Below are 57,671 nucleotides of genomic sequence, written 5' to 3' on the forward strand. Positions count from 1 at the left end.
TGTTAGGCCTGCCGCCAGCGTTCAATCTGAGCCATGATCAAACTCTTCAATTTAAAGTTTTGATTACCTAAATTAATAGGTGTGACTCAACGAATACTGACTTCAAAACTAATATTTATCGAAGTAAACATGTAATTCTAAAGCTATTACCCCTCTCTTCTTAAATAAATAGGAACAGAATGGTAATGAATTGACTGTGCCAAGTCCTAAGACTTGATTGGTCACTCTGTTCATTGAAATCAATTTGTTACCGAAGTAACTGCCATTCCTGAGAATGACGTTTTGATATTCATCAACGAGTGCCCACACAGATTGATAGGTTTAAATTGTTAAAGAGCTTTGCTTGTCGAAACTTTCTTTTTACAAAGAAACCCTTGAAAGCGGACGTGAATTCTAGCGATTTAATCTTAAGTGTCAAACACTTTTTAAAATTAATTTCTTTCGAACTTTCCGTCTTACTGATTACCGCTGAAGCCTTATGGCATCTGCCGTGTCAGTGAGGCGGCATTATAGAGATCATCGAAAACATGGCAACCCCTTTTTTGATAAAAATTCAAAAAACTTGCTTAAGTGGCTACTTTTACGTCAAAAGGCTCTTTCGTAGCTCAAAGCTCATACAATAATGGGTGTATTACTTAAAACTTTGCGATTAGATCTTTCGAAAAAGCCTCTATATCTAGCTCAATGCTCCATTTCTCACTCACTTCTAGGATGTTATCTAGCGATTGCTGAACTGTTTTTATCGTCAATGTGTTGTTGTCTAGGTCGTATACCTGTTTTTGCGTGGTGTAATAGAAATAAAGGATGGTCAGCGCGTCTCGGTCGCCTTGCTCAGCTTTGGGTTGAATACGCTTGAGCTTACGATAGATTTGATTATGGATTTGTTTAAGGTTCCATACATAAAGCGCTTCTTTGAAGTAATCATGCCCTTTCACACGGCTCGCGATAAATGCATTCAATGCGACTGATAAGATCACACCTAATACGTTCAAGTGGAAATTACCTGTCGATTCGCCTGCGATTGATTGCCCTGAACCGAATAGCTCGATCAGTATGGTTCCGAATACAATGGCGAACACTGCGAGTGACCCAACCAACGAAACCAACAGCAGGTTCATCTTCTTTCTATATTCTTCTTTATTGATCTTCTGTAACTTCATCGACTACTTCCTTATGTAAGTCACCTAATAATTTGCGCATACTATCTACGTAAACATTGGGTCGCTTCAACCCTTACCATCTTGTAATGTGGTCATTCTCTATTTAATACGCAGAGTTCTTCTGGTTGGCGCTATACGCAACTCTATTTGACTTCATTAATAGAAAAGAGTTACATACCGCCACAATTTTGGTTATTCATCAATTCATGTTGATAAAGCCCGTTTCGCTTTATCACATACTGACAAGGTACATTCCATGCGTTCATTTGTATTACGCGCTCGCGCAGCCCCTACAGAGAGCAAACTTATCTTAGAAGGTGTTGGGCAAGATGCTCATACTGAGATTCTGGCTCATACTCTGATGAACACGATCTTCGTTGCTCAATCTCACCGTGAGAATGTCACCGTACACCTTGTATTAGAAAGTACTAAAGACTTTTCACGTACGATCACTTTCGATTCAAATGAGATCACCAACATTGGTGGCTTTCATGAATCGGCATTGTTATCAGCGGTAGTAAGAGCGGTTGATGCTTCTCAAGGTATGACCAAAGAGCAGACTCGTCAGGTTGAACCGGGAATCGTCGTTCGCACTATGAGCTTTGAAAAACTAGTCAAAGAACTGGCTGAAGACCACCAGCTATACATGATGGATAAGAAAGGTGACTTTATCCGTGATGCAGAGATTGCTGAAAACCCATGTTTCCTTCTTACTGATCACATCCCTATGCCGAAGAAAAGCTACAACAGCTTAAAGCGCTTAGGGACAGAAAAAATCAGCTTAGGCCCGAACATGCTGTTTGCTTCTCAGTGTGTTGTGTTGATCAATAATGAGCTGGATATTCGCGGTTTCTAGCCTCCGGACTGATAAGCTAAACAAAAAAGAGCTCAACTATGTGAGCTCTTTTTTATTATCTATCTCTTTGTATCAATGGTGTTATCTCGAAATCAGACCTGATTAACCAAAGATGAAGCTGTATAGGAAGCCTGCACCCATCGCCATGCTTAGGATAACGAATAGGAATGCTGTAATCATTTGGTTATTGAAGATTGATTTAAGCAGGATAACTTCCGTCAAACTTGCACCTGCACTACCAATGATCAATGCCATTACTGAACCCAACGCCATACCTTTCTGTACTAGAGCTGCACTTAATGGGATTACCGCTTCAGCACGAATGTACAGTGGAATACCAATCACGGCAGCTACTGGAATCGCATACCACATACCTTCACCAGCGTACTGTGCAATTAGGTCTGTAGGAATGAAGCCGTAGATGAATGAACCAATCGCGATACCCATCATTAGGTAAGGGAAAACTTGTTTGAAGTCTTTCCAAGTTGAGAACCAAATTCTCATCCAACGACTAGGTTCTTTCTTCTCTACGATTTCAGCTGTTGCGCTTCCATCCGCTGAACAGCATGAAACCGTTACTTGTGGCTCTTCTTTTTTAGAATCGCAGCAAGATGTCTCTTTTGCCATTACTGGTGCAGGTTCGCCACATGCACTTGTACCACATGAAGATTCCGCTTTAACCGGTGCTGCTTTCTTAGGATCAGAATCACCACAGCTAGTGCCACAGCTTGAAGCTGAACCTGTTGATTCATACGCTTCAGGTTTTACGTAACGCTCAAAGCCAAGCTTCTCAAGTGCGTAACCAGCCACTACAGACACCGTCATTGCTACAAGGAAGTAGAACACAGCAACTTGCCAACCGAAGGTAATCACAAACAAACCAATGATCACTGGGTTCAATAGTGGGCTACCAAATAGGAACACCATCATTGGACCGAAACCCGCTCTTGCACGCAGCAATCCTTTTAAGAAAGGAATGGTCGAACATGAACAGAAAGGTGTAATTGCACCCAGTAGTGCTGCTACTACATAACCCTTACCATTACGTGAGCTCAGGATAGATTGAATCTGTTCTGGTGTAAGGAACTCTTGAAGAATCCCAACAATGTAGCTGATCGCTAAGAAAAAGATAATTAGCTCTACTGCTAAGAAAGCGAACATATCAAGTGCGTCTTTCAGCATTGTTAACATTTCATTGCTCATAATTAACTCCAAACTGGATTGAAGGTCGGGCTCTATGAGAAAAGTAACCAATCCTTAATTTCGAATATTCTCGAATTATAGAAATAAACAGCTCCAGAACAAGCATTATTTCGATAAAAATCGAAATTATTTTCGAAAACACAGTTTTTCAATAGCTTACATAGACACCGTTTTTAAATTTGAATTCGACATACATTTCGACTAACATCGAAATTAAATCTTGAGGAGTTAATATGAACTTAGAAGTCGTTGCGAAAGCACTTAAAGAGTTGGGGCACCCTATTCGCCTAACCATTTATAAGAGTGTCGTTAAAGCTGGCTACCAAGGCATTGCAGTTGGCGGCCTACAAGAAGAGCTAGGCATTCCCGGTTCTACCTTGTCTCACCACATATCAAGCTTGGCGTCTGCGGGCCTAATCAGCCAAAGACGAGAAGGAAGAACTCTATTCTGCGTGGCGGAGTATGAGTGCCTAGAAGGTGTGATTGATTTCTTACAAGACGAATGTTGCGTAAATGAACAGTGCAACTAATGCACCTTTGAAGCTCGAACAAGTCTGGGCCGAGTATCAGCAAGCATTAAAGTCATTCCTGCATTCAAAGGTCAACAACTCTGCGGATGTAGACGACTTGCTTCAAGATATCTTGATTAAGACTTATCAGAACTTAGATAAGGTACAAGATGCTAGCAGTGTTAAGGCTTGGCTGTTCCAGTTAGCCAACAACACCATTATCGACTTCTACCGTAAGCATGCACGCCAACAACGTGATAGCCAAATTGATGCTGAAGATCTGTGGTTTACCGATTTAGACCACGACTCTGAATTTAAGCAGAAACTTTCATTGTGTATTGAACCTTTTATTCAGGCATTGCCAGAACAAAGTTCATCGCTACTGCTTGCGGTCGACATCAAAGGCCAAAGCCAAAAAGAGATCGCAGAAGCGCAGAACGTCAGCTATTCAACGGTTAAATCCCGCGTGCAAAAAAGCCGTGCTGATCTTAAGAACCTGTTTGAAGAGTGTTGTAACTTGTCCCTTGATCAACAAGGCAATGTGATTGATTGCGAGCTTAAGCCGAACGCCAGCTGCGGCAAGTGTTAATCGTTACATCGAATCCGTTATTTCAATAGAACAAAGCCAGCAATTAATGCTGGCTTTGTTGTTTTCATAATCTGCAAATCACTCTTTACTTAAGCAAATCTAGAGCTTGAGCGAACCGAACTATGCTGCTTCCGCTTTTACCACAGGTTGATAGCGCCCCGGTTTATGATTCATTGCTAGAATCAAGTTGGTGACTATCGCACCAAGCACAGACAGAAGAACCAATGACACATCAACAATGAACAGAGAAAGCACAACAATCGTGCAGTCTAATGCCATCTGAACCTTACCTGCTCGAATTCCAAAACGTTCTTGTAAGAACAACGCCAGAATGTTGAAGCCACCTAAGCTCATCTTGTGACGGAAAATCACCAGCATGCCGGTACCAATCAAGCCACCACCAAGTAAAGCTGCATACAATGCATGAATTTCGGCAATTTGAATCACGTGATACAAGTGATCCACGGCGAACGAAACAATCGAAACCGCGATAAACGTATTGATTGTGAAGCGCCAGCCCATACGAGCAACCGACAAAATATAGAAAGGTAAGTTAAGTGCGAAGAATACTTGGCCAAAGCTCAAATCTGTTACTTTGGTAATGAAGATCGCTAGACCAGCCGTGCCCCCGGTGAGCAAACCGACTTGGTTGAAAAAGATAACGCCGAGTGAAACCAATGCGCTACCTAAGATCAGTGCCAGTAAGTTTTCGCGAAGATTATGATCTTTATCCATGTGAATGACTCTCCCTGAATCTTTTAACATCGCGTTTCAGTAGTCTTGAAACGATTTATGCCCAAATTTACGATGTTTGACAGATAAGTCGAGTGAACGAGCAATGTTGCTTAGTGATTAGTTTGTATATTAGTTTTTACAGCTTTGTGAAACTTTAAATTAAACAGCTAGTTATAAGCCTTAATTTAGACTTTCATTCTTAATTAGATACTTGTTTCTATTAACTAACGAGCTTCAAGTTTTCTTATTTATTGAGCGCGTTTTATACCAATTCCAATCAAGCGACAATCTATGCATAAAACGCATAGACTACATCACAAATGGTCATTTGATACATACCCGACTCATCACTATGATGCGCGACTTCTTACAACATTGAGCGCATGTCAACACCGTATGTTTTCACAATCTCTTTTTGCCCAACTTGCCAGAATGACGTTATTCCTCGTCATTAGTTTGGTTATTGTGCATCACAGTCAGCCATTGATTGATCTCTTGGCTCAGCATGCCGTAAGCAGTGGTTGCCACCAGCAGTCAGGGCATGATCATTCTGGGCACGAACATCACCATGAGATCACTGACCAACACATGTCAGCGCAAGATCACTCACATCACCACCATTAATTTAAGAGTATTAGAATGAGCATTTTCCGTTTTCCTTTACTGGTATGGCTAGGGATAGGCACACTTATTATCAGTCTAGGGATCAGACAATCATTCGGCATTTTCATGATGCCAATTTCAGAGCATTTCGGCACGGGTCGAGAGTTTTTCAGCTTCTCTATTGCTCTACAAAACTTATTGTTCGGTGTGTTCCAACCTTTTGTTGGTATGGCCGCTGACAAATGGGGAGCAAGACGCATCATTATTGCTGGCGCATGTGCTTACGGTTTGGGTTTACTTCTTACCTCAATTTCTACCGAATCGAGCATGCTTTACGTTTCGTTAGGCGCACTGGTTGGTCTTGGCTTGAGTGCGACAAGTTACGTGATCGTGCTTGGCGCAGTAGCGAAAGTTGTACCAGCAGAGCACGCGGCTAAGGCGTTTGGCTTAACCACGGCTGCAGGTTCATTTGGTATGTTCGCGGTAATTCCGGGCGCACAATACATGCTGAATGAATTTGACTGGCAGAGTGCGATGCAAGTGTTTGGCGTACTGTGTTGTTTGAAGATCTCTTTTGCGCTGTTCATGCGAGCGCCTAAAGCAGCCTCAAACAAACAAGCGCAAGCTGAAGAGAACCAAACACTCAAAGAAGCGTTGTCTGAAGCGTTTGCTCACAAAGGTTACTGGTTGATTCACGCGGGCTTCTTCGTGTGCGGTTTCCACGTAATGTTTATCGCAACGCACTTACCGAGCTATTTAGCAGATAAAGACCTACCCGCGAGCAGCGCTGCGATGGCACTGGCTTACGTTGGCATCTTCAACATCTTTGGGTCTTACTTCTGGGGTGTAATGGGCGACAAGTTCAGCAAACGCCACGTTATGTCTGCACTGTACTTAGTGCGTACTGTGGTTATCGGTGCGTTTGTGACTCTGCCTGTGACTGAATCAACCGCGGCTACCTTCGGTGCGGCCATTGGATTCTGTTGGTTGGGTACAGTTCCGCTAACGTCTGGCTTAGTTCGTCAGATCTTCGGTGCCCGTTACCTATCAACGTTGTACGGCTTGGTATTCTTTACTCACCAAGTGGGTAGCTTCTTAGGCGCTTGGGTGGGTGGTCGTATTTACGATTACTACGGTTCTTACGAGCCAATCTGGTGGTCAACGGTGGTGCTGGCATTTGCAGCAGCACTTATCCATTTACCAATCAATGACAAGCCCATTGAGCGACTGAAATTGGCAATGGCTTAACGTTTTATGCTGACTCCCCCACTAGCGTAAACAAGTCGTTCCAATAAAGCGAGTGAGTATTGAAAGGAAGCATCCTGAGATACTCACGCGCTTTTTTGTTGGTCGTTATAGTAGAAATTATAACTAGCGAAACTGGCATAAAGCTCACTGAATAATAAGACTATTATTTTAGTTTTCATTTATAGTATCCACCCGCTCCTTTAAAACTAATCCGCAGGCTTATGGAATACATAGATCAGACTGTCCTTATCGCAATGACACTCATTTTTGTCGGCTCGTTTGTGCAAACCGCAATCGGCTTTGGTTTGGCCATTGTTGCAGCCCCACTGCTGTTTTTGGTCTCTCCAGATTATGTGCCTGCGCCTATCTGTTTGATCGGTCTATTTATCTCGTTATTCAACGCTTTTAAACATAGAGCAAATATCTCTATTGGCGGATTAAAAATCGCATTGCTGGGCCGTATTCCTGGGTCACTGGCAGGTGGTGCTTTGTTGGTGATGGTTTCAACGAGCGTGTTATCACTATGGTTGGGCTTATTGGTAGTATTTGCCGTGATTGTTAGCCTACTGCCCTTTAGACTCGAACCAACCCCAACTAAGATGGGTATTGCGGGGTTCTTCTCTGGGTTCTTTGGCACCAGTTCTGGTATTGGTGGTCCACCGATGGCACTGCTACTCCAACACCAAGATGCCAATCAGCTTCGTGGTAACCTTTCTGCGTTTTTCGTGTTTAGTTCGATCATTTCGTTGGTTGTACAGATCCCAATTGGCTTCTTCACGCTACACCACTTGATCATCACTATACCTTTGCTGCCTGCTGCTTGGTTGGGTTACAAAGTGGCGTTAATGACGACACAAAGCATCCCTAAAGAGAAGATACGCATTGGTTCATTACTGCTATGTTCTCTCAGTGGCTTTACGGCAATCTGGCAGGGTTTAGCTGGCTAGTTATTGGCGATAAAGACAAGAAGAAGAAAGACATCTTAGAAAACCAACACAAACACCCAATAGATAAAAGGACGCTCTATGACTTACGACGAATTCAACGCATTCTGCGAGTCACTGCCTGCAACCAGTTATGTGATGCAGTGGAATAACTCGCACGTTTGGAAAGTGGGTGGCAAGGTGTTTGCGATTGGTGGTTGGGGACCGAAAGATGAGCCTGCGTTTATCTTCAAGGCGTCCGATCAGAATTTCGACTTTCTCAAAGAAGAGCCGGGCTATAAACCCGCACCCTACTTTGCTTCACGCGGTATGAAATGGATTCAGCTGTTTGAAAGCACGCCAGAAAGGGATGAGGAGCTGAGATACTATCTCATTGAGTCACACCGAATTGTGTCCTTAGGTTTAACCAAAAAGAAACAAGCAGAGCTAGGGCTCAATCAGTAGCGTTTATGACGTACTGCTAATCTAAGCCCTTCTTTTGCAGTGAGGAAGGCCCCCTAAGAAGTCTGTTTCAAAAATGCAGGTAAATAGCGTTCTATTTTTTGCTCTGAGATAAGCGGCACCAATAAATAGATCAAACCCGCAAAGGCAATAGATCCGGCTAAGTCCTCTGGTCGATGCATGCCAAGCCAAACACGGCTATAGGCGACACCACCAGCCCAAACCAGTAAACCGCCGACTAGATAAAAGCGTTTCGCCTCTAGGAGAAGACCACCAAAAAACGCCAAACACACACCGACAAAGATCATATGTCCAGATGGGAAAGAGTAGTCAGTTTCACCCAACCAGTGACGCGTTCGCCACTCGCTCACCTTATCTTGTACAGACTCAATCGCAGCATTCTTTTCAACCAATGGTAATTCGTAAAACACTTCCGGCATATCAACCACTTCCTGCGTCACCAAATACTCAGAATAAGGACGAGGGCTCTCAGTGGAATGCTTTAAGAAGGTTTTCGCTGCAAAGCTAAGCACCAACAACAAGCCGAGCTGCAGACAAAGACTGACTAACTTCGCTTTGGAAAACTTCATCGTGAACAATACTAAAGAAAAAATCGCTAGTGTTACCAGGAACCCTTGATTGCCCGCAGAGTAAGTCACAAACGTTATGAAGGCGCCATAGAAAGGCAAAACAGCACTTCCAAGGTCGAAGTCAGATCCAAAGATCAAAAAGGGTATGAGGGAATACAAACTTAGAACGAGCAGTAATAAGCCTTTGGATTTGTTAGAGAACAGAGAAGTCATGGCTAAGATCTTTTAGATAAAGTGGTCGGATGCTATCGCAGCTTAGCATCGTCAATATCAATTTTATGTCAAAACGGTCAGTCAGCCGTCATGGTGTAACAATATTCGATTAATGGACCTCTTGAGTATTGATTCGGTGAACAGCCACGCCAGCACCAATAATGTTCAACATCCATTTATGTTCATAGAGATAGCAAAAACCACTGAAACCAGACGAGACAAAGGCATCATCCCATTAATAGACTACCGGACGCGTTCTGCTGATAAAGTGAACACTTACCGGATTATAAGGCCAGAATCTTAAAAACTTTGCTGTCAGTCCTTTAAATCCACTATTGAAAGGATTACCATCTGGTCTGCTTTCAAAAGCAAAACAGATTATTAATTTTTATTCTCAGGGCGGGGCGAAATTCCCCACCGGCGGTATGTCCTTAGCAAAATCTAAAGATAAGCCCGCGAGCGCTCGATTCGTCGAGGTCAGCAGATCTGGTGAGATGCCAGAGCCGACGGTTATAGTCCGGATGAGAGAGAATGAAAACACACTCGTTTAAGTTGGAAAGGCGTACCCGCGTGAGTTGGGTTCGTACCTCCAACTTAGGCGGGTGCATTTCGTTTTGGATAAAACCATAATGAGCTAAAGTTGACTTGTAATGAGTAGGCTTTGTTGTGCTCGGTTGAGATCCCTCATACAGCCCTGATTCTGGTGATATTTTAGGAGTTTAACCATGAATCAGTCTTCACTACTTGCCGAATTTGGCGAACCAATCACTCGCGTTGAAAACGCACTGCAAGCTCTACGCGAAGGTCGTGGCGTACTTCTACTTGACGATGAAGATCGTGAGAACGAAGGCGACATCATCTACTCAGTAGAACACCTGACGAATGCTCAAATGGCGCTTATGATCCGCGAATGCAGCGGCATTGTGTGTCTGTGTCTAACTGACGAGCAAGCGAACCAACTTGAACTTCCACCTATGGTTGTTGATAACAACAGCGCAAACCAAACTGCGTTTACCGTCACTATCGAAGCGAAAGTTGGTGTAACAACAGGTGTTTCTGCCGCTGACCGTGTAACAACGATCAAGACAGCTGCAAATCCAACAGCTAAGCCTACTGACCTTGCTCGCCCTGGCCACGTATTCCCATTGCGTGCTCGTAAAGGTGGTGTACTTGCTCGTCGCGGCCACACAGAAGGTACAGTAGATCTTATGCAAATGGCTGGTCTTCAATCTGCCGGTGTACTTTGTGAAGTAACCAATCCGGATGGTACGATGGCAAAAGCGCCAGAGATCGTTGCTTTCGGTAAAATGCACAACATGCCAGTACTGACCATTGAAGATATGGTTATGTACCGCACTGAGTTCGACCTTAAGCTTGCATAACGTTTAGCCCTCAATGCTAAACACTTAGTCGTTAAGTCAACTACACTGCGAAGTGAACATTGAAAGGCCTCACTCTTACTGCTTTTAGAGTTAAAGCATATAGGGTGAGGCCTTTTTAATTTCCGTAGCTTGAAACGAGCCTGAAATGGATCGCCAAAGTGTCTCTACTTACCGAAACCTCCCCAACCTATCGTTAGAAAAGCGTAACCTCTCAAAAAATCCTGCAAAATATGAGAAACATTCACTCGAATGGTGAAGTCATGCACCATGATTGATCATCCATAATTTGAGAAAAATCATAAATCAATGAAATATAACACTTATTTATTTTGGCATGGTGTCTGCACTACCACTAAGTAGGTATACAAATATTAGGAGTTGAATATGTTTGTAGTTATTTCAGTGGGTTTATCCCTATTAGTACTTGCAGCCCTGTTTCATTTCTCAAGGAAGAGACAAACAGCGCTATCACACAGGTTTGAAACCTTAGTTCTGCTTAGAGAGTTATTGTTGTTATCACGCAAACACCGCGCGGCAACGCATTACGCTCTGGCGTATAAATTGTCTAGCGACTCGATTCGTAAAGTGAACGAGATTTACGACAACATACTTGAGGTATCTGAGCTGCTTCAATCCCATGTGTCGTTTGACAGCCGCCCTATGTATCGCATCTATCACCTCAAGCTCATCGCTATGCACAGCGACTGGCAAAACCGTAGCTTGGTGCGTAACCAATCGATTCATGGCAAAACAATTCGCCATAGCATGTTCTTGATGGATGAAGTAATGATCATCTGGCTAATTCAGTCTGAGCGTGAAGACATGAGCCGTGAGTACCACATGAATTGGCAACAGATCTTAGATTGCATGGAGATCCTGACCAAATTACGAATGTGTATCCCTGATATGGAGAAGCCTGAGGAGTATTTGAGATTCAAATTCTACGCCTCTCAGACACACAGAAAACTCAACCAGTTATCGATTATCTGCCCTCTTAGTAGTGGGTCACCGGTTTGTACGCGAGCGATGCATGCACTCTCAGAGATCGCATCAAGTAACGAAGCGACCCAACCGGCAGATAGCATGTACGAATTAACCAGTGATATCTCTAGCGTCGTGTCGCAAGTTTACGACCAAGTATTATCCGACATTACGAGAAGCTTGTATCAGCCTTTACCAGACATCAACGAAAAGGTGATAAATACCCGATTATCCGTACACCATTACATGTAAAGACTTCGTGAGAGGAGAGCGTGCTGGAACTCTGAATTATTGAGTTCAAATCCGATATCACCATTGATATCGGATTTTTGTATTTATGGGCTTTTAATTTTTGTCGCTATGTATCATTGCCTATGAAGTTTCTAACATCATTAGACCTGATATCGCTAGCCCAAGCTTGTGCCGCAAAATCAATAAACTGACGAACAACCGGAAGCTGATAGCTGCGAGACAGATACACCGCCCAAAGCACGCTGCTTGGCGAAACAAACTCATCTAATATTCGTATCAATTTGCCATTCGCAATCAGTGGGTTGGCTAAGTCACAGGGCAATCGAACAACCCCTTTACCATGCTGTGCAGCGCGGGTTAATACCCCAACATCATTAGCTTTGATAGTGCCAGACACCTCAACCGAAAAATGCTGATTATCCTTAACGAAATCCCACTTAGAAACACTCAAATGGCGAAAACAATTGTGCTGTCGAAGCTCGTCGACTGTTTTAGGTTGACCATGTTTGTCTAAATAAGCTTGCGATGCACACACCACCGAATCAATTTCCATTAGCTTACGAGCAATCAAGCTATCGTCAGGTTGGTCGGTATAACGCAGCGCAATATCGATTCTGTCATCCACCAGCTGAGCAAAACGGTCAGAAGCAAAAAGTTCTACCGTGATATTGGGGTGAAGCTCTGTGAACTGCTCAACCACATCCAACAACATGTGCTGAGTTAAACCAATCGGAGCAGCAATTCGAATCACACCTGAAAGAGCATCGGTTTGATTCAGTGCGGTCACTTCTAACTCCGCCGTTTCATGGAGTATTTTCTCGCAGCGCTGTAAGGCGATTCCCCCTGCAGCCGTCAAACTCACCTTACGAGTCGTTCTGTGCAACAACCGCTGTTTTAGCCACCCTTCTATCTCTCGAATATGACGTGAAACCTGCAACCGGCTCATATCTAAGTGCTCTGCTGCTTGAGTGAAACTGGCACAATTTGCGACTTCAACAAAGCTACGCATCGCCGTCAATCTATCCATCACACTTTCTCTTATCCATTGAACCAAGTCTATTAGATAACTATATAGATACAATCTACATCATTTTACGATATTTATCGCAATCTAGTGAGCTATTAGACTGCAATGGCTGTCGAGAAACAGACTCAATAAATTAGATAATTGGAGAAACATTATGAAAATTGCAGTATTAGGCGCATCAGGTTGGATTGGTAGTCACATCGCTCAAGAAGCTCAAGCTCGCGGACATGAAGTTGTTGCTGTTGTAAGAGATGCAATCCGCGTAGAAACCCAAGGCATTGAAGTTCGTTCATTTGATTTACAAGACGAAGCCGCAAATCTAGCAAACGCACTATCCGGCGTTGATGCAGTAATTACTTCGATTGGCGGACGCGCTCTAGGTAATCACGACATCGTAAAAAGCACAGCAACTAAGCTGCTTGATACACTACCAAGCATTGGTATCGAACGTCTACTTTGGGTTGGCGGTGCAGGCTCATTAGAAGTAGCACCAAATGTACCGTTAGTGACCGTTCCTGACTTCCCTGCAGATTACAAAAACGAAGCGTTAGCACAGGGCGAAGCGCTTGAAGTGTTCAAGCAATCGAACAGCGAAGTTAATTGGACGTTCATTAGCCCAGCAGCAGAAATCTTCCCGGGCGAGAAACTATCAACCTACCGTACCGGTGGCGACCAACTGCTCACCGACCAAGATGGCAACAGCAAAATATCCGTTAGCGATTACGCTATTGCAATGATTGATGAACTCGAAGCTGGCAAATTCCCACGCCAACGTATTGGTGTTGCGTACTAGTCAGCTCATATATAAAAACTAAAAAAAGCCGCTTGTTCAAAACAATGCGGCTTTCTCATCTTTTACTGAGCATTCCTTTAATCCAATGGCAGATGCCCTGTTTTCACTAGGATAACCGTCTCTTCTTCCACATAAGGAAAATGCTCACTCATGTGTGGGCTGCGCATCCATGTGTGTTTTGGATACTCACCATGTTCGTCTTTAAAGGTGCCAGAAAGTACAAATATCTCTTCACCGCCAAAGTGGCGATGCGGCTGAAAACGTTCGCCAACCGGCCACTTCACTAACGCGACATGCTCGTGTTCGAACTCATGCAGTGGCATGACTTGTAACCCGCCAATACCAGGTAGCCATTCCGTTTCGAGCGTATTGACTCGAACTTGCGTTAAGTCTCTCGCATCAAACTGATTAAGCTTAACTAAGATCGTGCAGCCCTCTTTACTCGATGGGGAATGCGCGCTGCATGGCGGATTACGGATATAAGTGCCAGCGGGGAAATCGCCAGTTTCATCTGAGAACACACCGTCTAATACGAAGATCTCTTCTCCTTTCGGATGTGGGTGTTCAGAGAATGAAGATTGAGGGTCGTATTTCACCACGCTAGTCGTGTGACCTGATTCTTTCTCTTCTCTTTCTAGGGGCTTACGCCACACTCCTTTGGCAGGGCTTGCAACCCAATCTAGTTTATCGGTTTCGATAACCAATCTCTTTGAAAAGTCCATGTTGAACATAATGGCGACCTTACTCTTGTTATCGTTTTAATTATTATTGTTGTCTTTCTCGTTTCTATTCTACGCGAATACTGATCAAGGAGGCTATCTCGCTGCTATTTTGCCTGCGCGATAGCCACCTAAAAAGAATCCTAATTAATTGCGGCCAGCAATCACTCCGCCATCAACATCCCAGATTGCACCCGTTACCCAATCTGCACTGTCTGACAGTAGGAAAGAGATGCTATTAGCGATGTCTTTCGGCAAACCTACTCGACCAATAGGATGGAACGCGTTGAAGCCTTCTAGCGCTTGATCCACTTCTTCAGGTTTGATGAAAGATTCGTAAATCGGCGTTTTAACAACAGCAGGAGAAACCGCATTCACGCGAATGTTGTAGTCCGCAAGCTCCATCGCCATGTGCTGTGTTAAAGCGTGCAAGCCAGCTTTTGCCATTGAATACGCAGAGGATGGTGTCGCTCTAATAGCTTGTTTGGCCCACATAGAGCCTACATTTACCACGTTTCCGCCACCGTTTTTGATCATCAACTTGCTGACAGCTTGAGTGATGAAGAAGGTTGCTTTATTGAGCTGCATGTATTGCTCGTAATCAGATTCTTGGTGTTCAATAAACGCTTTAGGGTTGAAGTAACCAGCCGCATTCACAAGGTAACCAATACCTTCTTCGAGCGACTCTAAATGCGTAATAAGACGAGACACACTTGCATCATCATAAAGGTTAGCTTGCCAGCCTGAAGCATGACCGAGCGATAGCAGCTCTGACACCGCTTTATCTAACTTAGTTGGGTTATTGCCGACCACCAACACATGGATGTTTTGAGCGACTAACTGCTTCGCTGTTTCAAAGCCCATGCCGCTTGTGCCACCAATTACGACTGCAATACCATTTTTAGTGAAGTTCATTTTGTTATCTCCTAAGTCATGTGAACGTGGTAATCTTAGGCTTTGAACTAACACTATGAATAGTAAGTACAAATCGGTTAGGTAGGTACTTATTGGTACATCTTTATGAAAAATCAGGAAAACTTTTTTTCAAGAAAATCGGCACCAGAGCGTTCCGCTCGTATGGTCTAAACCATCTACGGCTGTAAATGGTCGCTAACGGTTTACCAATTACTGGCAAATGGCATTAATCGCCCCGGTGAAATGGTGCGCTCGGTCGAAGGGTTATCGACCAAAGTATTGAATGAATGCTTGAAGCGAAATGTTGAGTTTGGGATTTTGGATAAGCAGATGTTCAACGAACTCCCAACAAGAGTTGAATATCAAGTGACGCCCTTTGGTGAGAAGTTCTTACTGATTCTGGATCAACTGGAAAGTCTACAAAACGAAATCGACGAGATGTAAGCCCAAGCAAATCCACTCTATTCCAAATAATGGACAGCACGCACTATTTAGCTGACTGGCATTTGCTCAAAACGGCCTTTCACAAAATCAATGAAGGTTCGAATTCGGCTCGGTTGATAGCGGTCTCGATGATAGATCGCTGAAAAGTCCACTTTCGGCACTATCCACTCATTAAACACCTGCTCCAATTGCCCATCATTGATCTCTTGCAAGCAATAGATGGTTGGTACACGAATAATTCCGTTGCCCGATTTCGCGCCCTGTACTAACACTCGCCCATTCTTACATTGCAGCCTACCCGTGACATGAACATCGACTGTTTTCTTGGTGTCATCCAAAGCTTGAAAGCTCCACTTACGCACAGACCCCGTTAAGCAGTCGTGATGGATCAACTCTTTAGGGTGGTTAGGCTTTCCTTTGCGAGCAAAATACTCAGGGCTCGCCAGTGTTCCCATCTCTATGTCCAATAGCTTCCTCGCAATAAAGCCCGCATCTTCAAGGCTCCCCATACGAAAAGCGATATCGAAAGCGTCTTCAATCAAGTCGACTCGGTTACTACTGAAATCAAGGCTGATGCTGATATCTGGGTAGAGCTGCATAAACTCATTGACCAGATCCGCGATGATCACTTCGCCTAAATAACCGCCAACACAGTTGACTTTGATGTCACCGCGTACCTCTTCGACATCATCAACCGCAGCAATCAGCGCTTGGTCTATATTATCTAAGGCTTGTTCACATCTCGTGTACAAATCTTGCCCTGCGTGAGTCAGCCTCAAGGTTCGAGTAGTGCGGATAAACAGCGTTACACCCATCTGCTTTTCTAGGCTACTTACTTGGCGTGATACGTGGGAACGCGACGCATCCAACTCCTCCGCCGCTTTGGTGAAATTACCTAAACGAGCGATCAGCACGAAAGAACGAATATCAGACAGGTTAATTTGATTGAGCATGGCCGCCAGCTTACTAGTGAGGTTATGAGATAGACACTTTTATTGTTGCACCACAGCAACAGTGTTTCAAGTAAAGCGCTATATATCAACAATTCTATTTTCCTTAATATACCTCCATCGCAACGAAGCAAGGCAACAAGCACTTGATTCGAATGCACTTAAACAACCCGTCGTAGCCAACCGACGCAATAAAAGTACAGAGGAAATAAAATGAAAAAACTAATCGTAATTACAGGTGCAAGCTCTGGTATTGGTGAAGCAATCGCTCGTCGTCTAAGCGATGAAGGTCACCCTCTGCTACTTTTAGCTCGTCGTGTTGATCGCCTTGAAGCGCTGAATCTACCAAACTCACTGTCAGTAAAAGTAGACGTAACAGACAAAGCGTCTTTTGATGCAGCAATCGCACAAGGTGAAGAGAAGTTTGGCCCTGTAGATGCACTTATCAACAATGCTGGTGCAATGCTTCTTGGTCAAATTGATACTCAAGACGCACAAGAGTGGAAGACAATGTTCGACGTGAACGTAATTGGTCTTCTAAACGGCATGCAATCTGTACTTGCTCCGATGATGGAACGCAACACGGGTACTATCATCAACATCAGCTCTATCGCGGGTAAGAAAACATTCCCAAGCCACGCAGCTTACTGTGGTACTAAATTCGCGGTACACGCTATTTCTGAGAACGTTCGTGAAGAAGTGGCGGCTTCAAATGTTCGTGTTACCACTATCGCACCGGGTGCTGTAGAAACTGAGCTTCTGTCTCACACAACATCTCAAGAGATCAAAGACGGTTACGATTCTTGGAAAGAAGACATGGGTGGCGTATTGGCAGCTGACGATATTGCTCGCGCTGTATCATTCGCTTACCAACAACCACAAAACGTATGTATCCGTGAAATTGCTCTAGCGCCAACTAAGCAACAGCCATAGGCCTTTGCTATCGCTACTAAATCAGCGATGAACTAAAAAAGCGCCACGACTTAACAAGTCGTGGCGCTTTTGTTTTTGTTGAGTCTAGTTACACGCAGTAACCGTGATTAAAACTCAACGCGATAAACTGATGTGCTACCACTTACTTCGTTGCCAACCGCAATAAAGTGGTTACCTGAACGTGTGAAATACTTAATTGATTCAGGGCCTAAGTCACCTGCTTTCGAGTTGTAAGTATCGTTGTCGCAATCACCGTCTTCATCAACCTTAGTGCACACTGGTTGTGTAAAGTCTCGGTTGTTCAAGTAGCTGATGAAACTTGCATTTTTAGGCTGCGTTACGTCGTAAACCATGATGCCACCTTGGCGCTCAAGACCAATAAAGGCATAGTGCTTACCGTTAATCTCAGCCACTTCGATAGCCTCAGGTTCTACACCTTTGTCATCGCTACGATCGTCACCAATTTGGTTGTTATCATTGGTGCTGTTGAAGTTTGCAGGATCTTGCTCCAGAACGATTCGAGCAAAATCATCGCCGCTATCAAACACTAGCTCGCCTGACTCATCCCAGATAGAGAACGAGCGGCTGCCGAATGCTTGAACCTTTTGGTCAGCTGCAAGTGTCCCTTGTGGCTTAATCACCTTAAGGCGAGCCAATTGATTATTGTCTTTCAATGCACCCGCTAATGGGTGGTTAGCGTCAACGTCTAACTTCTTGCCGCGTACTTCATCGACATACGCGATACAAAAGTCTTTTTCTGTGGTGTAGTTTTCGGTGCCTTGATAGTCATCGCCATCCCACTCAAAACCTTTCTCGTCACACATTTCTTGCGTGGTTTTGATGCCATACTCACGACCATCACCTTCATTCGCAGTCACAATATAGGTGTTGCCATCAACACTGTAGCTGGTGATGCTGTCTGGCATGTAAAGGCCTTCTAACATTGCGTAGCTTTGGAGATTACCGATGTTTTTGTCTTTGTTTGACGCATCTAGCTTAGCGTTATCCCAAGGCTTGCCGCCTAGTCCAAGAATCGCATCCACTTGTGCACTCACCACATCAATGGCTGCCAATGCGTTGTTCTCTTGAAGGGCAACGTAGAGTTTTCCGTTATCAGCAAACGTTAGGTATTCCGGTTCAAGGTCTTGAGCAACGGTTGCATTCGGCACAGAGATTCGAACCTTGTCGGTCAGCTCTGCATGGCGAGGCTGACCTTGATTGAATGCCTTAAAATCAATTTGAGTGACTGTGGCTTGCAAAGGGCCATTGGTTAAATCCACTAGCGTTACTGAACCTTCAGGGTCAATGCTGTAATCCGCATTCGGCTCACCTTCATTTGCAGAGGCAATGTAGCGACCATCTTTCGAGAAGCTCACCATGTCCGGTAATGCACCAGCCGTATAAGTAGTGATCAGCTCTAGCGTGTCTGAACGATAAAGTGCAATGATGCCGTTTTGTTGCTTATCAGCATTTTCAATCGCGACAGCAACTAATCCTTGATGAGTCGACACACTGTTCGCGGCACCAATATCAATACCCGAAGCTGCAGCCGCTGATTGAAGGTCGATAGAGCCCTCAGATGCTGGTGCGCTGTCAGAGTTTATCGATAACACATCGACTTTTTGTGCTTGAGCATTGACGACATAAAGCTTGTCGGTACATGAATCGTAGCTGACGATTTCGGCTGCTGAAGTATCAAACGGGGCATCGGCAATAGCACGTCCAACCAGGCTGATTCCGGTTACCTCAGCATTGGAAGCGCTTGGTTGCTCGATGGATTGGCATTGAAGGCTAAAAGCATCAAGTGACGTTTGAGATGGCGTAGCAGTCGTTGGTGATGTTGGTTGAGAACAGCCTACTAGAGCAGAACTAACCGCGATAGGCAGTAATAATGTCAGCTTATTAAATTTACGATTCATATATCCTCCATAATTTGAATCGCGATCATAGAGGGCTCTTATGACACTTATCTTTCCCTTTTATTAACAATAAATGACGACAATAAATAACTTTTACCCATAGCAACAGAAAGTTAATGCGAACAACCTATTAACAAGTAAGCAAAAAAAAGCGCCCAAGCTGGCTGATGCTTGAGCGCCTTTAGTAAACTGTATAGGGAGATTAGAAGTTGTAACCACCACCAATCATGAATACCCATGGGTCGATATCAACGTCTGTCGAGAACTGTTGACCATTAAACTTATATTTTGCTGTAGTGCCGATATCTGCATACCAAACCGATGCGTTCAAGAACCAGTCTTCATTGATCATGTAGTCCATACCAATGTTTGCTGCCAAGCCCCAAGAGTCATCAAGAGATAAGTCGCTTAAACCTAGATCTTTCGCTCCTTGATTTAGTGACTCATCGAAGAATACAGTGTAGTTGATACCAGCACCTACGTAAGGGCGGAAGTCACTGTTTGCTTGGCCAAAGTAATACTGAACCATAAACGTTGGTGGTAGGTGTTTCGTATCAGCAATTTCACCTAGACCAGTTGCAGAAATGTTGTGAGAAAATGGGCTTGCCGCTAGTACTTCAAAGCTGATGTTATCTGTAAACATGTAGCCAAAAGTCAAACCAAGTTGAGTGTTTGAGTCTACAGAGAATTCTGTATTTGGATCATTCAACACAGCGCCACTACTATCGTTAGGAGATACCGTTGCTGCACCTGCACGGATGATGAAATCACCTTCTTTATGAGCAAGAACATTGGTTGACATAAGAGCCGCAATAACCGCAATACCACATACTGTTTTTTTCATTATAATTTCCTTTTGGGGGCTTAATCTTTGTTGGTGAATGAGTAATCATTTCTTATTTTGCGTGCAAGGTATCATAGAATAACCCTACTTTATTGATGGAAATCAATTTGTGAAAAGTTGTGATTATTTATGTAAATTTATATCGACCCGATCACTTTATTTCTTCATTTTATTGACAGTTTTGTAATGCAGCTTTTCCGTGCGTCATTTTGTTAATCCAATCAATTCACTCTATTCGGATCTTTTTTGGATCAAAATAGAGCAAGCCAATATCTCACGTGCATCATTTTGGTGCAGAACAACAAGAATCAATCTCGCCTCGTATAATATTCAATGAGTTACATTTGGCTTAGTGCTTGCAAGTCTATGTTCATAATCATAAATACATTGAGGTTCTGATCATGCAAGACACTCTAACAATCGTTCTGGCCGGCGGTGTTGGCTCTCGGCTTTCCCCTCTCACCGATAACCGTGCAAAACCTGCGGTACCCTTTGGTGGCAAATATCGAATCATCGATTTCACACTCGCGAACTGCTTACACTCTGGGCTACGCCAAATTTTGGTGCTGACTCAGTACAAGTCTCACTCTTTGCAAAAACATTTAAGAGATGGTTGGTCGGTGCTTAACCCTGAGCTCGGCGAATACATCACCAATGTTCCTCCACAAATGCGAACCGGTGATAGCTGGTACAGCGGTACTGCCGATGCGATTTATCAAAACTTGTATCTACTTTCACGCAGTGAAGCCAAGCATGTGGTGGTGTTATCCGGTGACCATATCTATCGCATGGATTACGCACCAATGCTCAAGCAGCACAAAAAGAACGAGGCCGACCTAACTGTGGCGTGCATGGAGGTTTCGATTGACGAAGCCAAAGAGTTTGGTGTGATGGAGATAGATGAATCTCTAGAGATCAATAACTTTACCGAAAAGCCACGTTACCCTGCATGTGTACCTGGTAGGCCAACTCGAAGCATGGCTTCAATGGGTATTTACGTCTTTGATAAAGAAGTACTGACACAGGCATTATTGGCAGACGCAGAAGATCCAGACTCAAGCCACGATTTCGGTAAAGACATCATTCCCAAGTTAGTCGGCAACAACAGTGTTTACGCGTATAAGTTTGGTGACGAAGAAGGTCGCGTAACCCAAGATGCTTACTGGAGAGATGTGGGTACGATCGACTCTTATTATCAATCGAACATGGATTTGTTAAAGCCAACTTCGCCAATCGATTTGTATCAGCCAGATTGGGCAATTCGTACTTACGAACCGCAGCTGCCACCCGCACGAACCATTGCTTCGGTAGAGGGAAATCAAGGGATTTTCATCAACTCGATGATCGCGAATGGCGTAGTGATTGAAGGTGGCTCAGCGCAAAACTCTATCTTTTTCCCGAAGGTAAAAGTGAACAACGCGGCAATCGTGATTGATAGTATCTTGTTTGAAGATGTTGAGATTGGAAAAAATTGCCACATTCAAAACTGCATCATCGATAAGAATGTGAAAGTACCAGATGGAACCCAAATTGGTCTTGATAGCCTTGCTGACGACAAGCGTTTCCACATTTCGAAACAGGGTGTCATCGTCGTCCCCTCCTCTTATCAGTTTGAAGAGTGATGCTCTATCTCGGTTAACTTCACCTCGAACGAAAAAGGCAGCGAATTCGCTGCCTTTGTATTTGGTTGGATGTTTTCGAGCAAAGCTATCCGATTAAAAGCCCAAGCCTTAGAATGGACCTAACTCAATCATTTGAGCAATCACGACTGAAATCAGAGCGCCCACCGACCAGAACAAGAATAGCGGTAAGAAGAAACGCACCCACTTACCATAAGGGACTTTCGCAATCGCCAGTACCGCCAGCAAGCCACCGTTGGTTGGATAAATGTAATTCGAGATACCATCACCCAATTGAGACGCCAACGCAGCAACTTGACGAGTCACTTCACCAATATCTGCCAGTGGAATGATAATTGGCATAGTAATCACCGCTTGACCACTGCCCGACGGGATAAACAGGTTGATCGCAGCTTGTGAGAAGTAGATACCTGCCGCCGCAACAAGTTTAGAGCTGCCAGAAATGATCTGCGCAAGATAGTAGATAATCGAATCGACAATCTTCGCGTCTTCCATGATGGTCAACACCGAACGCGCAAAGAAGATGATCAACACAGCAACTAATACATCGCTGACACCTTTAGTCCAATATTCACAAATCTTGTTAGGAGACAATCCTGCCACCAAGCCAGGAATGATCGCCATTGCCACAAACGCACCTGCGATCTCAGTAAAGCCAAAGCCCATCGTCAGAGTACCGAAGATCATGTATGCGAACACGCCTAAGAATGCGATACCTGCTAGCTTCTCACGAACCGTCAGAGACTTAGCTTCAACGTTTGATTCGTAGTGGTAACCCGTGCCGTGTAACAAGCCCTTAGTTGGATCTTGTTTTACTTTTCTTGCGTAATTCAACACATACCAAGCACCGGTCAACAGCATAAACATGCCGACAATAAAGCGATACCACATGCCTGAATACAAAGGCAGCTCAGCGATAGTATGTGCAATCCCCGTGAAGAATGGATTCGCCAACGCCGCAGCAAAACCCGCACAACTTGCCAGTAGCACAACACCTAACGCTGTGATCGCATCGTATCCAAGCTTGATACAGATCGGAATCATCAGCGAGATAAAAATAACGTCTAGTTCACGCATACCGGTGAAGGTCACGTTAAAGAAGATCGCCGTCATGATCACTGGCGCGATGACATACAAGCCTTGCTTTTTAAGCTTAGTGGTAAGCGCGACGACCGAAGCGTCTAGCAGCCCCATGTGTTTGATGATACCGAAAGCACCACCAACAAACACCACAACACCCATCACGCCAGAAGCGGATTTGAAGCCTTTAAAAAATGATTCGAAAAAAGAGGCTAATGTTGTTGGGTTGCTGGTCAATTGTGTGTAGCTGTCTGGGTCGATAACCGTGCGGCCATTCATGACCACTCGCTCGAATTCACCAGCAGGGATGAAGTAAGTTGCAATTGCAGCAACGATCACCATGATAACCAAAGAGAGAAACGGGTGGTTTACTTCTTTCTCTGTGGGCGCTGCGTTAGCAGCTTGAGATGTAGGTACGGATGTAGATACCGTAGTCGTCATATAGACTCCTTATTTGTCAGCAACTAAGGTTCACTTAGCCGCCGGAGGGATTTTTGGAAAAACGAAACCCTTCACGCTGAACTAAGTTCGCGCTAATTTAGGTTGTTTCAAAAAGGCCTTTGATAGATGGTGCTCTCAAATGTACATAGTGAAGTAGTGAGAACTACTCTCTTTGCGTCCGAGCAAAATGCAGATGTTCAGCCAAGTCAGGCCAAACTGAATGAGGTCATTACAAGCAGGTAAACAGAAAAGTCTGTTTTGGTAATGCGTTTTTTATCAATTACAAAGACAAGCGGCGCATACTAGCACAACGAGTCATTAATTGTCAGAAAAGTGTGAGTTTCGTCATGCTTTGGTGAGCAAAAGAAAAGCGCCCACTAATAAGTAAGGCGCTTTTCTGCAATCGAATCGAGTTACTTAGGTGCTAATTCGTAGTTTTCTTGCATCTCATGAGGGGCAATCCCGTACTCATAATCCGCTAAGTAGCCATCCTTATAGACCTTCATTCCCTTCTCATCTCAGCTCACTTTGATCATCGCCGTGTTGCCATCTTCACTGCCTAACAGCTCCAGCATTTCTGCATCAATCTTAATGGCTTTGATGGTTTTAATACGCTTAAACGGCTTAAATTCAGTGGCCGAGAATACGATGGCCGAGCGATAACGCTTAAGCTTGAGTCCAATCGCAAAGATTCTCGATTGTTGCTCAAACTGCAACATATTGATCTAGGCTCAATTGATGAGTCTCGCATTTCAGAACTTGTGCGATTCAAAGTCGAAACGCCGGTTCGCTATGAAGGTGACATTAATTATTGGCGTCAGGGCGTCGAATTTCCTGTCGATCAACTGGCATCCAATAAAGAAGTCGATATTCGAGCACGCATTACCATACCCGAGTCTCAACTCACAGCAGGAGAGTTTCACTTCAATATGGAGTGGGCAGTTGAGTGTCTATAAATTAGTAACTTAAGCTGAGTTTTTAATCAAAGAAGAAAAAGTGAGTGAGCTGGAAAGAAAATCAATGGAGTGACAAGTTCGGAATTATAAAACCGATAAAGAGAGATTCACTGGGAATTCGCTGTAGGTTAGCGCAAATTATCAAGGATGGAGTTTTTTTGAACATGTCTTTAAAACACGAAACATAATATGCGATCAGTTCATCGGACTTTCAAGAGAGTAACAAGAGAATATTTGATAACACTGAAGTCAATCACACATGTGCTAATTCTCAGTTGGTTAATCTATGCGATGTTTGCTACGTTTAAATGACACAGTCATTGGAAAGGTATGATTTATGAAAATAAATGTTCAAACACATCATGTATCAATTAACGACGAGTCACGCAAAGACATCGAAGGTAAATTCGAGAAGATATCTAACCATTTCCCATCACTGATCAGTTGCGACATCATCATTACTAAAGAACACGGTCAACATCAGGTTGAAGTATTCACCAACTACGAAGGTGTACGAGTAACAGCAAAATCGACAGACGATGTTATGTACCCAGCTATCGCTGCAGCACTTAAGAAACTTGAAGCGGGCCTAAGTAACCGTAAGGGACAATTGAAAGCCGACCTACACGAGAAACCAACAAGCACGAAGCCAGAGATTGCTTCGGACATCATCCAAGAGATGAAATTGGTATAAATCGATAAGTAGTTAAAGCGAAATAACGAATAGAAACTTATTAAGAATTTCAAAGCCAGCATACGTTGCTGGCTTTTTCGATCTTAAAGCCAAGCAAACCTTCGCTTCTTTACCGTCCCTCGAATTCAGCTCAACCCCACATCATTATTAACGCCCTTAAGTTCTTAGCAGCTATAACAATCACTTGTGGGATTTGATACAGTTATAAGCAGAAATTTAGACCACAACGGAATGTTTATTATGAAGAAAATCGCGTTGATACTTTTCCTTGCTACTCAATTAATGGCTTGTACCGAGGTTGGCAGTGAAGCTTGGTGTGCGGATATGAAAGAAAAGCCTAAAGGTGACTGGACGGCTAATGAAGCGGGCGATTTTGCTAAACACTGTATTTTCTAATCACGTTAGCTTCTAATTCTACATTGGGCTGAATTAATACGCTCTGTGTAAAACAATCCATGGAATAAGTGAGTTTTAATGGAACACCAACTAGACAACAACTGGAAGCACATCGAATGGGTATTAACCGACGTCGATGACACGCTCACTTGGCAAGGTTCACTCCCTCCAGAAACCCTGATTGTGTTACAAAAGCTGAGAGACAATGGAATCAAAGTGGTCGCTGTAACGGGAGCCTGTGCTGGTTGGTGTGACCATATTGCGCAGCTCTGGCCTGTCGATGCCGTGCTTGGAGAAAACGGCGCCTTCTTACTAGAGAAGCAAGATGATGCATTACAACTCTCATCTGAAACACCGCTAGAACAAGTGCGTAAGAACCAAGCTAAGCTAAAACAAGAAGTTGAAGCGATCTTGTTGAGTTACCCCGACCTATCGCTAACTTTGGATCAATCTTACCGCTTGTGTGAGGTCGCGATTGATATCGGCCAAAACCGTAAGCCTGTTGATCCTGAAACTGTTCAAGCGGTACTCGAAAGAATACACGCTTTAGGCGCACACGCGACGGCAAGTTCGATTCATATCAACGCTTGGTACGGCGAACACTCAAAGAAAAACGCCGTGCACCGTTTCCTGGCTAATAAAGGCTTATCGCTTGAGCAAATCCACAATCAAGCCTGCTATGTCGGCGATTCAATGAATGATCAGCAGATGTTCGAATCACTTCCACTTACCGTTGGCGTGGCAAACATTCAACATTATTGGGATAAGCTAGAGCATCATCCAAGCAGGGTCATGTCGCAGCCTGGTGGCTATGGGTTTGCAGAATTTGTGGATGCGCTGCTGGCAGTTAAAAACTAGACACTTAAAAGAGTCACGCCCTTCTACTTCTAACAAGGTCTCAGGCCACTCAATAGACATAAAAAAACGACCGCTAGGTAGACCGAAGTACCTAGGGTCGTTTGAGCTTCAAAATGCTAGATAAGCTCTTAACTTTGACACATCACACAAAACACGCTGCATTGCACCATATGTTTAAATAAGTTTGTTACGGATGTGGATAACCACCGCTTCTGCAACGATAACCACTGCAAAAATACTCACCAACACCATTGATACTTTTTGCCACTCAAAAAGGTTCTGCGCATCGTTTAGCACCACGCCAATACCACCAGCGCCCACTAACCCCAATACCGCAGATTCACGCACATTGATGTCCCAACGGAACAACACGATGGAGTAGAATGCGGGCATCACTTGTGGCCAATACCCTTTAAGCAAGATGCTCATCCAAGAAGCGCCGGTTGCGCGCAGAGCTTCGATAGGCCCCATGTTCACTTCGGCAATCGCTTCCGCTAACAGCTTCCCTACAAAGCCGATACTGCGAATAGCAATTGCCATAATGCCTGCGAGAACACCGGGGCCAAATAGTGCGATAAACAACAAAGCCCAAACCAATGAGTTCACAGAACGTGAAGACACCAGAAAGAATTGAGCCACCCAGTTCAACGCTTTATTAGGTGTGATATTTGGCGCGTTCAATAACGCCAACGGAATCGCAAATATCAAGGTAAACAAGGTGCCTAACGTCGCAATGTGCAGTGTTTCAATCATCGCTGCGTGGATTGATTCAGGATAGAAAGCGTAGTCCACTGGCACCATACGCTCGAACATGTCAGCAAACTGCGCTGGCGCGTCGTATAGGAACTCAGGAATCACTTCAACCGTCTGCCAAGACCAAACAATCGCACACACTAAGCTAAGGTAAACGGCAAATCGAGCCACGCGTTCGTTTGGTGTAAAGCGCTGCCACTCTTTATCGATAGATGCTGTTGTCATTAGAAGATTCTCCTAACAATGTTGGAAAGAAATTCACCCACAAGAATCAATGCGATAATGGTGATCAAAATAGCAGCGACGAAGTCGTAGTCAAAGCGTTGGAATGCCGAGAAAAGCGTACCGCCAAGGCCGCCCGCACCCACAATGCCAACCATGGTTGAGTTACGTAGATTGGAATCAAGCTGGTAGCTAGCAAAGCCAATAAAACGAGTAAATACTTGAGGCATTACCGCATACAAAATGACGCTGATAAAACTGGCACCGGTTGCTTTAATCGCTTCAACCGGTTTAAAAGATATCTCTTCAATCGCTTCTGCAAAAAGCTTGGCAATAAAACCAATCGATGCGAAGACCAAGGTCAGGATCCCAGCTAGGGCACCGAAGCCTACCGCTTTCACAAATAGGATTGCGATAATCACCGGGTGAAAAGAGCGACATAGTGCGATGAAACAACGTATTGGCGTCGATACGATTGAAGGCATCATATTTCTCGCAGCTAACAAGCCAAGAAACAATGAGATGACGATGCCGAAGAAACTCGAAATGATCGCTATCTGCAAGCTCTCCGCTAAGCCACTTAGCAGTAGATTAGTACGCGAGAAATCTGGCGGGAACATTCTTGATAGTAACCGCTCACTTTCACCAAAACCGATGACCAAACGATCAAAAGTCAGTCCTAACGTCGCAAAGCTGTAAAACAGGTAGCCAATGATTGCAGCGATGATTGCTCGGTTAGTCCATGAGGTTTTGAACGGGTTTTCATGCTTCGCTGGCGACTGGTTTGACGGCACGCTTGGCGATGAATTTGGGGTTAATCCAGCCATGACTCACCCCCGTAAATGATTTTTAGATCTTCTTCTGAGATCCCTTCAGGGCTACCGTCATAATGAACTTTACCGTTACACATGCCGATGATGCGCTTGGCATAACGCTTGGCTAAGTTCACATCGTGGATGTTAACCAACACGGGAATGTTTTTCTGTTCTGCGAATGTCTCCATCAACTCCATGATCTCAACCGCGGTTTTCGGGTCGAGTGATGACGTCGGTTCATCCGCCAATAAGATATATGGGTCTTGCATAACGGCGCGAGCGATACCGACACGCTGTCTTTGGCCGCCCGATAAACTGTCGGCACGTTGGTTAGCAAAGTCTTGCAAGCCAACAAATTCAAGTAGCTCGAACGCTTTGGCTAAGTCTTGCGCAGAGTAGTTACGACGCCATGCATTCCAAGCGGTCATGTAACCCAAACGGCCACTCAACACGTTCTCGATAACCGTTAAACGTTCCACGAGGTTATATTCTTGAAACACCATGCCGATATGTCGACGCTGTTTACGTAGCGCTTGGCCTTTTAATTGAGTCAGGTCTGCGCCATCAAATATGATCTCACCTTGACTTGGATCGTTGAGTCGGTTGATACAGCGCAGAAGCGTACTTTTACCGGTACCAGATGGACCAATGATCGCGATGATACCTGGCTCATCGATATCAATATTAATACCTTTAAGGATTGGCTTGCCTGCCACGTATTCGTGGAAAAGGTTGTTTATCTTTATTCCTTCATAGCTTGCTACGGCCATACTGCATTTCCTTGTGCGAATTTTAGAATGATCTATGCCCTACCCGCGAGGGCATAGATTTTTAGTTAAGGTAGGTGTTTTTAAAGGGCTAAGTCTTTCTAAAACTTAGCCTTCCAACAGAGTGAAGAACTAGCCGTTGTTTGCTTGTTTTGCTAGCTCAGCGGCTTTTTTCTTTGCGCGTTTAGCCGCATCTTTTTCAGCTAACTTTTTCAGACCAGTTTTGGTGTAAGCCGTACCTGTCGCATGAGCGATATCACGAATCACATCCCACTCTTCTTTGTAGCTGATTGGCGAGAAGCGGTCTGCACCTTTGAACGATGCGCTCATTTCTGGTGTAAAGCGGTAGCTAAAGAAAGCCTCGTTGATCTTCTCAACTAGCTCTGGTTTTAGGTTGTAAGCATAGCCAAACGCAGACGTTGGGAAGCGTGGGCTGCGGTAGATGATCTTCAGTTCAGAATCGTCAACACGACCTGCTGCTACCATACGATCGTACACGTCCGATGCCACAGGTGCTGCGTCATAATCTCCATTGAAGACACCTAGAATCGATTGGTCATGCTTACCTGAGTAAAGCACCTTGTAATCTTCATCTGGCACTAGGCCTTTCGCTGGGAATAACGCACGTGGAGCTAGGTTGCCAGAGTTGGAAGATGCAGAAGTGTGTGCAACCTTTTTGCCTTTCAGATCAGACATTTTGTTAATGCCGCTGTCCTTACGCACAATCGTGATTAGGTTGTAGCCTTGGAAACCAGACTCATCGCCCTTCACCGCAATTGGAACGTAACCTGCTAAGTTAACTGCGTAGCCTGTTGGGCCCGTAGAGAAACCTGCAACGTGCAGTCGACCAGAACGCATCGCTTCTACTTGCGCAGAGTTCGAGTGAACTGTGTAGTAAATCACTCGCTTACCCGTGATTTTACTTAGGTGAGCTTGGAAATCCGCAAACGCATCTTTGTACAACGCAGGGTCTTCTACTGGCGTGTAGGTAAATACAAGCGTACTTGGGTCGTTCCACTCATCTGGGTTCTTTGGTGAGTCGGCCACCAAATCTTGGTTTTCATCACAGTATCGATCGTCTAACACACCACGGCTAGAGCAGTCGCTTGCCATAGCCATTGAAGGAAGCAGTAATGAGCTAGCGATTAACAGTCCTTTAACACTGATTTTCATATTCAAACCTTACTTTTACTTATTGTTGAAAGTCACCTTAGCTACTGCAGCCTTCGTGCCATATTTTTATTTACTAAATTTCAACAACTTACAAACAACCTCAAACTAACCAAGATCTTTTGAGTCATAAGTGTCCAACTCAAAACCCATCATTTGGGTCATTTTTGTCCCACCAATTTCAGTGGTAAAAAAAGAGCCCGAAGGCTCTTTGGTTCACTGCTTTTTCTCTTGTTATTCTTTGGCTAAGCGCTCTCTATACAAACGCTATAATTAGCGACGTAACAGCGCTCTCAGAATCGCCTATGCGTCACTGTCCATGCAGTTAGCGTAATAAGTTACCGTTGCAGGCCAATCGCTGAATACACCCATTACACCAACATCTTGTGCCAGCACATCAAGCATTTTCATCATATCGCCATCATTGTTGATGCCGTCTTTCACGCTCTTGTAGTACCAACCACCGCCTTGCGCTAGCGGGCCAGAACGTTCCAGTGTCCATGCGATAATGTCGAGGTCCGCATCCTTAGCCAGTTTCGCGTAGTTAGACGCCACTAATTCGTTGTTCTTATCAAGTTCAACCAAAGCAAACAGAGGTGGTGCGATGATATTCACGCCCGCATCGTGTAGCTCTTTCATGTTTTCAACAGACGCAACAAAGTCCGCTTGTTCGTAAACACGGTCATCAAGATAAACCGCTTGTTTGCCGAACTTCGGTGCTGCTTTGATCCAGTACTTCACATCATCCAAGTTGAATGACTGTAGGTAAGTCTCAGAAGGCTTGAAACCCGCTTCTTTCAGTTCATCCACCAACTTCTGCGCATACATCTCTTGGCTAAATCCATTGAAAGGCATATCTACCGCTGCTGATTTCAATTCAGGAGTGACCCTCACGCCGTGCTCTTTAAACAGTGCTGCACTTTCTGCGTGTGTCATCAGTGTCCCACTTTGACTGTAAAGATCGGTTCTCCAACCTGGAGTCCCGTTCATGTACTCTTCAACCGTGGTGGCTTTTGGGTTCGCGCCGTCCATTTTACCTTTGAGCGTCTTAAACTCAGCCAGCGTGAAATCAGAAGTACGGCACTCAACCTGTGCATCTTCGCCTGTCGCGGGGTTTGCTGGTGTAAACGGGGTTGAGCACTTCTTCGCAAGATCTGGGTGTGCTAATACATCGGTCGTCGTGTGTAGATCACTTTGCGAGTGACGGCATACCAACGCCTTATCTTTGGTGAAAGTGACATCACATTCGACAACGCCTGCGCCCATTTGAATCGCCGCTAAATAAGATTCCTTAGTGTGCTCAGGAAACTGCATCGCAGCTCCGCGATGCCCAATAGAAAAATCACTACGATGAAAAGGTCCTTCGCTGCAACTCAACAGCTTAGTTTTCAAAGGGCTCTCATCCATATTGTTGACTAAAAAGAGGGGACGAGGTCCTAAGTTTGCTGGTTCTGCAGCGGCCCATGCCGTTATTGAACTCATGCCTAATATCAGAGCAATCGAACCTTTCAGTATTTGCTTCATGTTTGTATCTCCTTGCAACAAGCAATTATTTTTCTAATGTCCTTTATTCGATCATTCGGTGTTGGATAGCTGTCATATATAGATAGCTGTCATATGTTTTTTGACTCAACATCGAATAACCTCATGTGGGCTGACGCCACAATGTAGGGATTGCACGCTTTATGCCAGATGTTAAAGCTCTTTTATTACAATCACTTGAAACAGTTAGCCATTCGACTAAAAACCAAATGGGTCATTGTTGTCTTGTGCTTTTTCTTTTGGTTTTGGTTTTCCATTTAACAAACACCTGAACGAATTAGGCTTTGAAACTCTCTTTATCTAATTGGTGTTTCTTCATTTTTCGATAAAGGGTTTTACGCGGTAAATTCAGCTTACTTGATACCTCGTTAATGTTACCTGCGCTTTCTATTAGCGCCTCCGTCAGTACATTCCTTTCGTACTGCTCCATCTGCTTTTCAAAAGCGAAATCTTCTCCGGACGCTTCACAAATTGGCGATTGAAGATCGAAGCCATCACCGACGATACCCAACACAAATCGATCAGCGACATTGCGTAATTCACGCACGTTACCCGGCCATTCATGCCGACATAGTTGCTGAATCTGCTCAGGGTAAATCGTTGATGGGCGTGTCTTGTATTTGTGGCTCGCTTGAATCACAAAGTGACGGAACAACACCTGAATGTCTTCTTTCCGTTGGCGCAGTGCCGGAAGGTTTAAGCTCGCAATGTTCAAGCGATAAAAGAGATCGGCTCTGAATTCCCCAGACTCACTCAAGCTCACAAGATCGGCTTTACTGGCTGCGACCACGACGATGTCGACAGGTATCAACTCATTACCACCAACACGCTCAATCATTCGCTCTTGAATCACGCGCAGCAGTTTTATTTGTACCGCAATCGGCATGCTCTCAATTTCATCGAGAAACAGAGTGCCGCCATTGGCTTGTTCTATTTTGCCAATACGCTTCTTGTTCGCGCTAGTAAACGAACCCGCTTCATGGCCAAACAACTCACTCTCAATAATGCTCTCTGTCATACCACCACAGTTAATCGCGACAAATGGCTTAGTCTTACGACGACTGAATTGATGCAGAGCTTGAGCTATCACCTCTTTGCCCGTTCCCGTTTCTCCGTTGATGATGGTATCGACACCGGTATGCGCTAAAGCGAGCACTTGCTTACGTATCGTATCCATCGCTTTTGATTGGCCAATAACCACGGATTCAATCGGTAAATCCTCTTGCCCATCGCCATCCGAGGTTGACGGGCAACTGTGCTGACATTGGGTAATCGCCAAATCAAGCTTCTCCACCAGCTCACTCGAATTAAGCGGTTTTTCTAGGAAGTCAAAAGCGCCCAACTTCATCGCTTCGATCGCCATTGGGATATCGCCATGGCCACTCATCAATAAAACGGGCACATTCGGGGCACGGTGTTGGATTGAGCTCAACAACGTCAAACCGTCCACTTTCGGCATGCGCACGTCACACAACACAACCGACTGACTGTTCGCTTTAAGCGACTTTAGGCCAAGGTTGGGATCAGTGAAGGTGGTGACACTAAACCCTTCTAGCTCTAACATTTCGCTCACGGCTTCGACGACATCTATTTCATCGTCGATAAGAACTATGTGTTTTTCTGAAATCATGAACCTGTGCCTTTTGGTAGAGTGACGATAAAGGTGGTGCCTTGGTGTTCAACCGATTCCACGTGAATCGAGCCGCCAAAATCTTTTATTATGTTGTATGCGATAGACAAGCCGAGCCCGAGCCCCTTACCTGTTGTTTTGCTGGAATAAAATGGGTCAAACAAATACGGGATATCTTCTTCAGGTATGCCCAGTCCGTTGTCCTTAACCAAAATCTGAGTGGTGTTCGAAAGCACTTGCGTAGCAATACTAAGTTGAGGCTGCTCTTTATGCTCAATGGCATCCAGAGCATTGCTGATGAGGTTCACCAGCACTTGTTCCAAGCGTATGCTGTTGGCTCGAACCATCTGGTAGCTTTGGGACGAATATTGAATCGATACTGGGCTCTGTCTGGTTTCAAACAGATCAATCGCATCACCAATCACCTTATCTAGTTCCACATTGTCAATCTTGCCGTCGCTCTTACGTGAGAATGCTTTTAAGTGACGAGTTATCGCAGCCACCTTTTCTAGCAGGACTTCGATCTTTTTAAGATTCTCTTGTGCTCTGTCTGGTCTATTTTTACCGAGCCAAAGCTGAGCACTTCGAACGTGGCTATTCACAGCCGTCAGAGGTTGATTGATCTCGTGCGTTATCCCAACACTGAGTTGCCCCAATGCAGCCAGTTTTCCGGCTTGGATCAACTCATCTTGAGTCACTCGTAGTTTGGCTTCGGCTAGGGTTCGCTCTTCCACTTCAGCTTCTAATTTTCGGTTGGTTTTCTTAACGACTTTGGCCGTGGTTTGGAATACCTTTAGGTACTTGGCCATTTGCGTCACTTCGTCTTTGCCACGAATGGACACTTCGGTATCTAAATGGCCGGTAGAAATCGCAAACATGTTGTCTTTAAGCTGTAAAAGCCTTTCCAAAATGCTCTTACGCACATAGAACCATGAAATAGCAGCGGCAGCCAATACGCTAAATAGAGAAAGGAAGAGAGAGAGACGCTGGTTAGATTGCAAAGATTGCTGTGCCTGCTGAATCGATTGGTCAATATTGCTATTCACCTTGCTGGTGTTGCTTTCGATCTGCACGGTTAATTGGTTCAAATGCTCGCGGCTGTTTTGCAGGAAGTATTGCTCTTGATAAAGATGATCGAGCGCTTTGTTTTTCATCCCATACAAGCTGCTATCGCTTGAGGCAAGGTTATAAATCACCGTGAGTTGATGATCTAATTCAGGAAAATCACTTCTTAAATCACCACTGACCCAGAGCTTCCACCACTCTTCCCCTACCTGCTCTAATCGCAAACTGGTGTAATCGAGCTCATTAAAGCTGGAGTCGTTATACAGCTTTTCGACCAAGCCTAATTGGTAATAAAGCAGAGACTTGAGCTGTGTGTACTGGATTTGATCTTTGGCAGACTCAGGTAGGCTATCAAGTGAATCACTGGCCTGTTGCAGTAGCGGGTAAAAACCTTCGAGCAAATTACGAAGTTCTTGGTTGAGCTGTTCTGACTCAATTTCACTTTGATACAACAAACTAAGGCTGTTATTAACTTGGGCGATAAGATCTTTAAAATAGGAGTGATAGTCCGGGAACTGAACCATAACGCTATTCATAACGGAAATAGCGTCTTCGATTTTTAGCATCGCCTGCTTGCGCTCTAAATTCGATTCAGCGTCACTAAGCTGAGAAGACGTTGTAATAATCACTCGCACCATATCATCAAGGCGTGCGGCATTATCTAAGGCCGGGATTTCACTCTCCTTTAGCTCAACAAGACGTTGGTTTAAATCATCGAAGGTAAAGCTAGAGACAACCGAGAGGAAGATAGTGGTCATCGATAGCATGGCTAACGCAAGTACCAAGCGCAGCTCAATACCTTTCCAACCAAACCACTTACGACGTGGAATCTTGATCGAGAACGGGCGCTCGAAACTATCCTTATTTTCTACAACCTCGGAGAAATGACTACTCACTCGCCCCACCTTCTTCTCATCAAATAATCAACAGGAACTGTCAATGATTCAATCAGTTAGGGTGTGAGCCTTACTTGGGCTTGCATCGAATAGCTTTAGTTAAACTATTAAATGAAGAGTAATCATTAACATTTCACATAAGATATCATAACAATTATTTTATAAAGCTTGAGCTGTCTGTTTTGCGATAATAGAAAGTGACCGCACCGACAGAAACGTGATTACTTTATCAATACGCCCGTAAACCATACGAATAGCACGCTCAATCAAGCAGTAAAAACCTTTGATTATTTAATAAGTTAAGGACTATAGATCTAAAAAATCGCACAAGCTTTCACTCATGCGATTTCATTTATGTCATGCCCATCGACTAACCCGAAGCTCAACGAACTTAGAGAATAATCATCCCATCGCGATAAGTCAGAGCAGGAGAAACGTCTTGGCCAAGTAAGACTGGGCCATCAAGGTCGACAATTTCAGATTGAACGGCGATAGGCAAAGCTGCACGCATCGCCAAAGAAGTTCCGAGCATACAACCAGACATCAACGTAAATCCTAGCCTTTGGGCTTCTTCTGCAAGAACCAATGCTTCAGTCAAACCGCCCGTTTTATCGAGTTTGATGTTGACCATTTCATACTTACCCAACAGCGATGAGAGCTGTGAAGTGGTATGACAGCTTTCATCAGCACACAGTGGGATCGGGTGATTGATGTGTGCCAGTGACGCATCGTGCTGCTGTGGAAGAGGTTGTTCGATCATCGCAATATCAAACTCTGTTAGTTGATTAAACAACTCTTCGAGATTCAGCCCCGTCCACGCTTCATTAGCATCCAGTACAATCTGAACATCTGCCGCAGCTTCTCGTACCGCGCGAACACGCTCTACCACTTGCTCTCCATCAAGCTTCACTTTTAAGAGTTTCGCTCCATTTGCGACATAGTCTCGAGTCTGAATCGCCATCGCTTCTGGCGTACCAATCGAGACGGTCATGGCTGTCACGATTTGATTCGGTAACTCAAACAGGCTATTTGGGAAGACCTGGTCATGTTGTTTGGCTTCAAGCTCCCAAAGCGCACAATCGACCGCATTTCGCGCTGCCCCTCCGGTCAATAAAGACTGAAGATGATCTCTTAGCTCTGCCGGATCGGTAACACCTCGCTCAAACATACCTTCAAGTGCGCTAGACGCTTGTTGGATTTGCGCTAACACAGACTCCGATGACTCGCCGTATCGTGGGTAAGGGGTGCACTCTCCCTGAGCTTGTTTGCCATCATGTTCAATGTAGACACGAACAACGTGACACTCGGTTCGGCTGCCACGAGAGATGCGAAAAGGCGTTTGCATCGCGATAGTAATGGGTTCTGCTGTAATCTTCATAATTTCACTCGGTTGATGTTCGCTTTAACAAATGGAAACGTAGAAATGATGAAGTCGTTAAAGTGAATGTCGCAAATGATCAGTAATGTGTTGTACACCAAAACGCACAGGGTCCGTCACGGGCACTTGATAGAGTGTGGTCCATTCTTGGCATAATGTCTCAGCGTCTTCAATGCTAATTGCCGAAGTGTTCAAGCAGATACCAACCAATTTCACATCTGGATTCGTCAGTCGTGCCGCTTGTAAGTTGGCTTCAATCGTCTGTTCTATGCTTGGCAATTGAGCATGAGGAAGGTTACGAATATGTGGTCGCCCGACTTCATGGCACAACACCAAAGCATCGGCTTGTGCGCCATGTAATAACCCCAAACTCACGCCTGCAAACGAAGGGTTGAACAAAGAACCCTGCCCTTCAATGATGTCCCACTCGTGGTCGGTAAAATCGGGGCTAATCGCTTCAACCGCGCCGGAAATAAAATCCGCAACCACCGCATCAATCGAAATTCCGCTGCCTTCAATCAAAATACCGGTCTGCCCTGTCGCTTTAAACTGAGCAGATGTTCCCGCTTGTTTAAGCGACTTTTCAATCGCTAATGCCGAGAACATTTTGCCTACTGAGCAATCAGTTCCGACAGTAAGCAGGCGCTTACCTTGACGAAGCTTACCGTTACCAACATTAAGAACACCGTCAAAATGGCGTACATCATGAAGCTTAGTCAATCCTTGTTGCTGCATGTCAGCAAGCGGTGAAAATTCACTCAATCGTTGGTGCATGCCAGATGCAATCTCATATCCCATTTCTGCAGCGGCCATAATGGTTGACTGCCAAGAATCAGGAATAACACCACCCGGATTTGCGGTACCAATCACTAGCGTCTTCGCGCCCTGCGCTTGCGCCTCTTGCAGGGTCATATCCGTTAAGCCCAGTGAAACGGTATCACCCGTTAAACGCAGTTGACCTAGGCAGATTTCTGGTCGCCATTGATGAATACCGCGAGCTGTTTTTGCGGCGAGTGGGTCAGTAACATCCCCAAGAAAAAGAAGGTAAGGTTGAGCGATAGACATGAGTGTTCCTAATTAATAAATCCTTGTATGGATTTACTTTAATTAGGAATTAGATAGCTGCCGAATACCTATTTATGGCGAGCCTATAACCTTAAGTTATAGGGTGAGTATAGATCTTCAATGAAGCGATAAATTGCTTAACGGAAATTGACTGAGGGGTGTGCTCTGCGCAAAGCATCGATACCGAGAATTGAATATCTGGTTGAAGTGGCAACACACAAACCGCATCGTCATTTTGATACTGATCTGCCGTCCACGGGTCAACAATCGCAAATCCTGCTTGGTGCTTCACCAGTTCCGCCGCAGCGCTATACCCACGTACAGATATCGGGTGGTGATAATGCTCATCGCGTGCAATAAGGCTTTGATGTAACAGGAGGCCTAATGGATCGCGGCTATCAAGCCCGATGATTGGGAGCGGATAATTGATAAGCTCATCTAGCGTTAATTCTGCCGGTAACTGCTCAACCGTATTGGATGGAACCAAAACCTTGAGCGATTCGGTTAATAGCGTTTCACTTAATATCGCAGGCGGTGCTTCATCGCCAAACGCGATAGCAATATCAAGCTCATGCTTTAACAACCCAGCACACAGTTCATCACGGTTTGCTGTCAGCAACTCAAAAGAGAGCTCTTGTTCGCGAGACATTTGAGCAATCACTTGCGTCAGCAACTTGGTCGCCAGAATCGGTGGCGCACCAATACGTAAATGCTGATGGCCTTGCTTCACTTTGTTGGTCAGAGATCGAAATTGCCCCAATTGCTGATACACCTTTTCCGCTTCTGGCAGTAAGGTTTTTGCCTCAACCGTTGGCACCAACCGCCCTTTAACTCGTTCGAATAAGCCAAACCCAAGTTGTTGCTCCGTGTGCGCCAAAATACGGGTCACGTTTGGTTGCGACACATGTAGATTACGCGCGGCTCCAGATACGGTTCCGGTCTGCATAATGGCGTAAAAGACTTCCAATTGTCTTAGGTTCACATTGATGTCCTTATGGTTCGCGAAACAAATCTAGGGTTTGGCTTTTCTTGTATTAGCTAAACTGTTTATCGGTCTAGCTAGCGTTTTGCGTGAGTCTATTTTAGTAGCTCAGCTATCGTAGGTTGAAGTATCTCAGCCCAAGTTTGATAAGCCTTCGCATTCAAATGCAGATCATCACACGAGTACTCGTTCGACAACAGCTTATTAGGTGACAATACTGAATTCACATCTAAGAACGCAATGCCTTGCTGTGTACAGTACTCGCTTAGCTTGCTATTGAGCAGTTCAACCGACGGATTTAAACCTTGCAGTTTAGAGCCAACATAAAGCGTTGATTGCACCAATATGCGAATCTCATTTTCTTGCCACACCTTAAGCATATCAATGTAGTTCTGGTAGATATGGTCGACATCATAACCCTGAGCTAAATCGTTTATCCCTGCCATAAAACACACCAGCTTTGGCTTCACATTCAACGTGGTATCAATACGGCGCAACATGCCAGTTGTGGTGTCACCCGCTAAGCCACGGTTGACCATCGAAACATCGCGAAAGATATCCGCCCACGGGGCCCATTCGGTGATCGAATCACCAAACATGACTAGGTCTGCACTTGGGGAAAAATGGCGATGGTTATCTGATGTCATGATGTAACGACTCATACTGTGGCCTCGTTGCTGAATCTCAGACTGAAGAGCGACTGCCTTGAGGATCTCGCTATCTGGCGTGGCGCTATCAAATTGAGCTAGCAATCCTTCGATATGAGGCTTAAAAGGGCTAAGACGAGTACTCAGTTGATGATGTTCTTTAAGGGAAGATAACCTCTCTAGTAATGCATACAAAGAGCGGTTTTGACCAACTTCTTGGAATAACTGATAGAGATCGAGGACAGAGTGTTGCTGTAGCGCGGCAAGTAATTGCTTGTCTTCCATGGTGTTATCTAACCCTTCAATTATCTAATGATGAACCAAAGATAATATCCGATTGCTTACGGGATAGATAACACTAGAAGCAGATCGTTACTTTTACTAGAAGTAAATAGTTACTTTTCTTTGATTAGCAGATGGTTACGGTTATCACGGCTTTTCTTAATCAGTTCGTTGCTCTCATCCATTTCATCAGATTTAGCAAGACGATCGTAAAGCAGCACATTCACTGTCGCTGCCAAGTTCATGCAGCCAACTGTTGGTACGTACACAACATGATCGGCTCTGTCGGCGACATCTTGAGAAATAGAGCCGTCTTCAGGGCCAAAGATATAAATGGCATTTTCTGGGTGTTTAAAACGCGGTAGTGGTGTTGCACCTTCTGCGAGTTCTACGCAAACGATCTTAGTTTCTGGATCAAGATTGTCTAAAAACGACTCAACACCAGTCAACGGGATAGTACGCGCAGCACTCTTAGTATCGGTGTGGAATTTTGCGGCTTTTTCGTAGCGTTGCCCTGTGTATTTAACTTCGTCGACTTGGTAACAACCAGCCGCACGCATAACAGCACCAACGTTTGTCGGGCTCTTTGGGTTAGTTAAACCAATAGTCACATGGCTTTTGTTCATGAATCTTTCTCACTTAACGAATAGACATAGCAGGGTGCTACAAAGCGTCGCATTCTACCAAAGCAGCGCCAAATTCAAAAGCATCGTAACAAACCGCTCTTTTTATCATTAAGCCCCTAGTTGCAAGGCTTCTAACGTCAAAAACCTAACCGCCATCATGTTTATAAAACAAAAACATTTCTGGATAACAATTCAACAACAAGTCCATTTACATTTTAAAACCACATTAATAATGTGTTGAAAATTGCATGAGATAATCACACAGGAAGCGTGACATGACCCTAACCATCAAAAACCGCCTTTATATTCTCTCTTTCATTCCGTTGCTACTAATGGCAATTGGCATGATGAGCGTGACGTATATGAAGAGCACCGAGCTAACCGCACAGCAAGTAGAATCGACGCGTAGCAATATGATGGCGATGAAAGAAAAGGAACTTAAAGCGTATCTGCAAATGGCTCAATCTTCTATTAGCCCGTTCTTGGAAAGAGGTGCAACATTAGAAGAAGCCTTACCGACATTAAGAACTCTCGAATATGGCGAGTCTGGCTACATCTTTGGCTACGACTCTAAAGGCGTTCGAGTAGTTGTTGGGCAAAATAACGATGGCATTGGTAAAAACTACTACGACCTGCAAGACAAAAAAGGCAACTACCTGATTCGTGACTTGATCAAGAACTCAAAGCTTGGTGAGTTCACCACCTACTACTTTCCAAAACTTGGTCAATCAGAAGCTCTACCGAAACTGAGCTACTCGATATTCGTTCCCCAGTGGGACTTGATGCTAGGCACAGGTTTCTATACTGACGACATCGATGCTGTAATCGCAGAGATGAAAGAGAGCTCGAATGTCGCGTTACAAAGCTCATTGACGGCGATCGCTATATTCTGTGGTTTGATTGCCCTAGTAGTTGCTGCGTTTGCCGTTGCCGTCAACCGCACAATCATGCGACCACTCGAGCAGTTTGATCGTTCAATCAACGCATTCGCGAGTGGCGAAGCCGATTTAACCGCTCGAATGGAAACATTTAAAGCGCCTGAGTTCACTAAGCTCAGCGAGAACTTCAACGCCTTCGTGGCAAGCCTTCAAACCATCATTCGCAGCGTAAGCGATGTCGGTCAGCAAGTCGTAGCCGAGACATCTAGCATGTCTTCTCGCGCTGCGCAGGTCGACGAGATTGCTACTGGGCAACGTGAAGAGACTGAACAAGTTGCAACGGCGATGACTGAAATGACCACAACGGCGCAAGAGATCTCGAGCAACGCTAGCCAAGCGGCGGATTCCGCTAAACTTGCAGAGGGCAATGCCAAAGAAGCGCAACAGATAGTAAACGCCGCTGCAGATTCGGTGGCAGGCCTAGCGAGCGAAGTATCAGAAGCCAACACTGTCGTGTCTCGTTTAGAAGGTGATGTGCAGAATATCTCCTCTTCGTTGGCGGTCATCCAAGACATTGCCGAGCAAACTAACCTACTCGCGTTGAATGCCGCGATTGAAGCTGCACGTGCAGGCGAACAAGGTCGTGGGTTTGCTGTAGTTGCCGATGAGGTTCGTAAACTGGCAAGCCGTACTCAAGAAAGCACTGGCGACATTCACAAGATGATTGAGCAACTTAAAGCTGCCTCAGATGCTGCTGTGAAAGCGATGGATTCAAGTCAAAACCGAAGTGCGCAAACCGTGGAAGAAGCGAATGCCGCAGCCAAAGCACTGGCGAAGATCCAAGCGTCGATTGATACCATCATGGACATGAACTCGCTTATTGCGACAGCCACTGAACAGCAAAATATTGTAGGACAAGAAATATCTCAACGCATCGTGGTGATTTCTGACCAAAGCTCACAATCGGCAGAACTCGCGAATCAAAACCGTACAGGTAGCCAAAACCTCAACAGTCGTGCAAATGAGCTGTATCACTTGGTGGATCGCTTCACCGTCTAATACATTTTCGGTCTAGTAAGCCGTAATCAAACGATAATTAATCCTAAAACACGCCGGGCTTCAGAATCTCTATTCTGAAGCCCGTTTTTATCGGTGGAGGTTTTAAGCCATACACTAATCCAATTGCTCAGAAAGGAAGTCCACCAGCAGGCGAACCTTTGAAGATAAGTTGCGGTTCTGAGGATAAAGCGCCCAGATCCCTTCTTTGTCATCTCGATAATCGGACAGCACCTCAACCAACTCACCAGAATCAAGGTCTTCACTCACATAGTATTCAGGCAACTGCACCAAGCCAATGCTCTGCTTAGCTGCGTCTAACAAGCCTAAACCACTGTTGCACTTAATGCGTCCGTTAACACGAACTGAGCGAGGGCGTCTATTTTCTTTGAAACGCCAATGTTCAAATCCACCGACTAAACATTGGTGATTATTTAATTCTGATAATGTATGCGGCTCGCCATAACGTTCAATATATTCAGGGCTTGCACATACATAAAGTTGGCGTTGAGACAGCCTCTTTGCCACAAGGCTTGAGTCTTCCAAGCGGCCAAGACGAATCGCAACATCAACACCCGAATCGATAAGATCGAGCTTTTGATTGGTCAGCATCAGCTCAAGCTCTACTTGCGGGTGAAGCTTTAAGAATTGATGCAGTATTGGGGCGAGTTGGCGCTCACCATAAGTCACAGGCGCGGTGACTTTCAGTAAGCCTTTAGGTGTTGATTGCATCTGCGTGACCGCAAGCTCAGCAATTTCTAAACCTTCGACCAACAACTTACATTGTTGGTAATAGAGTTGCCCAGCCTCTGTAAGAGACACCTTTCGAGTCGTTCGATTGAGCAGTTTCACTGCGAGTCGTTCTTCGAGGTTTGCTACTCTACGACTGATTTGAGCCACCGACGTAGCGAGCTTCTGCGCCGCACCAGTAAAGCTTTCACGCTCTGCCACTGCAACAAACTCACTTACCCCTTCCCAATTGGCCATGCCTTTACCTTATGCTGAACTTTGGTTACCCATACAGTGTATTGAAGTTAGATATCAGTGTCACCTTGCTTGATATGCGCTGTGCATTAATCTTCGGCACCTATAGTCATTCCCTTACAGAACCATATTTTTGTCCTAACATTAACCTCATCCCCTATTGCTAGGGTGAGAATCTCTAAAACACTGGTACAACAAAGTAAGGTATCCCTTTGAAGAAGTTAATCATACTTGCATCAACTCTTGTACTCAGCACCACTGCGTTTGCAGCAACTAAAACAACAATTCAAGAAACAACGCTAAAATCTGATACATTTGTTACTGAAGCGGAAGCATACGATGCAGGCACCAACCTTATGGATGAGTTAAGCGCAAAAACACCTTTTGAGCTTTCAAGAGAACTGCCACAGTTCCAACAGACAACCAAATACGATTCGTTCAAGATTGATGACGCGAATATGGAAGTGAAGAAAATCACTAACATGAGCGGTGACATTCATTACCAAGCGAACGTAAAAGTTGACTACCGTTACACATACAAAGACGGTCGCAGCAGCTAACACCGAATGATTGATCAGGTCTAAAAACTGATCACCTAGTCAAAAGACTGATCACCTAGTCAAAAAGAAAGCCCGCACTCATAGAGTGCGGGCTTTTTTGTCGTTCACCGCTGATTAATGGGACTCAATACGAGCAACCATTATCGGCTCATATGCGTCTGTCTAATTTTGAAAATTACACTTCAAACTGAGACACAAGGCTATCTAGCGCTTCACACTGTTCAGCCAATGCCATACATGCATTTTCTGCGCTGCTTGCCATCTCAACCATTTGCATGGTGCTTTCAGCGATGCGTTGAACATTCTTATTCACTTCTTCAGACACTTGAGACTGTTGCGAAGCCGCAGTCGCGATTTGAGTGTTCATTTCGTTCATCATACCGATAGAATTACGAATCTCGCTCAAAGAAGACGCCGCAGTACCCGCTTGAACAATGGTTTTCTCGCCACTCACTTTGCTTTCAGTCATCACACCAACCGCGTGTTTAGCACCCACTTCTAAGCGTTCAATCATTGATTGGATTTCGCCAGTGCTGTCTTGAGTTTTACTCGCAAGCGCTCGAACTTCATCAGCCACAACCGCAAAGCCACGGCCTTGTTCACCCGCTCGTGCCGCTTCAATAGCCGCATTCAAAGCAAGTAGGTTGGTTTGTTCTGCAATACCTTTGATCACGCCAAGGATTGAGGCGATGTTCTTCACGTCTGTATCTAGTTCTTGAACCACACCACCCGCGTTCTCGATATCTTGAGCAAGGCGTTCAATCGAAGTAACAGTTAAGCCAAGCGTAGTATCGGCCGATTCCACTTCATGGTTTGCAACGTTACTTGCGGTTGCCGCATCTAATGCGTTACCACTCACCACTTCACTGGTTGCTTGCATTTCATGAACTGCAGCCGCGACCACTTCACTTTCTCGCTGTTGATTAGACGAGAATTCAGCAACACTTTGCGTGAGTGATTTGATGTTTTCCATCTCGCCACGTACTGCGTTCGATGTGAGAATAACTTGCTCCACGGTGACATGGATCTTGCCAACAAACTGGTTAAAAGCAGAACTCAAACGAGCGATCTCGTCATTACCTTCGACCTTCATACGTTGAGACAAGTTACCGTCGCCCGATGCGATCTCATTCATCGCTTTCTCTACGTTCTGGATTGGCTGAACGATAAAGCGATTCGATAACCACATAGCGAAAAATGCAGCGAAAACAGCAACGGCCATACCTACTTCAATGATCAATTTGCTTGATTCAATAGAGTCATCGGCTTGCTGGCGAAGCTCTTTCTGTTTCAATTCGATCAGAGTTCGGATATCGCGCAGTTGAGTACGAATGATCGCAAACTCTGCGTCAAGCGCTGGCGAGTAATCAATATTGTATTGGTCTGCGTTTGCTGGATCAGCGAACATTGGCTCGTGCAGTGCCACCCACTTGCTCATCGCGTTAACAAGCTTTGCTAACTCGCCACGTGAAGATGGGTCCAACACGCCCGCTTGATACAAGGTTTCGACACTTTGAAAACGAGGAACCGCTTTGTAAGCGTTGTCTTTAAATTCAAACTTTTGGTACTCGACCGCCGCTTGGTCTTTCGCAAGCAACAGACCTTGTGCCGAAGCGATAATTTGGTAGATATCTCGGTAGCCATCTTCTAGGTTATCTAGCACTGGCTGAACCACATTATTGAGCTCGTTATTAATCGCAGCCTGAGCATTAGATCTAATGACATTAAGCACAGTAACGGTAGAAAAAACAATCACAATCACCAACAGCGGGATCGCGATTTTACTCTTAATCGAAAGATTATTGATATTCATTGGGATTAATAACCACACTTCAAATAGGGATGCGCGCGCAATATACAGCACACATATAAAATCCCGCTAAGCTTTTGTGAGCTTCATCTCATAGCAAACGATACCGTAAATTCGTGTGATGCTTTTTCAATCAAAGGTTAACTTTCGGCGACTAAAATACTCTCTGATTTAGACTTATTTGCTGCTGATACGCGCAAATACTGGAGAAGTGTTAGAAATAACACCATAATGTAGGGCTCTAAAATAAGTAGGTAAGAACATGAAAATTTGTGGTGTTGAAATCAAAGGTAACGATGCAGTCATCTGTCTTCTTTCTCTGTCAGACGGCGTATTTAACATTCCTGATTGCCGAGTTTCTAAGGTTGCGATTAGCGACGCAAACGACACACAGAATATGAAAGACTTTCAATTCTCTTTTGCAAAGTTAATGGAAGATTACCAAGTAGAAAAAGTTGTAATTCGCCAACGTCAGACTAAAGGCAAATTTGCTGGCGGTGGCTTCGGCTTCAAACTAGAAGCAGCAATTCAGTTGATCGACGGCCTAGACGTAACCGTTGTATCACCTGCTGACATCAAGGAGAGCCTTAAGCGCAACCCTCTTATGATGAAGTTCAAAGAAACTGGCCTTAAGCAATACCAAGAAGCACCGTTTACAACGGCTTACGCTTGCTTGATGAAGCGCTAATCAAAAGTCGCTAGCCAATATTTTATATAGAAAGAGCCTGAATATTCAGGCTCTTTTTTGTTTCTAGTCATCGATTTTTAGTAGGATGAGTTTGGTATACAAACTACCGCTCTAACACTGTTCGACTGCGAGCCTTAATCCATTCTGGCTTCCTCACCACCAAATAAACCGCCGCAGCAGACAAAGCAAAGCCCATCGCGCCATACATGTCGAACGACTCACCGAAAATAAGCCACGCTTGGATTGCTGTCGTCGGTGGCACCAAGTAAAAGACCGAAGCCACACTTGAAGATGCACCGTGCTCTACCATGTAAAGCAACAATAGGATGGCAACACAAGACAGAACGACCACCAGCCAAATTAGAGTCAACGTGAATTCTATCGTCCAGTTTACTTGCATAGTTTCGTAACGCATTGCGAACGGCAGAAACAACGCGGCAGAAGCCAAATATTGCACCATCGCACCGCCGACCATATCTGTCCCCTGACAGAAGCGCTTCTGATACAAAGTGCCGCAGGTAATACCCACCAAAGAAACCAAACACAATAACGTTGCCAAGCCTTTTTGGTCGTCTGACTGCCATTCAATATTGCCCATCAACACCAAACTAATACCCGCAAAACCAAGCGCTAACCCCAACCACTGTGCAAAATTAAAACGCTGCGAAGTACAGCTGATCATAATCAATGCGGTAAGAATCGGTTGTAAGCCAACAAGTAGAGAACTCAACCCGGCGGGCATACCTATATCAATCGCCAGATAGGTGCCACCAAGGTAGAAACCATGAATCAAGATGCCAACCACACTTGCGTGGAAGAATGCTCGACCACGAGGAATACGACGCTTAATGATTGCAATCAAAACCAAGAACAGCGCCACGTTGGCTACCATCCTCAATGAAAGTAATGTTGCGGGTTCGGCATATTCAACACCAAGACGTGCGCCGACAAAACCTGACGACCACAATATTACAAACACAAACGGAATCATTTTAATCAGCATTACAAACCTCTGGTCAACTCTTCATCAATGCTGTTACCTTAGTTGGGTACAGATAACTAATAAAGATACAGATATAACACTTTAAATGGTTACAGATTGAGAGTGTGCAACGAGGGAGAAACACGTGGAAGCAGAACTCAGCGGCAATAAATACCTTGCTACCGAACAACATATTAAGGCTCAGATCGATAAGGGACTCTTTCATCCAGACGATCGTCTTCCCTCAATCCGTCAACTAAGCGAACAGCTTGGCGTGAGCAAGAACACCGTGATTCGCGCCTACCAAGAACTGGAAGCGACAGGCTGGGTATATTCAGTACCTAAATCTGGCTATCGCGTAAAAGCACCGAACACCACCAGCTGGGATACACCAAGCCAACCTCAAAAAGTCGATCTGTTGTCTGTCACCAAATCGGTACTCTCTCGTCCAAAAGGTCGCCTAAAACTGTTGGCAGGCTCCGCGCACCCGAACATCAACAATCCAGCGATTCGTAGCTTGTATGCCGAAATCGGTCGCCATAGCCGTTTGCAAACTCAGCTTCCCGGTTATTACCAACTGCCTCCTGGCGACGAGCAATTAGTAAAGCAATTGTTAAAGATCACCCATGATCTTGGTGTACCTGCGGGATCTAAAGAGATTGCGATTACTCATGGTGCTCAACAGGCGATCAGTTTGGCTTTACGTGCGCTCACCAAGCCCGGTGACATCGTGGCGGTCGAGTCGCCCTGTTATTTCGGTAATCTACTTTTACTTGAATCACTTGGATTGCAAGCCCTTGAAATCCCAAGCAGCGTTAGCCACGGTATTGATATACCATCCCTACAGAGTGCGTTGGACAAATGGGAAGTGAAAACCTTACTGCTAACGCCAAACTTTACTAATCCAACCGGTTCACGGATGCCATTGGCGAATCGAAAAGCATTACTGGAGATCACCGGATCTTTGCCAATTATCGAAGACGATGTGTTCGGTAGCTTGGCATTCGATACACCAATCGCTAGCCTCAAAGAGCTTGATGATCAAGATAGAGTCATCTACGTCAACTCACTGTCTAAAACCTTAGACTCACGCTTGCGAATCGGCTGGTTACTATCGGGTCGCTACCAACCTTTAGTCGAAAAGTACCTTTTATGCGACAACATGGGCAGCTCAAACCTGATGCAATCCGCGGTGGGGCAATTCCTCACTACCGGTAAATATCGCAGCCACTTATCCAAAATGAAACGGCTCTACCAAACCAACCAAAAGCAATTCCAAAGCCTGTTAATACAAGCACTAGATAGCCACCCACACCTTGTCGGGCAATACCACCTATCAAAACCGGAAGGCTCTTTTTTAAACTGGATAACACTGCCTGAATCGGTCGATAGCTACGCGGTCTATCAAGACTGTTTAAAGCATAAGTTGGGGATTTTACCCGGAACAGTATTTGGCACCAACGACCAATATAAACACTGCTTGCGCTTTACTGTTGCCAACATTGAAGAGAGCAAAGAGTGGAAAGAAGGGGTTGTGACACTAGCGAAGATAATCGCTAAGCACGTGCGTTAGGTTACCTTTCTAATTACCATTTAGACCAAAACAACAAAGCCCCATTCAACTGAGTGGGGCTTTCATCATTATCATATCTTGAGTTGCTTAAATACGATGGTTAGTTAAATACGATTACCCTTGCCAAGCGAACTGTTCAAAAACTTTGTCGACTGGCGTTTTAGCAACGTGGTTTACGTAATTACTGATCACTTTCTGAGACAGGCCAAGAATCACTTCTAGCACTTGTTGCTGACCGTAGCCCGCTTCGAAAAATGCTGCCATTTCACTTTCAGGCACATTGCCGCGGTTACGTACCATGCTCAGCGTAAAATCATGCAGGGCTTGCAGCTTTTCAGTGGGTAAAGCTGTGCGATTACGCAGTGCTTCGGTGATTGCAGGAGCAACCTTCATTGAATGTGCAATGCCAGTGTGTGCAGGAACGCAGTAGTGGCATTCGTGTTCAACGTTGATGGTTTGCCAAACAACCGTTAGCTCTTCAGCATCGAAAGATGAGTCACTAAACGCCTGATGAAGCTGAGTGTAAGCCTTAAGTGTGTTTGGAGATTCAGCCAACACACCAAACAAGCCCGGCACTCTGCCCATCTGCTTTTTAGCGCCCTCAAGAATAGGTTGGCTTTGCTCTGGCGCGGATTCTACTGAGTGAATTTTGAAGTTGCTCATTGCTCTATCCCTATCAATTTTCGGTTCTAAAGTTATTCAATCACGGAGCAATTAATGAATGTTCTCCGTTGGTGTAAAAACAATATAGATCAAACAAGAACGATCGTTCAAGTGTTATTTTGAACAGTTGTTCAATTTATACATTGAAGCCAGAAGAATGTCTTCGTTCATAACAAGAAAGCCCAACAGGCAACACCTGATGGGCTTTCTCTTTTTCTCAATTTTTTTGCAAGCGGCTACCAATATTCTGCGTGGGCCAAGCCTTTAACACAGCTCGACTTGCCACTTGTTACTTTAATTTCACCACCAGTCAACGATTGAGCCAACCAACCGTGAGAGAAACTCAATTCAAAGGGCGCAGGGACTTGCTCAACGGTAATTTGCTCAAAGCCCACTTTTGAATAGTAGTTAGGATCACCGTACGTCACTGCAAGCTCAATACCCTGCTCTTTTAGGAGCTGCAAACCGGAGTTAATCAGGCGCTGACCAATACCACGCTTTTGCACCTGAGTGCTCGCCGCGACTGGCGAAAGCAAATATGCCTTGGTTTCATCGTCAAATGAAAGCGACGTAAAGATAATCGAGCCTACAATCGTACTATCCGCATCCGACTCACTAGAATCATCTTCAACAACAAAGCAAAATAGCTCTGTCGGAGCTGTGGTCGTTAAAAGATCGTTGGCAAGCTCACCCAAAGTTTTACCTTCGTTCTCACCTTCTGAATCCGTAAAGGTTTGAGTGAAAACTTGAGTGATCGTTTCGATTTCATTTGAATTATATTGCCTAAATTTCATGGTGTTACTCATTTACTTTAATTTCTTGAGCACAAAGAACTGATAATCAAAATCACGTTGTTCAGAACCTTTCGAAGGCTCTTGACCCAAACCGTTCTTTGATGTGCTGCTATCGAAAAATTGTTTAACTTCATTGTCGCAATCGACGAGCGCTTTTGAGTTCGGCATCGTTGCTTTAAGCGCTTCTATTCGCTTTTGAAAGGGCTGGTAATACGCAAGCCAACCAGCGTCACTCATTGCAAAGTGATCCAAAATTTCATAACCCGCTGCTTTTGCCTGTTTAATACGCTCGGAAACCGTCGTCATGTCCGGGTACTCTTTCTGCCAGAACGCTTTGCTCGATTCGTTAGGTTGTTCGGTATTCCACACCAAATCATTAACGACCAATATGCCGTCATCACTGAGTAAATTTCGCCACTGCTTTAGCGCCTTTTCAACACCCATGATGTAAGCGCTGCCTTCCGACCAAATTAGGTCAAACGACTTAGCTTCAAACGGCAGATCCATCATGCTCGCGCATACGGTTTTGACGTTGCTTTCTAAGCCAAGAACCCGTGCTTGCTGAGTCAGAACATCTAAACTCGGTTGATCATTATCTACCGCCGTTATTTGCACATCCACTTGATATTCTACTAAGGCTTTCGCTAACACAGAGGTGGCAATACCTTTACCACAACCGATCTCAAGCACACGTTTAGGAGAAACCGAAACGTGTACCAACGCCGCTAAAGTATCTTCCGCTGTTCCTGGCCCTAAACGCTGTAAACCCTCAAAGATCACCTCAAAATCCGCCATGTACTGGTCATGATCGTTCATGTCTTTTGAAAGCCATTTCAGTCGCAGTACTTGCTTCTCATCAAAGCCTTGCTTAATGAGCCAATCGAGATGCGCATCAGGCGCCACCTTGTCCATCGATTCATGCCAATCTTGCAAACCACTCTCGCCTAACAAGGCCGATAAAAGATCTCTCGAACGCTGTTTCTGAGCGATCTCTTCGTCCAATTGTTCGAGTCGGTTTTGTAACAAGGAGCGGTCAACCTTGGCATCCAAACACGCCTGACACTCTTTCAACGTCAGTCCACCCGCTTGTAACTGCTGCAACAATTTCACACGCTGCAAGTCGCGTTCGGAATAACTTCGATAACCATTATTGGTGCGTTGAGCTTCTATCAAACCCAACTTTCCATAGTACAAAAGCGTTGAACGGCTCAGGCCAACGAGCTCCGCTAATTCAGATATGCGATACATCCACTTCTCCCTCATTTCAGTAGTAAAGATAAACTATGAAGTTGTAGTCAGGTCAACAGAATTTTCGACACTTTTCTCGTTCTTTACCTATTTACCTTCAAATTGATAAAGCGATCTGAGCGTGTCTTTTACCCATAGAACGGTTAGTCATCGACATTGCCTGAACGGGATTCAGGAAAGGAGAAGTATTAAACTTGATGAATTGAAAACAATTAGCTCATAAACATACTTCTTTTTAACTGAATTTTGCCAATTTCTAAATCATTCAATAATGGACGAACGTTAACTAAACGATAAATAAACTCACCGAGTGAATACTTAAATCAACCACACATATACACCAGAAATTCCTGCTTAAATTTTTTAGAAAAATTCAAAATTTATTAGAAATTAACCCCTAACTTTACTGAGTATTTTGTTAGTCTTGGAAACAATTATTTACAATCCAAACAAAATTTAATTGGATCGCTTGAGGTTGTTTTTCTTGAATATGAAATTATTCGGCAGTTCTTTGATTCTGTCAGGAACTGCATTAGGGGCTGGCATGCTCGCTATTCCCATGGTGTTGGCCCAATTTGGCTTCATGATCAGCTCAGTGCTGATGCTACTTATCTTTATCGGCACCACATACTCTGCACTCCTCCTGGCAGAAGCATGCACTAAAACTAAAGACAACAGTGGCATGAGCAGTGTTGCTTACCTCACTCTGGGCAGCAAAGGTAAACACTTTATCAATGCACTCTTTTACCTGTTGCTAGTATGCATGTTGATCGCTTATATCTTGGGTGTCGGTGACATCATTCATAAGCTACTGCTCGACGTTGGTGTCGATGTATCAGCATCCGTTGCGTATACCATTTTCAGCCTATTGATGGGTGCTATCGTCGTCTCGGGCAAGTCTTATATCGACAAACTGAATCGCGGGCTATTCATCTTGATGGTCGTGATGCTGTTTATCGTTATCGCGTCATTATTTAGCAACATTCGCCTTGATTACCTAACTCAAACCAGCCAATACACGGCCAACGACGTGGTGCAATACAGCGCAGTTATCTTTACTAGCTTTGCCTCTATGGTGGTGATCCCGTCACTGGTTATCTACAACCGTGAAGCAACTCAAAAGCAGATCCGCAATATGATTCTGCTAGGCTCAGTGATTCCATTAATTTGCTACCTAACTTGGTTATTCGCGATTATCGGCAACCTTGGCACAGACGCGATAAGCCAGTTCCACAATATCTCTGAGTTGATCTCTGCGTTCAGCGGCCAATCTGCTTGGTTGAAAGTGGTGATCGCTCTGTTCTCTGCTCTGGCCTTGGTGACTTCTTTCCTCGGCGTGTCGATGGCGCTTTACGACCAAAACAAAGATGCGGTGACCAACAACAAAGCGTTGGCTTATGCGCTAACCTTCATCTTACCTTTGGTATTAGCTGAGCTGTTCGCTAGCCAGTTTGTAAGCATGCTGGACTATGCAGGCATGGTCCTGGTGTTCCTAGCTATCTGGGGCCCACTCGCAATGGTAGTTAAGGTTCGCAGACCTGACTTCCCTCACCTACAAACCGAAGGCAGCTACACAGCAGCCGGTGGCGACACGGCATTAATGGCGACATTTGGTTTTGGTGCGTTGATTTTCGTGTCTTTGTTTATGGGGTAGATCCCCATTGAATGGACTATCTGTTGCCATTTAGAAGACAGCAGATACAAATAGCCCGTTAGTCCTGCTATTAAAAGTAGAGACTAACGGGCATTTTACTTCTTATTGGAGTGCTTGCTAGTTAGCTCTTAAACGTACTCGCAATATCTTTCAATGAAGCTGCTAACTGAGCTTGTTCTTTGGCTGTTGCAGCTATTTGCGTTGCACCTGTCGTAGATTCTGTCGACTTCTGCTCTACTGCCATGACGTTTTGAGCAATATCTTGAGTCACTACCGCTTGCTCTTCGGTAGCGGTTGCGATCTGCTCAGTCATGCTAAAGATCTCGCTCACCGATGCTGAGATACCTTGTAAGGTGTGTTCCACCTCTTTTGAATCCTCAACCGCTTTAGACGACATCTTCTGACTGTTATCAATTACATTAAACGCGGTTTGCACATCAGACTGTAACGAGCTGATGAAACCTTCAATTTCAGCTGTCGACTGCTGAGTACGCTGTGCTAACGTGCGAACTTCATCAGCCACTACCGCAAATCCACGACCTTGCTCACCCGCTCTTGCCGCTTCAATTGCCGCGTTCAATGCTAACAAGTTAGTCTGTTCAGCGACGGACTTAATCACATCAATCACACTGTTGATGTTATTACTGCTCTCGTGTAAGTGCGTGATCTTTTCCGCTAGATCATTAATTTCAGATGCCAGTTTTTCGATAGAGTGGTAAGAGTTTTGAACCGTACTCAAACCTTCTTGAGACTGCTCATCGACCAGTTTAGCGGAACTTGCTGTCTGCTGAGTTTTAGCCGCCACCTCATTTACCGTTGCTGATAACTCTTCTGTCGCCGTCGCAACCAAGCCAATTTGGTCTTGTTGTTGCACTAGCGTGTTCGAATTGTAGTGACAGGTTTGTGAGGTTTCTTCAGCGGCTGAAGCTAAGGTCAGACTCGACTGAGACAGGTTGTCGATAACGTTTGAAAACTTCTCTAGCGTTTCGTTGAGTGCCGAAGAGATCTGTCCAAGCTCGCTGTTGCCAACGAACTTAGCGCGAACTGTTAAGTCGTTGTCATTACGAACCTTAGACAACATCACTGTAAGATCTTTTACTCTCATCGTCAGGTCGCTGATCGCCTTATAGCTCACGAAGGTCGCGAACAAGGTTATCAAAGCAAACAGACCAATACTCATCATCATCGCAGACTGCGCCTCTGACATTTTTTTCTCTGTCAGTGCGATAAGCGACTCTGCTAGGTGGTTTTCTGTTTTCTTTAGCTGAACAATACGAGCGGTAGATTGCGAGAACCAGTACACAGGATCAACATCAAAACCGCTCATCTTAGATTCAGCCAAACCACGAAGCTTTTCTACTTCTGCCACCGAACGATCATTCAATTGCTGTTCAAAGAAACGAACGTTAGCTGGGTTACTCAATACCTCAAAGTTTGAGAAATAGGTATTTTGCTCAGTCACCAAAGAGATGAATTTAACCAACATGCCTGGGCCAAATTCATTTTTAGAGAAGGTATTATTTAGGACAGCACGCTCGATACCCGCTCGCTCTTTACCTTGTAAAAAGTTGTAGTAAGCGATGGTTTCAGTGGTGATGGCAGCATCAGAGCTAAGCTCAGCAATTAACGCCGATACGCTCAGCAGCTTTGCATTCAGTTTGGTGTAATAACCCAAAGCCTCAGACAGCGGAATCGATTGAGAATCGACCCGATTACGAATAGAAGTAATTTGATTTAGGCTTTGGCTTATTTCAGTGTTCAGCCGAGTGATCTGCGGTAAATCGATTTCAGCAGATTGCCAGTATTCGGTTTTCAGATTACGTCTATTATCTGCACTGGCTCTTTGTGCACGTAGTTCACTGACAAACTTAGTGCCCTGTGAGCCGATAAACCCAGCCGTCATTCCACGCTCTTTTTGTAACTCATGCACAAGTTCACTGTACACAACCGACAAACGGGTAAGTTGGTTTAATGAAGACAATTCACTGGTGGTTTCTACGCCTTTTGAAATCGCAGAAACGCTAAGCCATAGAAATCCCAAGATCGGTAAAATAAGCAAAGCGATGATTTTTTGCTTAAAAGACATATCGGTTAATTTCATTATCATTTCCCTAGCAGCTAACAAATCTTTTCAGTCATCTAACTCGCACACCCTTAATAAGATGCGCCTCAATTGTGACTGTATAATTATTCAACTTGATCAATGTGCATCAATTACCGTGCTACACAGATCGCGATGCGATGAAGGTAACATTTAACCTTACAAAATTCATTGATTTACCGATAAAACTGTTAGCTAAGCGACCTAACGATACCCAAAACACATGCGACAACATTTTATTGACGTAAGCGCCTGAAATCTGACACACTTTAACTACCCAAAAGGGGTAGGCCTGCACCAATTATGTGCTCAGAGAAAACAATCTATTCAGAACTAACTATAGATTCAACGCTCACCAGCGATTGATTCACAACTAATCAACTCCCTATTCTGCGCTGATTAACTGTCTATTCCTCGTTAACTAAATATGTATAATGCCGAATTATTAAAGTAGAGATTCGCAATAAATATGCGACAATAACTGAGAGATATTTTATGGATTGTCCCGCTTGCGAAGAACATATCGGTTGGGAATGGGTAGAAGAAGCGGCTATTGAACCCAATGAGGAATTCGATTGTCCAGAGTGCGAAGCAACATTGATGTACACCATCGATGAAGGCACCTACTACGGCGCTCAGCACAAGACCGTAGAAGTTATTGATGATTAAGATTATTTCCTGATGATCTGGATGTTTTATTAACTCTTTGATGTTCTAAGCCTGCGCAAAGCAGCTAAACACACCTTTACTAGAACGGGCGTTCAGCATAAAATATTGAACATATGTTCAGATTAATGAAGTAGATGTTATGGCCAAGACTGCGAAGTTCGATAGACAAGATGTAGTAGATAAAGCAACGAACCTGTATTGGGAAAAGGGCTTTCATGCGACTTCTATGCGTAACCTGCAAGACGTGATTGATATGCGTCCGGGCAGCATCTACGCGACTTTTGGCAGCAAAGAAGGTTTGTTTAAAGAGACGCTTGCTCGCTATACCGAACTTGGCATCCTCAATCTGAACCGCTTCCGCAGCGAAACGGATTCTCCAATCAAAGCGCTCGAAAATTTCGTGAAACGTGCGGTTGTCGAATCAAAACAAAGTTCGCCAAATGGCATGTGTATGCTGGCTAAAACGGTCGCAGAGCTGACTGATGAACACGCAGAATTGTTAGCAGAAGCGAAGAAGTCACTCAAGATAATGGAAGGTGAGTTCGCCAAGCTGATTTCAGAATCACAAGAATTGGGTGAGATCAGCAAAGAGCGCGATCCGACTCAACTTGCTCGTCATGTTCAGGTCCAAATCGCAGGCCTCCGTACCTACGCCAAAACCTGTGACGATATCGATTTACTCAACTCAATGGTTGAAGACGTATTTAAGTACCACCCTTTTTAGCGTCTGACCTGACTGATTGGGCACAATACAAAAAGACTCCACTTTCGCCTTAACAGGTCTGAGCGGAGTCTTTTTAGTTTTGATCTAGTTAACTTTATAGATGATAAACTTTGCGGTTTAAAGAGTTACACCTTTCTCATGATCAACGCCTGAGCATTAAGCATTGCTTCCTTAGTACTGACATCCAAGGTTTTCACATTCGCAAAGCGCTCAACTTCCTTAATCGCCACATCGTGAGCGAAGATCACCAACCTCGCCCTTTCAATATCTTTCTGGGTAATGCGATTACCTATTCCGTTGGCACCTTGTGTTTCGACTTTAATCCGAACCCCAAGATGATGCGCCGCCTTTTCTAAAGACTTCGCCGCTAAGAAAGTGTGGGCAACACCAGATGGACAAGAAGTGATCGCCAATACATCTGCTTGCCCTTCTTCCGTTACCGAACCACCGGTCAACTGATTAGAATTCACTTCACCTTCGACCACGTTCTTCTTCAGAAGAATCACGATCAGGGCTGTCGTTAGAGCCCCCGCTAGTGTGCCAACGATATAGCCAATCTTGCCATCCACCACTGGCAACACTATCCAGCCGCCCCATGGTGCATGATTCACTACATGGAACATAAAGCCAACCACGTTACCTACAATGCCACCAGCCACAACCGCAGGCAGAACGCGAGCAGGGTCAGCGGCTGCAAAAGGAATCGCGCCTTCACTGATGCCAATCATACCCATGATACCCGCAGCTTTTCCGGCTTCTCGTTCGTCTCGTTTGAATTTCTTAGGTGATATGAAAGTCGCCAGAGCCATGCCTAATGGTGGCGTACAAATCGCAATCCCGACGCCACCCATCAACCATGGCTGAGTATTAACCTGAGTTTGGGCAAACAGCGTTGCGACCTTATTGATCGGGCCGCCCATATCAAAAGCCGTCATCGCACCCAAAATGCTACCCAACACCACTTTTCCTGAACCTGCCATGCCAGTCAGCATTTGGTTCATCTCTAGCATCACTTGGGCAATGGGAGAACCAATCACCCACATCACAGCCCCACAGGTAACAAAGGTACCGACTAGTGGATAGATGAAGATTGAGCTCAGCGAGATCATGCTGTCTGGCAGTTTGATCTTCT

At 44.7% G+C, this 57,671-nt stretch carries 54 protein-coding genes, 2 pseudogenes and 1 riboswitch (1 of these 57 running past the window's edge); of the genes and pseudogenes, 24 read left to right on the plus strand and 32 right to left on the minus strand.

The genetic code is table 11. The features are described 5' to 3' along the window. Positions 1-635 precede the first annotated feature (635 nt). Positions 636-1,160 (minus strand): DUF3087 family protein, encoded by a 525-nt coding sequence (locus tag AB6D93_RS07035; protein ID WP_065584102.1) that lies wholly within the window; start codon positions 1,158-1,160, stop codon positions 636-638. Positions 1,161-1,416: 256 nt separating this feature from the next. Between AB6D93_RS07035 and trmY the strand changes: the two genes are divergently transcribed. After that, on the plus strand, positions 1,417-2,016 hold the full coding sequence (gene trmY, locus AB6D93_RS07040; protein WP_017061702.1) for a tRNA (pseudouridine(54)-N(1))-methyltransferase TrmY: 600 nt from the start codon (positions 1,417-1,419) through the stop codon (positions 2,014-2,016). A 102-nt stretch (positions 2,017-2,118) separates the two neighbouring features. Here trmY and AB6D93_RS07045 read toward each other — a convergent pair whose 3' ends face one another. Further along, positions 2,119-3,219, minus strand: coding sequence for a permease (locus AB6D93_RS07045; RefSeq protein WP_102332190.1), 1,101 nt, complete (start codon positions 3,217-3,219; stop codon positions 2,119-2,121). Positions 3,220-3,452: 233 nt separating this feature from the next. On the opposite strand from AB6D93_RS07045, the gene AB6D93_RS07050 reads away from it, so the two are divergent. Both AB6D93_RS07050 and sigZ read left to right on the plus strand, forming a co-directional pair. Next, on the plus strand, positions 3,453-3,749 hold the full coding sequence (locus tag AB6D93_RS07050; protein ID WP_004733042.1) for a helix-turn-helix transcriptional regulator: 297 nt from the start codon (positions 3,453-3,455) through the stop codon (positions 3,747-3,749). After that, the gene (gene sigZ / locus AB6D93_RS07055) at positions 3,733-4,317 is read left to right on the plus strand and encodes an RNA polymerase sigma factor SigZ (RefSeq protein WP_017061700.1); all 585 of its coding nucleotides are present in this window, start codon (positions 3,733-3,735) and stop codon (positions 4,315-4,317) included. Before AB6D93_RS07050 ends, sigZ begins: the two co-directional genes overlap by 17 nt. Positions 4,318-4,437: 120 nt before the next feature. Here sigZ and AB6D93_RS07060 read toward each other — a convergent pair whose 3' ends face one another. Further along, on the minus strand, positions 4,438-5,052 hold the full coding sequence (locus AB6D93_RS07060; RefSeq protein WP_017065874.1) for a YitT family protein: 615 nt from the start codon (positions 5,050-5,052) through the stop codon (positions 4,438-4,440). 396 nt (positions 5,053-5,448) lie between these two features. Here AB6D93_RS07060 and AB6D93_RS07065 point away from each other — a divergent pair, with 396 nt between their 5' ends. From AB6D93_RS07065 to AB6D93_RS07080, 4 genes are all read left to right on the plus strand, one after another. After that, on the plus strand, positions 5,449-5,676 hold the full coding sequence (locus tag AB6D93_RS07065) for a hypothetical protein (RefSeq protein WP_083190214.1): 228 nt from the start codon (positions 5,449-5,451) through the stop codon (positions 5,674-5,676). Positions 5,677-5,691: 15 nt separating this feature from the next. Beyond that, positions 5,692-6,903 carry an MFS transporter gene (locus tag AB6D93_RS07070; protein ID WP_102332191.1) on the plus strand — a complete coding sequence of 404 codons (1,212 nt, stop codon included), beginning with the start codon at positions 5,692-5,694 and terminating at the stop codon, positions 6,901-6,903. A gap of 221 nt (positions 6,904-7,124) precedes the next feature. Further along, positions 7,125-7,850 carry a sulfite exporter TauE/SafE family protein gene (locus AB6D93_RS07075; RefSeq protein ID WP_170962367.1) on the plus strand — a complete coding sequence of 242 codons (726 nt, stop codon included), beginning with the start codon at positions 7,125-7,127 and terminating at the stop codon, positions 7,848-7,850. A 78-nt stretch (positions 7,851-7,928) separates the two neighbouring features. Then, the gene (locus tag AB6D93_RS07080; RefSeq protein WP_017065872.1) at positions 7,929-8,291 is read left to right on the plus strand and encodes an MmcQ/YjbR family DNA-binding protein; all 363 of its coding nucleotides are present in this window, start codon (positions 7,929-7,931) and stop codon (positions 8,289-8,291) included. Positions 8,292-8,344: 53 nt separating this feature from the next. Here AB6D93_RS07080 and AB6D93_RS07085 read toward each other — a convergent pair whose 3' ends face one another. Further along, on the minus strand, positions 8,345-9,091 hold the full coding sequence (locus AB6D93_RS07085) for a phosphatase PAP2 family protein (protein ID WP_102332192.1): 747 nt from the start codon (positions 9,089-9,091) through the stop codon (positions 8,345-8,347). A 386-nt stretch (positions 9,092-9,477) separates the two neighbouring features. Further along, positions 9,478-9,628: riboswitch (FMN riboswitch) on the plus strand. A gap of 188 nt (positions 9,629-9,816) precedes the next feature. On the opposite strand from AB6D93_RS07085, the gene ribB reads away from it, so the two are divergent. Next, positions 9,817-10,473, plus strand: a complete 657-nt coding sequence (gene ribB, locus AB6D93_RS07090) for a 3,4-dihydroxy-2-butanone-4-phosphate synthase (RefSeq protein ID WP_004733029.1) — start codon at positions 9,817-9,819, stop codon at positions 10,471-10,473. Positions 10,474-10,857: 384 nt separating this feature from the next. Beyond that, positions 10,858-11,706, plus strand: a complete 849-nt coding sequence (locus tag AB6D93_RS07095; RefSeq protein WP_102332193.1) for a hypothetical protein — start codon at positions 10,858-10,860, stop codon at positions 11,704-11,706. 106 nt (positions 11,707-11,812) lie between these two features. Here the strand turns inward: AB6D93_RS07095 and AB6D93_RS07100 are convergent, their stop codons facing one another. Further along, on the minus strand, positions 11,813-12,733 hold the full coding sequence (locus AB6D93_RS07100) for a LysR family transcriptional regulator (protein ID WP_102332194.1): 921 nt from the start codon (positions 12,731-12,733) through the stop codon (positions 11,813-11,815). 154 nt (positions 12,734-12,887) lie between these two features. Between AB6D93_RS07100 and AB6D93_RS07105 the strand changes: the two genes are divergently transcribed. Beyond that, the gene (locus AB6D93_RS07105; protein WP_102332195.1) at positions 12,888-13,526 is read left to right on the plus strand and encodes an NAD(P)-dependent oxidoreductase; all 639 of its coding nucleotides are present in this window, start codon (positions 12,888-12,890) and stop codon (positions 13,524-13,526) included. Between the two features lie 77 nt (positions 13,527-13,603). Here the strand turns inward: AB6D93_RS07105 and AB6D93_RS07110 are convergent, their stop codons facing one another. Both AB6D93_RS07110 and AB6D93_RS07115 read right to left on the minus strand, forming a co-directional pair. Beyond that, a complete protein-coding gene (locus AB6D93_RS07110) occupies positions 13,604-14,257 on the minus strand; it encodes a cupin domain-containing protein (protein WP_102332196.1) in 654 nt (217 codons plus the stop codon). Between the two features lie 135 nt (positions 14,258-14,392). Beyond that, positions 14,393-15,160 (minus strand): SDR family NAD(P)-dependent oxidoreductase, encoded by a 768-nt coding sequence (locus AB6D93_RS07115; protein ID WP_102332197.1) that lies wholly within the window; start codon positions 15,158-15,160, stop codon positions 14,393-14,395. Positions 15,161-15,265: 105 nt separating this feature from the next. Here AB6D93_RS07115 and AB6D93_RS07120 point away from each other — a divergent pair. Further along, a pseudogene (locus AB6D93_RS07120) lies at positions 15,266-15,604 on the plus strand (winged helix-turn-helix transcriptional regulator). A gap of 47 nt (positions 15,605-15,651) precedes the next feature. Here AB6D93_RS07120 and AB6D93_RS07125 read toward each other — a convergent pair. Further along, positions 15,652-16,557, minus strand: a complete 906-nt coding sequence (locus AB6D93_RS07125) for a LysR family transcriptional regulator (RefSeq protein WP_102332198.1) — start codon at positions 16,555-16,557, stop codon at positions 15,652-15,654. Positions 16,558-16,767: 210 nt separating this feature from the next. Here AB6D93_RS07125 and AB6D93_RS07130 point away from each other — a divergent pair, with 210 nt between their 5' ends. After that, positions 16,768-17,487 carry an SDR family oxidoreductase gene (locus AB6D93_RS07130; RefSeq protein WP_004733012.1) on the plus strand — a complete coding sequence of 240 codons (720 nt, stop codon included), beginning with the start codon at positions 16,768-16,770 and terminating at the stop codon, positions 17,485-17,487. 107 nt (positions 17,488-17,594) lie between these two features. On the opposite strand, the gene AB6D93_RS07135 is transcribed toward AB6D93_RS07130, so the two are convergent. Together AB6D93_RS07135 and ompW are read right to left on the minus strand one after the other, a co-directional pair. Beyond that, positions 17,595-19,406 (minus strand): choice-of-anchor I family protein, encoded by a 1,812-nt coding sequence (locus AB6D93_RS07135; RefSeq protein WP_102332199.1) that lies wholly within the window; start codon positions 19,404-19,406, stop codon positions 17,595-17,597. Positions 19,407-19,608: 202 nt separating this feature from the next. Continuing rightward, entirely contained in the window at positions 19,609-20,250 is a 642-nt protein-coding gene (gene ompW, locus AB6D93_RS07140; protein WP_008216576.1) for an outer membrane protein OmpW, read from the minus strand. A 401-nt stretch (positions 20,251-20,651) separates the two neighbouring features. Between ompW and glgC the strand changes: the two genes are divergently transcribed. Then, complete coding sequence (gene glgC, locus AB6D93_RS07145; protein ID WP_102332200.1) at positions 20,652-21,872, plus strand: glucose-1-phosphate adenylyltransferase; 1,221 nt, start codon at positions 20,652-20,654, stop codon at positions 21,870-21,872. 108 nt (positions 21,873-21,980) lie between these two features. Here glgC and AB6D93_RS07150 read toward each other — a convergent pair whose 3' ends face one another. Together AB6D93_RS07150 and AB6D93_RS07155 are read right to left on the minus strand one after the other, a co-directional pair. Further along, positions 21,981-23,411 (minus strand): YfcC family protein, encoded by a 1,431-nt coding sequence (locus AB6D93_RS07150; protein ID WP_102332201.1) that lies wholly within the window; start codon positions 23,409-23,411, stop codon positions 21,981-21,983. Positions 23,412-23,824: 413 nt separating this feature from the next. Continuing rightward, a pseudogene (locus AB6D93_RS07155) lies at positions 23,825-24,052 on the minus strand (hypothetical protein); the annotation flags it as partial. A 57-nt stretch (positions 24,053-24,109) separates the two neighbouring features. Here AB6D93_RS07155 and AB6D93_RS07160 point away from each other — a divergent pair. The 4 genes from AB6D93_RS07160 (at position 24,110) to AB6D93_RS07175 (ending at position 26,315) form a co-directional block, all read left to right on the plus strand. Next, a complete protein-coding gene (locus tag AB6D93_RS07160) occupies positions 24,110-24,367 on the plus strand; it encodes a hypothetical protein (RefSeq protein ID WP_229648214.1) in 258 nt (85 codons plus the stop codon). A gap of 337 nt (positions 24,368-24,704) precedes the next feature. Further along, a complete protein-coding gene (gene hpf, locus AB6D93_RS07165) occupies positions 24,705-25,061 on the plus strand; it encodes a ribosome hibernation-promoting factor, HPF/YfiA family (protein WP_017061680.1) in 357 nt (118 codons plus the stop codon). A 240-nt stretch (positions 25,062-25,301) separates the two neighbouring features. Continuing rightward, positions 25,302-25,457, plus strand: coding sequence for a DUF3012 domain-containing protein (locus AB6D93_RS07170; protein ID WP_017061679.1), 156 nt, complete (start codon positions 25,302-25,304; stop codon positions 25,455-25,457). Between the two features lie 78 nt (positions 25,458-25,535). Next, entirely contained in the window at positions 25,536-26,315 is a 780-nt protein-coding gene (locus tag AB6D93_RS07175) for an HAD-IIB family hydrolase (protein WP_102332202.1), read from the plus strand. A gap of 174 nt (positions 26,316-26,489) precedes the next feature. Here AB6D93_RS07175 and phnE (AB6D93_RS07180) read toward each other — a convergent pair whose 3' ends face one another. The 12 genes from phnE (AB6D93_RS07180) to AB6D93_RS07235 form a co-directional block, all read right to left on the minus strand. Beyond that, complete coding sequence (phnE, locus tag AB6D93_RS07180) at positions 26,490-27,293, minus strand: phosphonate ABC transporter, permease protein PhnE (RefSeq protein WP_004732994.1); 804 nt, start codon at positions 27,291-27,293, stop codon at positions 26,490-26,492. After that, complete coding sequence (gene phnE / locus AB6D93_RS07185; protein WP_102332203.1) at positions 27,293-28,117, minus strand: phosphonate ABC transporter, permease protein PhnE; 825 nt, start codon at positions 28,115-28,117, stop codon at positions 27,293-27,295. Before phnE (AB6D93_RS07185) ends, phnE (AB6D93_RS07180) begins: the two co-directional genes overlap by 1 nt. Beyond that, positions 28,105-28,875, minus strand: coding sequence for a phosphonate ABC transporter ATP-binding protein (gene phnC / locus AB6D93_RS07190; RefSeq protein WP_004732991.1), 771 nt, complete (start codon positions 28,873-28,875; stop codon positions 28,105-28,107). Before phnC ends, phnE (AB6D93_RS07185) begins: the two co-directional genes overlap by 13 nt. 129 nt (positions 28,876-29,004) lie before the next feature. Next, positions 29,005-30,045, minus strand: a complete 1,041-nt coding sequence (gene phnD, locus AB6D93_RS07195; protein WP_004732989.1) for a phosphate/phosphite/phosphonate ABC transporter substrate-binding protein — start codon at positions 30,043-30,045, stop codon at positions 29,005-29,007. Positions 30,046-30,345: 300 nt separating this feature from the next. Further along, positions 30,346-31,566, minus strand: coding sequence for a glycerophosphodiester phosphodiesterase family protein (locus AB6D93_RS07200; protein ID WP_102332204.1), 1,221 nt, complete (start codon positions 31,564-31,566; stop codon positions 30,346-30,348). A gap of 295 nt (positions 31,567-31,861) precedes the next feature. Continuing rightward, positions 31,862-33,214 (minus strand): sigma-54 dependent transcriptional regulator, encoded by a 1,353-nt coding sequence (locus AB6D93_RS07205; RefSeq protein WP_102332205.1) that lies wholly within the window; start codon positions 33,212-33,214, stop codon positions 31,862-31,864. Next, a complete protein-coding gene (locus AB6D93_RS07210) occupies positions 33,211-35,184 on the minus strand; it encodes an ATP-binding protein (RefSeq protein WP_102332206.1) in 1,974 nt (657 codons plus the stop codon). Before AB6D93_RS07210 ends, AB6D93_RS07205 begins: the two co-directional genes overlap by 4 nt. Positions 35,185-35,566: 382 nt before the next feature. Beyond that, positions 35,567-36,553 carry an N-acetyl-D-Glu racemase DgcA gene (gene dgcA / locus AB6D93_RS07215; protein ID WP_102332207.1) on the minus strand — a complete coding sequence of 329 codons (987 nt, stop codon included), beginning with the start codon at positions 36,551-36,553 and terminating at the stop codon, positions 35,567-35,569. A gap of 57 nt (positions 36,554-36,610) precedes the next feature. Then, a complete protein-coding gene (dgcN, locus tag AB6D93_RS07220) occupies positions 36,611-37,618 on the minus strand; it encodes an N-acetyltransferase DgcN (RefSeq protein ID WP_102332208.1) in 1,008 nt (335 codons plus the stop codon). A gap of 91 nt (positions 37,619-37,709) precedes the next feature. Then, on the minus strand, positions 37,710-38,600 hold the full coding sequence (locus AB6D93_RS07225; RefSeq protein WP_102332209.1) for a LysR family transcriptional regulator: 891 nt from the start codon (positions 38,598-38,600) through the stop codon (positions 37,710-37,712). A 95-nt stretch (positions 38,601-38,695) separates the two neighbouring features. Then, a complete protein-coding gene (locus tag AB6D93_RS07230; protein ID WP_102332210.1) occupies positions 38,696-39,532 on the minus strand; it encodes an SGNH/GDSL hydrolase family protein in 837 nt (278 codons plus the stop codon). A gap of 110 nt (positions 39,533-39,642) precedes the next feature. Next, a complete protein-coding gene (locus tag AB6D93_RS07235; RefSeq protein WP_017061674.1) occupies positions 39,643-40,155 on the minus strand; it encodes an RNA methyltransferase in 513 nt (170 codons plus the stop codon). Positions 40,156-40,430: 275 nt separating this feature from the next. Here AB6D93_RS07235 and AB6D93_RS07240 point away from each other — a divergent pair, with 275 nt between their 5' ends. Next, the gene (locus tag AB6D93_RS07240) at positions 40,431-42,092 is read left to right on the plus strand and encodes a methyl-accepting chemotaxis protein (RefSeq protein WP_102332211.1); all 1,662 of its coding nucleotides are present in this window, start codon (positions 40,431-40,433) and stop codon (positions 42,090-42,092) included. Between the two features lie 114 nt (positions 42,093-42,206). Here the strand turns inward: AB6D93_RS07240 and AB6D93_RS07245 are convergent, their stop codons facing one another. Further along, positions 42,207-43,076: a LysR family transcriptional regulator gene (locus tag AB6D93_RS07245; RefSeq protein WP_102332212.1), complete on the minus strand. Its 870-nt coding sequence runs from the start codon at positions 43,074-43,076 to the stop codon at positions 42,207-42,209. Positions 43,077-43,285: 209 nt separating this feature from the next. Here AB6D93_RS07245 and AB6D93_RS07250 point away from each other — a divergent pair, with 209 nt between their 5' ends. Further along, positions 43,286-43,633 carry a DUF3316 domain-containing protein gene (locus AB6D93_RS07250; RefSeq protein WP_017076504.1) on the plus strand — a complete coding sequence of 116 codons (348 nt, stop codon included), beginning with the start codon at positions 43,286-43,288 and terminating at the stop codon, positions 43,631-43,633. A 175-nt stretch (positions 43,634-43,808) separates the two neighbouring features. Here AB6D93_RS07250 and AB6D93_RS07255 read toward each other — a convergent pair whose 3' ends face one another. Further along, positions 43,809-45,446 (minus strand): methyl-accepting chemotaxis protein, encoded by a 1,638-nt coding sequence (locus tag AB6D93_RS07255; protein ID WP_102332213.1) that lies wholly within the window; start codon positions 45,444-45,446, stop codon positions 43,809-43,811. 259 nt (positions 45,447-45,705) lie between these two features. Here AB6D93_RS07255 and AB6D93_RS07260 point away from each other — a divergent pair, with 259 nt between their 5' ends. Then, positions 45,706-46,131 (plus strand): DUF3010 family protein, encoded by a 426-nt coding sequence (locus AB6D93_RS07260; protein ID WP_017071370.1) that lies wholly within the window; start codon positions 45,706-45,708, stop codon positions 46,129-46,131. A 103-nt stretch (positions 46,132-46,234) separates the two neighbouring features. Here the strand turns inward: AB6D93_RS07260 and AB6D93_RS07265 are convergent, their stop codons facing one another. After that, positions 46,235-47,134 carry a DMT family transporter gene (locus tag AB6D93_RS07265; RefSeq protein WP_102332214.1) on the minus strand — a complete coding sequence of 300 codons (900 nt, stop codon included), beginning with the start codon at positions 47,132-47,134 and terminating at the stop codon, positions 46,235-46,237. 124 nt (positions 47,135-47,258) lie between these two features. Between AB6D93_RS07265 and AB6D93_RS07270 the strand changes: the two genes are divergently transcribed. Continuing rightward, the gene (locus AB6D93_RS07270; protein ID WP_102332215.1) at positions 47,259-48,686 is read left to right on the plus strand and encodes a PLP-dependent aminotransferase family protein; all 1,428 of its coding nucleotides are present in this window, start codon (positions 47,259-47,261) and stop codon (positions 48,684-48,686) included. Positions 48,687-48,800: 114 nt separating this feature from the next. On the opposite strand, the gene AB6D93_RS07275 is transcribed toward AB6D93_RS07270, so the two are convergent. The 3 genes from AB6D93_RS07275 to AB6D93_RS07285 form a co-directional block, all read right to left on the minus strand. Continuing rightward, positions 48,801-49,349 (minus strand): carboxymuconolactone decarboxylase family protein, encoded by a 549-nt coding sequence (locus tag AB6D93_RS07275; protein ID WP_102332216.1) that lies wholly within the window; start codon positions 49,347-49,349, stop codon positions 48,801-48,803. A gap of 236 nt (positions 49,350-49,585) precedes the next feature. Continuing rightward, positions 49,586-50,155, minus strand: a complete 570-nt coding sequence (locus AB6D93_RS07280) for a GNAT family N-acetyltransferase (RefSeq protein WP_102332217.1) — start codon at positions 50,153-50,155, stop codon at positions 49,586-49,588. Further along, entirely contained in the window at positions 50,156-51,391 is a 1,236-nt protein-coding gene (locus tag AB6D93_RS07285; RefSeq protein WP_102332218.1) for a MerR family transcriptional regulator, read from the minus strand. It lies immediately after the preceding gene. A 490-nt stretch (positions 51,392-51,881) separates the two neighbouring features. On the opposite strand from AB6D93_RS07285, the gene AB6D93_RS07290 reads away from it, so the two are divergent. Further along, positions 51,882-53,045 (plus strand): amino acid permease, encoded by a 1,164-nt coding sequence (locus AB6D93_RS07290; protein WP_102332219.1) that lies wholly within the window; start codon positions 51,882-51,884, stop codon positions 53,043-53,045. Positions 53,046-53,166: 121 nt separating this feature from the next. On the opposite strand, the gene AB6D93_RS07295 is transcribed toward AB6D93_RS07290, so the two are convergent. Beyond that, entirely contained in the window at positions 53,167-55,146 is a 1,980-nt protein-coding gene (locus AB6D93_RS07295) for a methyl-accepting chemotaxis protein (RefSeq protein ID WP_102332220.1), read from the minus strand. Between the two features lie 495 nt (positions 55,147-55,641). Between AB6D93_RS07295 and AB6D93_RS07300 the strand changes: the two genes are divergently transcribed. Together AB6D93_RS07300 and AB6D93_RS07305 are read left to right on the plus strand one after the other, a co-directional pair. Continuing rightward, positions 55,642-55,815 (plus strand): hypothetical protein, encoded by a 174-nt coding sequence (locus AB6D93_RS07300; protein ID WP_017061661.1) that lies wholly within the window; start codon positions 55,642-55,644, stop codon positions 55,813-55,815. A gap of 139 nt (positions 55,816-55,954) precedes the next feature. After that, positions 55,955-56,539: a TetR/AcrR family transcriptional regulator gene (locus AB6D93_RS07305; RefSeq protein ID WP_102332221.1), complete on the plus strand. Its 585-nt coding sequence runs from the start codon at positions 55,955-55,957 to the stop codon at positions 56,537-56,539. Between the two features lie 125 nt (positions 56,540-56,664). Here AB6D93_RS07305 and AB6D93_RS07310 read toward each other — a convergent pair whose 3' ends face one another. Continuing rightward, positions 56,665-57,671: the 3' portion of a fructose-specific PTS transporter subunit EIIC gene (locus AB6D93_RS07310; protein ID WP_102332222.1), read on the minus strand. Its footprint extends 859 nt past the window's final position; the window shows 1,007 of its 1,866 coding nt (coding positions 860-1,866); its start codon lies beyond the right edge, outside the window; its stop codon occupies positions 56,665-56,667.

The sequence above is a fragment of the Vibrio sp. 10N.247.310.23 genome (assembly GCF_041467155.1).
Lineage (GTDB): Bacteria > Pseudomonadota > Gammaproteobacteria > Enterobacterales > Vibrionaceae > Vibrio > Vibrio crassostreae_C.

Excerpts from the sequence above, each read along its gene's own strand:
- AB6D93_RS07035 (WP_065584102.1), bottom strand. The coding sequence starts at position 1,160 with ATGAAGTTACAGAAGATCAATAAAGAAGAATATAGAAAGAAGATGAAC.
- trmY (WP_017061702.1), top strand. The coding sequence starts at position 1,417 with ATGCGTTCATTTGTATTACGCGCTCGCGCAGCCCCTACAGAGAGCAAA.
- AB6D93_RS07045 (WP_102332190.1), bottom strand. The coding sequence starts at position 3,219 with ATGAGCAATGAAATGTTAACAATGCTGAAAGACGCACTTGATATGTTC.
- AB6D93_RS07050 (WP_004733042.1), top strand. The coding sequence starts at position 3,453 with ATGAACTTAGAAGTCGTTGCGAAAGCACTTAAAGAGTTGGGGCACCCT.
- sigZ (WP_017061700.1), top strand. The coding sequence starts at position 3,733 with ATGAACAGTGCAACTAATGCACCTTTGAAGCTCGAACAAGTCTGGGCC.
- AB6D93_RS07060 (WP_017065874.1), bottom strand. The coding sequence starts at position 5,052 with ATGGATAAAGATCATAATCTTCGCGAAAACTTACTGGCACTGATCTTA.
- AB6D93_RS07065 (WP_083190214.1), top strand. The coding sequence starts at position 5,449 with ATGTTTTCACAATCTCTTTTTGCCCAACTTGCCAGAATGACGTTATTC.
- AB6D93_RS07070 (WP_102332191.1), top strand. The coding sequence starts at position 5,692 with ATGAGCATTTTCCGTTTTCCTTTACTGGTATGGCTAGGGATAGGCACA.
- AB6D93_RS07075 (WP_170962367.1), top strand. The coding sequence starts at position 7,125 with ATGGAATACATAGATCAGACTGTCCTTATCGCAATGACACTCATTTTT.
- AB6D93_RS07080 (WP_017065872.1), top strand. The coding sequence starts at position 7,929 with ATGACTTACGACGAATTCAACGCATTCTGCGAGTCACTGCCTGCAACC.
- AB6D93_RS07085 (WP_102332192.1), bottom strand. The coding sequence starts at position 9,091 with ATGACTTCTCTGTTCTCTAACAAATCCAAAGGCTTATTACTGCTCGTT.
- ribB (WP_004733029.1), top strand. The coding sequence starts at position 9,817 with ATGAATCAGTCTTCACTACTTGCCGAATTTGGCGAACCAATCACTCGC.
- AB6D93_RS07095 (WP_102332193.1), top strand. The coding sequence starts at position 10,858 with ATGTTTGTAGTTATTTCAGTGGGTTTATCCCTATTAGTACTTGCAGCC.
- AB6D93_RS07100 (WP_102332194.1), bottom strand. The coding sequence starts at position 12,733 with ATGGATAGATTGACGGCGATGCGTAGCTTTGTTGAAGTCGCAAATTGT.
- AB6D93_RS07105 (WP_102332195.1), top strand. The coding sequence starts at position 12,888 with ATGAAAATTGCAGTATTAGGCGCATCAGGTTGGATTGGTAGTCACATC.
- AB6D93_RS07110 (WP_102332196.1), bottom strand. The coding sequence starts at position 14,257 with ATGTTCAACATGGACTTTTCAAAGAGATTGGTTATCGAAACCGATAAA.
- AB6D93_RS07115 (WP_102332197.1), bottom strand. The coding sequence starts at position 15,160 with ATGAACTTCACTAAAAATGGTATTGCAGTCGTAATTGGTGGCACAAGC.
- AB6D93_RS07125 (WP_102332198.1), bottom strand. The coding sequence starts at position 16,557 with ATGCTCAATCAAATTAACCTGTCTGATATTCGTTCTTTCGTGCTGATC.
- AB6D93_RS07130 (WP_004733012.1), top strand. The coding sequence starts at position 16,768 with ATGAAAAAACTAATCGTAATTACAGGTGCAAGCTCTGGTATTGGTGAA.
- AB6D93_RS07135 (WP_102332199.1), bottom strand. The coding sequence starts at position 19,406 with ATGAATCGTAAATTTAATAAGCTGACATTATTACTGCCTATCGCGGTT.
- ompW (WP_008216576.1), bottom strand. The coding sequence starts at position 20,250 with ATGAAAAAAACAGTATGTGGTATTGCGGTTATTGCGGCTCTTATGTCA.
- glgC (WP_102332200.1), top strand. The coding sequence starts at position 20,652 with ATGCAAGACACTCTAACAATCGTTCTGGCCGGCGGTGTTGGCTCTCGG.
- AB6D93_RS07150 (WP_102332201.1), bottom strand. The coding sequence starts at position 23,411 with ATGACGACTACGGTATCTACATCCGTACCTACATCTCAAGCTGCTAAC.
- hpf (WP_017061680.1), top strand. The coding sequence starts at position 24,705 with ATGAAAATAAATGTTCAAACACATCATGTATCAATTAACGACGAGTCA.
- AB6D93_RS07170 (WP_017061679.1), top strand. The coding sequence starts at position 25,302 with ATGAAGAAAATCGCGTTGATACTTTTCCTTGCTACTCAATTAATGGCT.
- AB6D93_RS07175 (WP_102332202.1), top strand. The coding sequence starts at position 25,536 with ATGGAACACCAACTAGACAACAACTGGAAGCACATCGAATGGGTATTA.
- phnE (WP_004732994.1), bottom strand. The coding sequence starts at position 27,293 with ATGACAACAGCATCTATCGATAAAGAGTGGCAGCGCTTTACACCAAAC.
- phnE (WP_102332203.1), bottom strand. The coding sequence starts at position 28,117 with ATGGCTGGATTAACCCCAAATTCATCGCCAAGCGTGCCGTCAAACCAG.
- phnC (WP_004732991.1), bottom strand. The coding sequence starts at position 28,875 with ATGGCCGTAGCAAGCTATGAAGGAATAAAGATAAACAACCTTTTCCAC.
- phnD (WP_004732989.1), bottom strand. The coding sequence starts at position 30,045 with ATGAAAATCAGTGTTAAAGGACTGTTAATCGCTAGCTCATTACTGCTT.
- AB6D93_RS07200 (WP_102332204.1), bottom strand. The coding sequence starts at position 31,566 with ATGAAGCAAATACTGAAAGGTTCGATTGCTCTGATATTAGGCATGAGT.
- AB6D93_RS07205 (WP_102332205.1), bottom strand. The coding sequence starts at position 33,214 with ATGATTTCAGAAAAACACATAGTTCTTATCGACGATGAAATAGATGTC.
- dgcA (WP_102332207.1), bottom strand. The coding sequence starts at position 36,553 with ATGAAGATTACAGCAGAACCCATTACTATCGCGATGCAAACGCCTTTT.
- dgcN (WP_102332208.1), bottom strand. The coding sequence starts at position 37,618 with ATGTCTATCGCTCAACCTTACCTTCTTTTTCTTGGGGATGTTACTGAC.
- AB6D93_RS07230 (WP_102332210.1), bottom strand. The coding sequence starts at position 39,532 with ATGGAAGACAAGCAATTACTTGCCGCGCTACAGCAACACTCTGTCCTC.
- AB6D93_RS07235 (WP_017061674.1), bottom strand. The coding sequence starts at position 40,155 with ATGAACAAAAGCCATGTGACTATTGGTTTAACTAACCCAAAGAGCCCG.
- AB6D93_RS07240 (WP_102332211.1), top strand. The coding sequence starts at position 40,431 with ATGACCCTAACCATCAAAAACCGCCTTTATATTCTCTCTTTCATTCCG.
- AB6D93_RS07245 (WP_102332212.1), bottom strand. The coding sequence starts at position 43,076 with ATGGCCAATTGGGAAGGGGTAAGTGAGTTTGTTGCAGTGGCAGAGCGT.
- AB6D93_RS07255 (WP_102332213.1), bottom strand. The coding sequence starts at position 45,446 with ATGAATATCAATAATCTTTCGATTAAGAGTAAAATCGCGATCCCGCTG.
- AB6D93_RS07260 (WP_017071370.1), top strand. The coding sequence starts at position 45,706 with ATGAAAATTTGTGGTGTTGAAATCAAAGGTAACGATGCAGTCATCTGT.
- AB6D93_RS07265 (WP_102332214.1), bottom strand. The coding sequence starts at position 47,134 with ATGCTGATTAAAATGATTCCGTTTGTGTTTGTAATATTGTGGTCGTCA.
- AB6D93_RS07275 (WP_102332216.1), bottom strand. The coding sequence starts at position 49,349 with ATGAGCAACTTCAAAATTCACTCAGTAGAATCCGCGCCAGAGCAAAGC.
- AB6D93_RS07280 (WP_102332217.1), bottom strand. The coding sequence starts at position 50,155 with ATGAGTAACACCATGAAATTTAGGCAATATAATTCAAATGAAATCGAA.
- AB6D93_RS07285 (WP_102332218.1), bottom strand. The coding sequence starts at position 51,391 with ATGTATCGCATATCTGAATTAGCGGAGCTCGTTGGCCTGAGCCGTTCA.
- AB6D93_RS07290 (WP_102332219.1), top strand. The coding sequence starts at position 51,882 with ATGAAATTATTCGGCAGTTCTTTGATTCTGTCAGGAACTGCATTAGGG.
- AB6D93_RS07295 (WP_102332220.1), bottom strand. The coding sequence starts at position 55,146 with ATGAAATTAACCGATATGTCTTTTAAGCAAAAAATCATCGCTTTGCTT.
- AB6D93_RS07300 (WP_017061661.1), top strand. The coding sequence starts at position 55,642 with ATGGATTGTCCCGCTTGCGAAGAACATATCGGTTGGGAATGGGTAGAA.
- AB6D93_RS07305 (WP_102332221.1), top strand. The coding sequence starts at position 55,955 with ATGGCCAAGACTGCGAAGTTCGATAGACAAGATGTAGTAGATAAAGCA.